Source organism: Staphylococcus sp. HMSC063F05, from assembly GCF_001837075.1.
Taxonomy (GTDB): domain Bacteria; phylum Bacillota; class Bacilli; order Staphylococcales; family Staphylococcaceae; genus Staphylococcus; species Staphylococcus epidermidis.
Genome location: NZ_KV831308.1, coordinates 12916 through 66540, shown reverse-complemented (window position 1 = coordinate 66540; position 53625 = coordinate 12916). Strand labels below are relative to the sequence as shown.

The following is a 53625-nucleotide window of genomic DNA, read 5'->3' as shown; positions in this document are numbered from 1 at the left end:
TAATTATAAGTACTTGACTAATCGTAGGAAAGAGGCTGGGACAAACACAGGCTTTTTCAATACATTGGCAGATTGAGTGTCATTGAAGAAGCTCGAAATTTAGAAAAATGTATTTTTGATGAGTGAACATTTACGATTTGAATTAAAATAAAAGCAAGAGAAACAAAAACGTTACTCTTGCTTAAATCTACGTATGTTAGATAAAGAATCCTGCAATAGCCGCTGATATAAACGAAACAAGTGTTGCACCAAATAATAATTTTATTCCGAAACGAGCAACAACGTCACCTTTTTCATCATTCAATGATTTAATAGCTCCTGAAATAATACCAATTGAACTAAAGTTTGCGAATGATACTAAGAAGACAGAGGTAATTCCTTTAGCATGTTCCGATAATCCAGTCGCTTTACCTAAATCTTGCATTGCTACAAATTCATTAGATAGTAATTTTGTAGCCATTACTGAACCAGATTGAACTGCATCTTGCCACGGTATTCCAGTTAGGAAAGCGAAAGGTGCAAAAATAAATCCAATAAGCGTTTGGAAGTTCCATTGAATAGCACCACCAGACATAAAGCTTAAGATTCCACTCACCATTCCATTTAATAAAGCAATAATTGCAATATAACCTATCAGCATAGCGCCTACAATAACTGCTACTTTAAATCCATCTAGTATATACTCCCCAAGCATTTCAAAGAAAGATTGTTTTTTTGTTTCGTTCTCATCAATTAATAATTTGTCGTCTTCCTCATTGACTTTATAAGGATTAATGATAGATGCAATGATAAAACCACCAAACAAGTTAAGCACTACTGCAGTAACAACATATTTTGGTTCAATAAGTGTAAAATAAGCGCCTATAATTGATGCTGATACCGTTGACATCGCTGAAGCAGTTAATGTATATAAGCGTTGTTTAGGTATGTAAGGTAATTGTTTTTTTAATGAGATAAAGACTTCAGATTGTCCTAGAATTGCTGCCGCGACCGCATTGTAAGATTCTAAACGGCCCATTCCATTAATTTTTGAAATTAAAAATCCCAGTAAGTTAATAATTAGTGGAAGTATTCGTGTATATTGTAATATACCAATCAATGCTGAAATAAAAACAATAGGTAACAAAACGCTAAAGAAGAATGGTGGTTGTTTAGGATCAATAAATTTAAAGCCACCAAATACAAAATTGACACCGACCGCTGCTTTAGCTAATAAATAATTAAAACCATCTGAAATACTCCCAATAACTGAAATTCCCAAATTAGTTTTAAGTAATATAAATGCAAATATTAGTTGAATTACTAATAGCAATCCAACATATCGCCAGCGAATATTTTTTCTGTCTGAACTAAATAAAACTGCGAGTGCTAAAAAGAAAATGATTCCTAATATCCCAATCACAATATGCATATTTCTTCATTCCTTTAAATTTTTTCTATTTTCTATCATACAACAAAATGAACACGCTAACATCATTAATTTGAAATTTTAAAATCAAATTGGTTGAAAAAGGTCAAAGATGGTCATATAATATAGTCAAAGAAGGTCAAAAAAGAGGTGATATCTATGCACAATATGTCCGACATCATAGAACAATACATTAAGCGGTTATTTGAAGAAGCAGATGAAGATGTTGTAGAAATACAACGCGCTCATATTGCTCAACGTTTCGATTGTGTTCCTTCTCAACTTAACTATGTTATTAAGACACGTTTTACTAATGAACATGGTTATGAAATAGAAAGTAAACGTGGTGGCGGTGGTTACATTCGAATCACTAAAATTGAAAATAAAGATGCTACAGGTTATATTAATCACTTACTACAATTAATAGGTCCATCTATTTCTCAACAACAAGGGTATTATGTCATAGATGGTTTGTTAGATAAAGGTTTGATCAATGAAAGAGAAGCTAAAATGATACAGACCATTATTGATAGAGAAACTTTAAAAATGGATGTTGTTGCACGCGATATTATTAGAGCTAATATCTTAAAACGATTACTACCAGTTATTAATTATTACTAGGTTAGGTGAGGTGTTTAAAATTGCTTTGTGAAAATTGCCATTTTAATGAAGCGGAAGTTAAACTTACTGTTAAAGGTATAGATAGTACGCATGAAAAATGGGTATGTTCAGTATGTGCCCAAGGAGAAAACCCCTGGTTACATTCTAACGATGATAATACGTATCATACACACCAAGACGATATAGAAGAAGCATTTGTAGTGAAACAGATACTTCAACACCTTGCTGCAAAACATGGTATTAATTTTCATGAGATGGCATTTAAAGAAGAAAAAAAATGCCCAACGTGTCAGATGACACTTAAGGATATTGCACATGTTGGTAAGCTTGGGTGTGCTGATTGTTATGCTACGTTTAAAGAAGACATCATTGATATAGTTCAACGTGTTCAAGGTGGTCAATTTGAACATGTAGGAAAAACACCACAATCATCGTATAAGAAACTTGCAATAAAAAAGCAAATTGAAGAAAAATCAAAATATCTAAATAAATTGATAGATGGTCAAGAGTTTGAAGAGGCAGCGATTGTTCGTGATGAAATTAAAGCTTTAAAAAGTGAGAGCGAGGTGTCTCATGATGAGTAATATCCATACTAATATTAGTGAGTGGATGAAGATGTCTGAGGAGACACCTGTTATTATTTCTTCCAGAATTCGATTAGCTAGAAATCTTGAAAACCATGTCCACCCACTTATGTTCCCTTCAGAGCAAGAAGGATATCGAGTGATAAATGAAGTTCAAGATGCGCTTTCCAACTTAACTTTAAATCGATTAGATACGATGGATCAACAAAGTAAAATGAAATTGGTTGCGAAACATCTTGTGAGTCCTGAACTAGTGAAACAACCTGCTTCAGCAGTAATGTTAAATGATGATGAATCGGTAAGTGTTATGATAAACGAAGAAGATCATATACGAATACAGGCTCTAGGAACTGATTTATCGCTAAAGGATTTATATCAACGCGCTTCTAAAATTGATGATGAATTAGATAAAGCGTTAGACATTAGTTATGATGAGCATTTAGGATATTTAACTACCTGTCCTACTAATATTGGTACAGGAATGCGTGCAAGTGTGATGTTACATTTACCTGGACTCTCCATTATGAAAAGAATGAACAGAATTGCACAAACAATTAATCGTTTTGGATTTACAATTCGAGGTATATACGGAGAAGGGTCACAAGTATATGGTCACATTTATCAGGTTTCAAACCAACTTACACTAGGGAAAACAGAAGAAGACATTATCGATAACTTAACTGAAGTTGTAAATCAAATTATAAATGAAGAAAAGCAAATAAGAGAAAGACTTGATAAACACAATTCTGTAGAGACACTGGATAGAGTTTATCGATCATTAGGTGTACTACAAAACAGTAGAATTATTTCTATGGAAGAAGCCTCATATCGTTTGAGCGAAGTGAAACTAGGTATTGATTTGAATTATATTTTGCTTGAAAATTTTAAATTTAATGAATTAATGGTAGCAATACAGTCACCATTTTTAATAGATGACGATGATAATAGAACAGTAAATGAAAAAAGAGCTGATTTATTAAGAGAACATATAAAATAGGAGGTATTTATACATGTTATTTGGTAGATTGACAGAGCGTGCACAACGTGTGTTGTCACATGCACAAGAGGAAGCAATTCGTTTGAACCATTCTAATATTGGAACAGAACATCTTTTGCTTGGTTTAATGAAAGAGCCAGAAGGTATAGCAGCAAAGGTATTAGAAAGTTTTAATATTACTGAAGATAAAGTCATCGAAGAAGTTGAAAAACTTATCGGTCACGGTCAAGAGCAAATGGGCACACTACATTATACACCGAGAGCAAAAAAAGTAATTGAACTGTCTATGGATGAAGCTCGAAAGCTACATCATAACTTTGTAGGAACAGAGCATATACTATTAGGTTTAATTAGAGAAAATGAAGGTGTTGCAGCACGTGTATTTGCAAACCTAGATTTAAATATTACTAAAGCACGTGCCCAAGTTGTAAAAGCTTTAGGAAGTCCAGAAATGAGTAATAAAAATGCGCAAGCTAATAAGTCTAATAACACGCCTACTTTAGATGGATTAGCTAGAGATTTAACTGTTATTGCTAAAGATGGAACGTTAGATCCAGTCGTAGGACGAGATAAAGAAATTACTCGTGTAATTGAAGTTTTAAGTCGTCGTACTAAAAATAATCCTGTGCTAATTGGTGAACCCGGTGTTGGTAAAACAGCAATTGCTGAAGGGCTTGCGCAAGCAATTGTTAAAAATGAAGTACCAGAAACTTTAAAAGACAAACGTGTAATGTCATTAGATATGGGTACAGTCGTAGCTGGCACTAAATATCGTGGTGAATTTGAAGAAAGATTGAAAAAAGTTATGGAGGAAATCCATCAAGCTGGTAATGTTATTCTATTTATCGATGAACTTCATACTTTAGTTGGCGCTGGTGGCGCAGAAGGAGCAATTGATGCATCTAATATTTTAAAACCTGCTTTAGCTCGTGGAGAATTGCAATGTATAGGTGCCACAACATTAGATGAATATCGTAAAAATATAGAAAAAGACGCTGCATTAGAACGTCGTTTTCAACCAATTCAAGTGGATGAACCTACAGTTGAAGACACGATTGAAATCTTAAAAGGATTACGTGACCGTTATGAGGCTCATCACAGAATTAATATCTCAGATGAAGCTTTAGAAGCGGCTGCTAAATTGAGTGATCGCTATGTTTCAGATCGTTTCTTGCCAGATAAAGCCATTGACTTAATTGATGAGGCAAGTTCAAAAGTTAGACTTAAAAGTCATACAACGCCAAGTAATTTAAAAGAGATTGAACAAGAAATTGATAAAGTAAAAAATGAAAAAGATGCTGCAGTTCATGCTCAAGAATTTGAAAATGCCGCTAATTTAAGAGATAAGCAATCTAAACTTGAAAAGCAATATGAAGATGCTAAAAATGAATGGAAAAATGCACAAGGTGGTTTAGATACTGCCTTATCTGAAGAAAATATCGCTGAAGTAATAGCTGGTTGGACAGGTATTCCTTTAACTAAAATTAATGAAACTGAATCAGATCGTTTATTGAATCTTGAAGATACACTTCATAAACGTGTCATTGGACAAAACGATGCTGTCAATTCAATTAGTAAAGCTGTTAGAAGAGCTCGTGCTGGTCTTAAAGATCCAAAACGTCCAATCGGTAGTTTTATTTTCTTAGGACCTACAGGTGTGGGTAAAACTGAATTGGCTCGTGCTTTAGCTGAATCTATGTTTGGTGAAGACGATGCAATGATTCGCGTAGATATGAGTGAATTTATGGAGAAACATGCTGTCAGTCGATTAGTTGGTGCACCTCCAGGATATGTAGGACATGATGACGGCGGTCAATTGACTGAAAAAGTTAGACGTAAACCATACTCTGTGATTTTATTTGATGAAATTGAGAAAGCACATCCTGACGTATTTAATATTCTTCTACAAGTTTTAGATGATGGTCATTTAACAGATACTAAAGGTCGTACTGTGGACTTCCGTAATACTGTGATTATTATGACTTCTAATGTGGGAGCTCAAGAATTACAGGACCAACGCTTTGCTGGTTTTGGAGGTGCTTCAGAAGGTAGTGACTACGAAACTGTCAGAAAAACAATGATGAAAGAATTAAAAAATTCATTCCGACCAGAATTCTTAAACCGTGTTGATGACATTATTGTCTTCCACAAACTTACAAAAGATGAATTAAAAGAAATTGTTACAATGATGGTAAATAAACTTACTCACCGTCTTTCAGAGCAAAATATTAATATTGTTGTTACTGATAAAGCGAAAGAAAAAATTGCAGAAGAAGGATATGATCCTGAATATGGTGCTAGACCACTCATTAGAGCAATTCAAAAAACGGTTGAAGATAATTTAAGCGAATTGATTTTAGATGGAAATAAAATTGAAGGTAAAGAAGTAACAATTGATCATGATGGTAAAGAATTTAAGTATGATATTCATGAAATTACAGCTAAAAAAGAAACAACAGAATCATAATTAAATTATTATAACTTTAATTTCGCATATTGAGTTACTACAATTATAACGTTAAATATTAAATTAAGAAGAGTGAGATAGAAAGCGTAAGTAATTCGCTGTCTCACTTGGTAATGAGGACTAGAGTTGAAAATTGAGATTAGCCCAAGTTCAACTCGGTTGTCAATTGCCAATAAATAAAATGCCTGGGACAATCATTGTCTCAGGCATTTTCTATACTAAGATAATCACTTAAATATATAATAATAAACAATGAATGAGGTAAATCAATTTAAAATTTTACTTATATTTTTGCTGAATCATCATTAGTATAATTGCCAGAATGTTTAAACAGATAAGCATATGATGAATGTTATAGGTTCATTATAGAAATATTATGAAAGGGTTATAGACTTATAAGTGTTATCAACATCATTATTTAATTTTAATTTGTCAGATTCAACTTGTCAGTTTAAAATAGATTTGTTCATATTAAATCGGAGGTGTCTCAATGGCCAAGAAAAAAGTAATATTCGAATGTATGGCATGTGGCTATCAATCTCCTAAGTGGATGGGCAAGTGCCCTAACTGCGGTGCGTGGAATCAAATGGAAGAAATAGTAGAAAAGGTTGCTCATCCTAAACATGGTGTAAAAACAAAAGAAACAGCAGGTAAGGTACAAAAGTTAAATAGTGTTAAGCATGAAGCTACCCCTAGATTACTTACAGAATCAAAGGAATTTAACCGTGTTTTAGGTGGAGGTATTGTAAGTGGTTCGTTAGTACTAATAGGTGGAGACCCAGGTATTGGTAAGTCGACTTTATTGCTACAAATTTGTGCTGCGCTGTCACAAAATAAGAATGTTTTATATATTACTGGTGAGGAATCTATTAATCAAACTAAGTTGCGCGCTGATCGTTTAGAAGAAGATTCTAGTCATCTTAATGTTTTAGCTGAAACTGATTTAGAAGTGATACATCAAACTGTAAAAGAAGAGAGACCTGACTTACTTGTTGTTGATTCGATTCAAACAATCTATCATCCGGAAATTAGTTCCGCACCTGGATCGGTATCACAAGTAAGAGAGAGTACGCAGAGTTTAATGAACATTGCTAAACAAATGAATATTGCCACATTTATTGTGGGACACGTAACAAAAGAAGGACAAATCGCCGGACCAAGATTATTGGAACATATGGTTGATACAGTTCTTTATTTTGAAGGAGATGAGCATCACGCATATCGTATCCTTAGAGCAGTAAAAAATAGATTTGGTTCTACAAATGAGATGGGGATTTTCGAAATGAAGCAAAGTGGATTAAAAGGTGTACTTAATCCTTCTGAAATGTTTTTAGAAGAACGTTCTACAAATGTTCCGGGCTCTACAATCGTCCCCACTATGGAAGGAACAAGACCACTACTCATTGAAGTCCAAGCGCTTGTTACACCAACAACATTTAATAATCCTAGACGAATGGCTACAGGTATAGATCATAATCGATTAAGTTTACTTATGGCGGTTCTAGAAAAAAAGGAAAACTATTTACTCCAACAACAAGATGCCTATATTAAAGTAGCAGGTGGCGTCAAATTAACAGAACCTGCTGTTGATTTAAGCATTATTGTTGCGACAGCTTCAAGTTTTAAAGATCAAGCTGTTGATGGATTAGATTGTTTTGTGGGTGAAGTTGGATTAACAGGTGAAGTACGCAGAGTATCTCGCATAGAGCAACGTGTTCAAGAAGCGGCCAAACTAGGGTTTAAAAGAGCTATTATTCCACAGACAAATATTGGAGGTTGGACATTCCCAGAAGGCATCCAAGTCGTTGGTGTTTCATCAGTACATGAAGCTTTGAAATATGCATTACATTCAAAACAGCGATAAGCCATATTGTTAAGCCATACTAGGATATAACATCAATGGAAGGAGGCTATAAATTGAATATAACAAAAGCAATTGTTGTAGCAATCTATATCATTGTTGGTGCAGCACTTGGTGTTATAATTATACCCGAAGTTGTTACAGATCTTGGCATTCATCACCATGCGGTTATCACTAATTATTATGTAGATGGTTTCATAGGGATCATTATATTTTTTATAATATTTGGATTGTTCATTAATAAAGTAACATATGCTTTTAAACAATTTGAACAATTAATCATGAGACGTAGTGCGGTAGAAATATTATTTGCTACAATTGGTTTAATTATTGGTTTATTTATTTCAGTGATGGTTTCTTTTATCTTAGAAATGATAGGTAATTCCATATTAAATCACTTTGTACCTATGATAATCACTATTATTTTATGTTATTTAGGGTTTCAATTTGGTCTGAAAAAAAGAGATGAAATGCTTATGTTTTTACCAGAGAATATGGCACGTTCCATGTCTAATAATATACGAAGAGCGACACCTAAGATTGTAGATACAAGTGCCATTATCGATGGAAGGATATTAGATATTATACGTTGCGGATTTATCGATGGTGATATATTGATACCACAAGGCGTTATAAATGAATTACAGGTTATAGCGGATGCTAAAGATAGCGTGAAACGTGAAAAAGGTCAAAGAGGATTAGATATTTTGAATCAACTTTATGATTTAGATTATCCTACACGCGTTATACATCCAACTCAATCCCATAGTGATATAGATACATTATTAATTAAATTAGCACAACAGTATCATGCACATGTGATTACGACTGATTTTAATTTAAATAAAGTATGTCACGTTCAAGGAATTACAGCACTCAACGTTAATGATTTATCGGAAGCAATCAAACCTAATGTACATCAAGGCGACCAGTTAAGTATTTTATTAACGAAGATAGGTAAAGAGCCAGGACAAGGCGTAGGATATTTAGATGATGGTACAATGGTGGTTGTTGATAACGCGAAGAGTTACATTGGTCAACAAGTTAATTTAGAGGTCGTAAGTTTGTTACAAACATCATCAGGAAGAATTGTTTTTGCGAAATTTGTTGACTGAAATTTTATAGATTATCTCTGTTAGAATAAGGGTTTCATGTGAAACGTATCGTACGAATTTAGGTACTATATTTAAGTGGAATATTTCAAATTGATTTTATTTAACAAGGTTATGCATATTAAACATGTGACTTATCAAAGAGTCCTTTAAGTGCTACAATATTATTGAAATATTAGGTGGATTAGAATATTCAATATTTAATCAAGTTATTCATCAAGGTATACTTTAGGGTATCTTTATCGTTTGAATAACTTTTTTAAAATTAAACCACTTACAATAAACTACCGCATTTATTTGCATATTTTGATAGTGGTCATAGTTATCATTTTACTGATGTATAATTTGCAAAGTATTTTAATTAATATTTGGCTATTTATTATCCACACAATTAATAGTAGGAGTGAAAATAATGAGTGAACGTATCAGAGTAAGATATGCGCCAAGTCCAACAGGATATTTGCATATTGGTAATGCAAGAACAGCATTATTCAATTATTTATTTGCTAAACATTATAATGGTGATTTTGTTGTTCGCATCGAAGATACAGATAGTAAACGTAATTTAGAAGATGGTGAATCTTCACAATTCGATAATCTAAAATGGTTAGGTTTGGATTGGGATGAATCTGTCGATAAAGATAAAGGTTTTGGACCTTATCGTCAATCTGAACGTGCAGAAATCTATAATCCACTAATTCAACAGCTATTAGAGGAAGACAAAGCATATAAATGTTATATGACTGAAGAAGAGTTAGAAGCAGAGCGTGAAGCTCAAATTGCTCGTGGAGAGATGCCAAGATATGGTGGACAACATGCGCACTTAACAGAAGAACAGCGTCAACAGTACGAAGCGGAAGGGCGTAAACCATCAATTCGTTTCCGTGTGCCTAAAGATCAAACATATACTTTCAATGACATGGTTAAAGGAGAAATTTCCTTTGAATCTGACAATATCGGAGACTGGGTAATTGTAAAAAAAGATGGTGTTCCGACTTATAATTTTGCAGTTGCCGTAGATGATCATTATATGCAAATATCAGATGTTATACGTGGTGATGACCATGTTTCAAATACACCTAAGCAGTTAATGATATATGAAGCATTTGGATGGGAAGCACCTCGTTTTGGTCATATGTCACTCATTGTTAATGAAGAGCGTAAAAAATTAAGCAAGCGAGATGGTCAAATCCTACAATTTATCGAGCAATATCGTGACTTAGGATATCTTCCAGAAGCATTATTTAACTTTATTACATTGTTAGGTTGGTCACCTGAAGGTGAAGAGGAAATCTTTTCTAAAGAAGAATTTATAAAGATTTTTGATGAAAAACGCTTGTCTAAGTCTCCAGCTATGTTCGATAGACAAAAACTTGCTTGGGTTAACAATCAGTATATGAAAACAAAAGATACAGAAACAGTATTCGAACTTGCATTACCTCATTTAATCAAGGCTAATCTTATACCTGAAAACCCATCAGAAAAGGATAGAGAATGGGGACGTAAATTAATAGCGTTGTATCAAAAAGAAATGAGTTACGCTGGTGAAATTGTTCCATTATCAGAAATGTTCTTCCATGAAATGCCGGAACTTGGAAAAGATGAACAAGAGGTATTACAAGGAGAACAAGTGCCAGAACTAATGAACCATTTATATGGTAAATTAGAATCTTTAGAATCGTTTGAGGCAACTGAAATTAAGAAAATGATTAAAGAAGTTCAAAAAGAAACTGGTATTAAAGGTAAACAATTATTTATGCCTATTCGTGTTGCTGTTACTGGACAAATGCATGGTCCTGAATTACCTAACACAATTGAAGTATTAGGCAAAGATAAAGTATTGTCACGCTTAAAAAACCTTGTTTAAATAAATATTAAGTCATAAAGTGTTTACGACTTGAAATTTTACAAGTGACAACATATGATTATAAATATAAAGTGATTCAAAGGATTAGTAGTTAAATGTTTATGTGTCAGAGAGTGTGCGGTAGCTGTGAGCACATCATAAATATTAATGAATGCACCTTTGTTAATAAAAATAAATAATTGAGATGAGAATAGTAATAAATCAAATATGAGTATTGCTATTAAATGAAGAGTGGAACCGTGCGAGAGCGCCTCTAGCAACAAATGTTAGAGGTGCTCTTTTCATATTTTTAAACTTATGATACCGATGATATTCCGCATAGTGATTTAAACGTGTTGAAATTAATTTGATTAGACTGAGGGGGAGACGTTCGTGTTAAAAAGAATGAGAGACGATATAAAGATGGTGTTTGAACAGGATCCTGCAGCGCGCTCGACTTTAGAAGTAATAACTACTTACGCTGGATTACATGCAGTTTGGAGTCACTTAATTGCCCATAAATTATATAAAAATAGACGCTATGTAGCAGCCAGAATGATTTCTCAACTATCACGTTTTTTTACCGGAATTGAAATACATCCAGGTGCAAAAATCGGTAAGCGTTTATTTATCGACCATGGCATGGGTGTAGTTATTGGAGAAACATGTACAATTGGTGATAATGTTACTATTTATCAAGGAGTTACTTTAGGTGGTACAGGCAAAGAAAAAGGAAAACGCCATCCTGATATTGGTGATAATGTTTTGATAGCAGCTGGATCTAAGATATTAGGTAATATAAAAATTGAATCAAATGTGAATATTGGAGCTAATTCCGTAGTATTACAGTCTGTTCCTAGTTATACAACTGTAGTAGGTATACCAGGTCACATTGTTAAACAAGAAGGTAGACGTATTGGTAAAACATTTGATCACCGTAACTTACCTGATCCACTTTACGAACAAATTAAACACTTAGAAAGACAGCTTGAAAAAGCTAAGAATGGAGAGATTCAAGATGATTACATTATATAATACCTTAACACGTCGGAAAGAGACGTTTGAGCCCATTGAACCAGGTAAGGTCAAAATGTATGTATGTGGGCCAACAGTTTACAATTATATTCATATTGGAAATGCACGACCAGCTATTAATTATGATGTAGTCAGAAGATATTTCGAATATAAGGGATATGAAGTCATCTATGTTTCTAATTTCACAGACGTTGATGATAAACTCATTAATCGCTCTAAAGAACTTAATGAAAGTGTTCCTGAAATTGCTGAAAAGTATATTAAAGCTTTTTATGAGGACGTTGGTGCTTTGAATGTGAAAAAGGCTACATCTAATCCGCGTGTGATGCATCATATGGGTGAAATTATTGATTTTATTAAAGAATTAGTAGATGAAGGTTATGCATATGAAAGTGACGGTGATGTCTATTTTAGAACACGTCAATTTGATGGATATGGTAAATTAAGTCATCAATCATTAGATGATTTGAAAGTTGGCGCTCGTATTGAAGCTGGAGAACAAAAAGAAGATGCGCTAGATTTTACTTTATGGAAGAAAGCTAAACCAGGTGAAATTAGTTGGAATAGTCCATTTGGTAAAGGTAGACCAGGTTGGCACATTGAATGTTCAGTAATGGCTTATCATGAACTAGGGTCTACAATAGATATTCACGCAGGTGGTTCAGATTTACAATTTCCGCATCATGAAAATGAAATTGCTCAATCAGAGGCTCATAATCATGCACCTTTCGCAAATTATTGGATGCATAATGGTTTTATTAATATTGATAATGAGAAAATGAGTAAGTCTCTAGGAAATTTCATTTTAGTTCACGATATCATTAAAGAAGTCGATCCAGACGTATTACGATTCTTTATGATTAGTGTGCATTATCGTAGCCCAATAAACTACAATTTAGAATTAGTAGGTGCGGCGCGAAGTGGTCTTGAACGTATACGTAATAGCTACAAGTTAATTGAGGAAAGAGAACAAATTGCCTCAGATTTGGAAGAACAATCAGAATATATACAACATATAGATAAAATACTAAATCAATTTGAAACGGTAATGGATGATGACTTTAATACTGCTAATGCAGTAACTGCATGGTATGACTTAGCTAAACTTGCAAATAAATATGTATTAGAAAATACAACTTCAACAAAAGTTTTAAATAGATTTAAAGAAGTGTACAGCATTTTTAGTGACGTCCTTGGTGTACCACTTAAGAGTAAAGAAACTGAAGAGTTACTAGATGAAGACATTGAACAATTGATTGAGGAGCGTAATGAAGCACGTAAAAATAAAGATTTCGCTCGAGCAGATGAAATTAGAGATATGTTAAAAGCACGTCATATCATTTTAGAAGATACCCCCCAAGGTGTAAGATTTAAACGTGGCTAAACATATGAACGTAAAACTTCTTAATCCTTTAACATTGGCATATATGGGTGATGCAGTACTTGATCAACATGTGCGTGAATATATCGTGCTAAAATTACAAAGTAAACCTCATCGTTTGCACCAAGTATCGAAAAGTTACGTTTCAGCGAAAAGTCAAGCTAAGACTTTAGAGTATTTGTTAGATATTGACTGGTTTACAGAGGAAGAGCTAAGTGTTTTAAAACGAGGACGTAACGCTAAAAGTTATACAAAAGCTAAAAATACTGACATTCAAACTTATCGTAAAAGTTCAGCGTTAGAAGCTGTTATCGGATTTTTATATTTAGACCATCAATCAGAACGATTAGAAAACTTATTAGAAACAATTGTTAGGATAGTGGATGAAAGGTAGTGTGAATGTGGAAGATATAGTGATAGTAGGTAGACACGCAGTTAAAGAAGCAATTATATCAGGTCACGCCATAAATAAGATTTTGATTCAAGACGGTATAAAAAAGCAACAAATTAACGACATTTTAAAAAATGCAAAATCACAAAAATTAATTGTACAAACGGTACCAAAATCTAAATTAGATTTTTTAGCAAATGCACCTCACCAGGGTGTGGCTGCTTTAGTAGCCCCATATGAATATGCAAACTTCGATGAATTTTTACAAAAACAAAAGAAAAAAGCCCGTTATTCAACTGTTATCATTTTAGATGGTTTAGAAGACCCGCATAATCTTGGCTCTATATTAAGAACAGCAGATGCTTCTGGTGTTGATGCGGTTATTATACCTAAAAGACGATCAGTTGCGCTAACACAGACCGTTGCAAAAGCTTCTACAGGAGCGATTCAGCATGTTCCGGTTATAAGGGTTACTAATCTTTCGAAAACTATCGACGAATTAAAAGACAACGGCTTTTGGATTGCGGGGACAGAAGCTAATAATGCAACGGATTATAGAGATTTACAAGCAGATATGTCACTAGGTATTGTAATAGGTAGTGAGGGGCAAGGTATGAGTCGTTTAGTGAGTGATAAGTGTGATTTTCATATTAAGATTCCAATGGTTGGACATGTCAATAGCTTGAACGCGTCTGTGGCTGCAAGTTTAATGATGTATGAAGTATATCGTAAACGTCATCAGTTAGAGGAAAAGTCATGAAGAAAAGATACTTAATTATAGATGGTTACAATATGATTGGCCAATCCTCAACACTTAGCACTGTTGCTAAAGAGAATTTAGAAGAAGCTAGAGAGCAATTATTAGACACAATTGCCAACTACAATGCATTAATAGCAGATGAAATTGTCTGTGTATTTGATGCCTATGAACAGTCAGGGATAGAAAGGGAATACTTCTATCATGGTGTCAAAACAATCTTTACTAAAGAAAAAGAAACTGCAGATAGTTTTATAGAACGCTACGTGTATGAATTATATAATAAACACACGACACACATTACCGTTGTAACAAGTGATATGAGTGAACAACATGCTATTTTTGGTTCAGGTGCATATCGTATTTCTTCAAGAGAAATGTGGCGTGAATTAAAAGAAAATGAGGTTGTTGTTAACAAGTCACTTGATGATTTTAGCGAAAAGAAACCAAGAATTAGAATTCCGTTATCTAATGAGATACTTGAAGAATTTGAAAAGATTAGACGTGGCAATCAGAAAAAAGACTAATTTTGCTCTGTTGTGATTTTAGATAGATTTCATATAAACTAATTTCAACTTACTCGAAAGGTTAGATATATGAATCTGAATAAACAGCAACATGAATATACAGCACTGTGTCTATCGCAAACAGAAAATAAATCTTCTGAAGAACTATTTGAGTCTTTAATAGAAGAGCTAAAGCCACTGATTTACAATAAAATAAGGTATATCTCCCATAATAAGTATGACATTGAAGACATGTATCAAGAGATTGTTATTAAATTCTACCGTGCCTTGCAAAAATTCGACTATCAACAAGGTGTACCAATAGAACACTATATTTATTTTTTAATTCGTTCGGTTAAATATGACTATCTTAGAAAAGTAAAAGCGAATTATAAACGTCAACCTCTACTTGTTAATGAATACATTGTTGAATATAACGCTACTTTGGCATTAAACGATATAGAAAGATCGATAATTAGAAAAGAATTAACATTAGCTTTTAAAAGAAGCGAAGTCAAACTCAGTCGAATGGAAAGACGTATCATTCGATTACTACTTAATGATTACAAGCCAAAGGAGATTGCTATGGTTTTAAATTTGGAATCCAAAGTTGTTTATAATGCGATTCAACGTAGTAAATGTAAACTTAAAAGAAGTTTTGAATAAGAAAATAATATGCAAATAGTATACTGTATGGTGAGGAAATTATAGCGTGGCGCATAAGTTTGACATTTAATACAATACTTATGTATAGTATATTGGTATTATAATGAGTAAAGGTGAATAATTGTGAAGAAAGTACCTTTGAATTGTGAGAATTGTGGCAATCGGAATTACAATGTTCCTAAAAAGGAAGGCTCAGCAACGAGACTTACTTTAAAAAAATACTGTCCAAGATGTAACGCGCATACAGTTCATAAAGAATCGAAATAAGATGATATCAATTAATTGAGTATGACTTTCATTAGAAAGTTATAGAGTGTGGAGGTCTTATGATGGCTAAAAAAGAAAGTTTCTTTAAAGGCGTTAAGTCAGAAATGGAAAAGACGAGTTGGCCAACTAAGGAAGAATTATTTAAATATACAATAATAGTTGTATCAACAGTGATATTCTTCTTAGTCTTTTTCTATGCCTTAGACATAGGAATTAATGCATTAAAACAATTATTTTTAGGTTAGGAGTGAAGACATGTCTGAAGAAGTAGGCGCTAAGCGTTGGTATGCTGTACATACCTATTCAGGATATGAAAATAAAGTTAAAAAGAATTTAGAAAAAAGAGTAGAATCTATGAATATGACTGAACAAATTTTTAGAGTTGTCATACCAGAAGAGGAAGAAACTCAAGTTAAGGATGGGAAAGCTAAAAAGCTTGTGAAGAAAACATTTCCTGGATATGTATTAGTTGAGTTAATCATGACAGATGAGTCGTGGTATGTAGTTAGAAATACTCCTGGAGTAACAGGATTTGTCGGATCTGCAGGTGCAGGATCAAAACCTAACCCTCTACTTCCTGAAGAAGTACGCTTCATTCTTAAGCAAATGGGTCTTAAAGAGAAAACAATAGATGTTGAACTCGATGTTGGGGAACAAGTTCGTATCCAATCAGGTCCTTTTGCTAATCAAATTGGAGAAGTACAAGAGATTGAAGCGGATAAATTCAAGCTTACTGTACTTGTTGATATGTTTGGTCGTGAAACACCTGTAGAAGTTGAATTTGACCAAATTGAAAAATTATAAAACTATTTTGTTTAAATTCACTCAAAACACATTTGAATAGATTTAAGAAAGATATTCATTAAAAGAAAATAGAATTATAAGTTAGAAAAGTATATTCCTTTATTTATAAGTGATGGATGTACATAAACAAGCGTTATGAATGTATAAAATAAAACAAATAATAATAGCGTAGTTAGCAAAGTTGAAATTTTACTATTGATTTTTTATCAATATGAGTGTTAAAATAATGTGGTCGCGCTTTTATAGCGCTCATTTCGTCACGAAATGTTTAAGAGTGGGAGGGCAAAACTAAGCCCTGTGACCACATCACGATATCAAGGAGGTGCACATCGTGGCTAAAAAAGTAGAAAAAGTAGTTAAATTGCAAATTCCTGCAGGTAAAGCGAATCCAGCACCACCAGTTGGTCCAGCATTAGGTCAAGCAGGTGTGAACATTATGGGATTCTGTAAAGAATTCAATGCTCGTACGCAAGAACAAGCAGGTTTAATCATTCCGGTAGAAATCAGTGTTTATGAAGACCGTTCATTTACATTCATTACAAAAACTCCACCGGCTCCAGTACTACTTAAAAAAGCAGCTGGTGTTGAAAAAGGTTCTGGTGAACCTAATAAAACTAAAGTTGCAACAGTAACTAAAGATCAAGTACGCGAAATTGCTCAAACAAAAATGCAAGACTTAAATGCTGCAGACGAAGAAGCGGCAATGCGTATTATTGAAGGTACTGCACGTAGCATGGGTATCACTGTACAATAATAAAGCGAAACTTTTTAAATTAATTTGAAATAAACTTAATTTAGACGATAAAAAGCAGGTAACAGATAGGGTATACAATGAATATTGTCTATTGGTTTGTTAACATTGCAAATTAGTGATGTTAACGTTCATCTGTTATCTGCTCTTAACTTGCAAGGCGCAAGTGAATGTGGGAGGAAATTCCGCTAAAACCACTAAAGGAGGAACTATAAATGGCTAAAAAAGGTAAAAAGTATCAAGAAGCAGCTAGTAAAGTTGACCGCACTCAATACTATAGTGTTGAAGAAGCAATCAAATTAGCTAAAGAAACTAGCGTTGCTAATTTCGACGCTTCTGTTGAAGTTGCATTCCGTTTAGGAATTGATACACGTAAAAATGACCAACAAATCCGTGGTGCAGTAGTATTACCACACGGTACTGGTAAATCACAACGTGTACTCGTTTTCGCTAAAGGCGATAAAATCACTGAAGCTGAAGAAGCAGGTGCAGATTATGTAGGTGAAGCAGATTACGTACAAAAAATCCAACAAGGTTGGTTTGATTTCGACGTAGTTGTAGCTACACCTGATATGATGGGTGAAGTTGGTAAACTTGGTCGAGTATTAGGACCTAAAGGTTTAATGCCTAACCCTAAAACTGGCACTGTAACAATGGATGTTAAAAAAGCAGTTGAAGAAATCAAAGCTGGTAAGGTAGAATACCGTGCTGAAAAAGCAGGTATTGTACATGCATCAATTGGTAAAGTGTCATTCGATGAAGAAAAATTAGTTGATAACTTCAGAACTTTACAAGATGTATTAGCGAAAGCTAAACCAGCTTCTGCTAAAGGTACTTACTTCAAATCTGTTGCTGTTACAACAACAATGGGTCCTGGAGTAAAAGTTGATACTTCATCTTTCAAACTATAAATTTTAAATAGAAAACAAATTACAGACTAACTATTGATTTTAGTCTGTAATTTTTTGTTGACTTTTTATACTAAAGCAGTTATATTAATACTTGTGATTATTTTACCTAAGACAGTAGGAGTTATTAATAACTTAAAACAGTATCCTACCGAGGCTAAAATTGACTTGAACGTGATGATTAATGATCTTTCAAGCACTTTTTGCCGTGGGTAGAAAGTGCTTTTTTTATTGTGATTAAAAAAAGCACCCAATAAATTTAAATGGAGGTGTCTGAATGTCTGCTATCATTGAAGCAAAAAAACAACAAGTCGATACTATCGCTGAACAACTTAAAAATTCAGTTTCAACAGTTATCGTTGACTACCGTGGTTTAACTGTAGCAGAAGTTACTGAATTACGTTCACAATTACGTGAAGCAGGTGTTGAGTATAAAGTATACAAAAACACTATGGTTCGTCGTGCTGCTGAAAAAGCAGGTATCGAAGGCTTGGATGAATTCTTAACAGGTCCTACAGCAATCGCAACTTCTACTGAAGATGTTGTTGCACCAGCAAAAGTTATTGCAGGATTTGCAAAAGAACATGAAGCTTTAGAAGTTAAAACAGGCGTTATGGAAGGTAACGTTATCTCTGCTGAAGAAGTTAAAACAGTTGGTTCATTACCTTCACACGATGGTCTTGTATCTATGCTTTTATCTGTATTACAAGCACCTGTACGCAACTTCGCTTATGCAGTTAAAGCTGTTGGAGAACAAAAAGAAGAAAGCGCTGAATAATTGCGCATAAAAATTAAATTAATGGAGGAAATATAAAATGGCTAATCAAGAACAAATCATTGAAGCAATTAAAGAAATGTCAGTATTAGAATTAAACGATTTAGTAAAAGCAATTGAAGAAGAATTTGGTGTAACTGCAGCAGCTCCAGTAGCAGCAGCAGGTGCAGCTGGTGGCGGAGATGCAGCAGCTGAAAAAACTGAATTTGATGTTGAATTAACTTCAGCTGGATCTTCAAAAATTAAAGTTGTTAAAGCAGTTAAAGAAGCAACTGGCTTAGGATTAAAAGATGCTAAAGAATTAGTAGATGGAGCTCCTAAAGTAATTAAAGAAGCTATGCCTAAAGAAGATGCTGAAAAACTTAAAGAACAATTAGAAGAAGTTGGAGCTAGCGTAGAATTAAAATAGTTTCTACTTTCTAATTAAATAGTTAGGTTGAAAATGTATGTTTAACCTATTTAATATAGATTTCAATGCAAATACAACCTGAATTCTTTGAGAAGTTAAAACCCCGTTATTCTAATAACGGGGTTTTTCAATTAATTAATACAAGCATACTAAATGCTTTTGGATTGAATGATAAAAATAGAGGTGAAGAAATGAGTCATTATTATGATGAACAACCTGATGTTAAAAGTAACCCAAAAAGAATTAGTTATCAAATTAAAAATGCGCAACTAGAGCTTACTACTGATGCTGGAGTTTTTTCAAAAGATAATGTAGATTTTGGATCTGACTTACTAATTAAAACTTTTTTAAAAGAACATCCTCCAGGCCCAAGTAAAACCATCGCGGATGTAGGATGTGGATATGGTCCTATCGGTTTAGCAATAGGAAAAGTATCTCCACACCATCAAATCACAATGTTGGATATTAACAATAGAGCCTTGGCGTTGGCAGAAATGAATAAGACGAAAAATCAAGTGGATAATGTAACGATTATAGAAAGCGATTGTTTATCTGCTGTCAATCATCAGTGCTTTGATTACATTTTAACTAATCCCCCTATTAGAGCTGGTAAGGACATTGTTCATCGAATCTTTGAACAAGCGTTTGACAGACTCAAGACTACGGGTGAACTTTATGTCGTCATTCAAAAAAAGCAAGGTATGCCTTCAGCTAAAAAGAAAATAGAAGAACTATTTGGCAATGTAGAAATTATAGCTAAGAGTAAAGGATATTATATTTTGAAAAGTATAAAAGGTTGATTTCGAAATGGTATTCTGATATAGTTATAAAATGTAAAAATTTATGTTCAATAAGTGTGTACTTTTACGTAAAATGGATAAATTAATTAAGTGTAAATAGAAATCGAAAATGGTGTCATCATATGTGTTGCCGTTTTCTTTTTGTCTTTTCTATTATTTATTATATTCAATTGAAAAGTAAGGGTGAACACACAATTTTTGAGGGGTGAATCTGTTTGGCAGGTCAAGTTGTCCAATATGGAAGACATCGTAAACGTAGAAATTACGCGAGAATTTCAGAAGTATTAGAATTACCAAACTTAATAGAAATTCAAACAAAATCTTATGATTGGTTCCTTAAAGAAGGTTTATTAGAAATGTTCAGAGATATTTCTCCAATTGAAGATTTCACTGGCAACCTATCTTTAGAATTTGTAGATTACAGATTAGGTGAACCTAAATATGATTTAGAAGAATCAAAAAACCGTGACGCTACTTATGCTGCACCTCTTCGTGTGAAAGTGCGTCTTATTATTAAAGAAACTGGTGAAGTTAAAGAACAAGAAGTCTTCATGGGTGATTTTCCACTGATGACAGATACAGGTACGTTCGTAATTAATGGTGCTGAACGTGTTATCGTATCTCAATTAGTTCGTTCACCATCCGTGTATTTTAACGAGAAAATCGATAAAAATGGACGTGAAAACTATGATGCAACAATCATTCCTAACCGTGGTGCTTGGTTAGAGTATGAGACAGATGCTAAAGATGTTGTATATGTTCGTATCGATAGAACACGTAAATTACCATTGACTGTATTACTACGTGCGCTAGGTTTCTCAACTGATCAAGAAATTGTTGACTTATTAGGAGACAGCGAATATTTACGTAATACATTAGAAAAAGATGGGACAGAAAATACAGAACAGGCTTTATTAGAGATTTATGAACGTTTACGTCCTGGCGAACCACCAACAGTAGAAAATGCTAAAAGTTTATTATATTCTCGTTTCTTCGACCCTAAACGCTATGATTTAGCCAGTGTAGGTCGTTATAAAGCGAACAAAAAATTACACCTAAAACATCGTTTGTTCAATCAAAAATTAGCAGAACCAATTGTTAACAGTGAAACTGGTGAAATTGTTGTTGACGAAGGAACAGTGTTAGATCGTCGTAAACTTGACGAAATCATGGACGTATTAGAAACAAACGCTAATAGCGAAGTATTTGAACTTGAAGGTAGCGTAATTGACGAACCTGTAGAAATCCAATCTATTAAAGTGTATGTGCCTAACGATGAAGAAGGTCGTACGACTACTGTCATTGGTAATGCATTACCTGATTCTGAAGTTAAATGTATTACTCCAGCAGATATTGTTGCCTCAATGAGTTATTTCTTCAACTTATTGAATGGCATTGGTTATACAGATGATATTGATCATCTAGGTAATCGTCGTTTACGTTCTGTCGGTGAGCTATTACAAAATCAATTCCGTATCGGTTTATCCAGAATGGAACGTGTTGTTCGTGAAAGAATGTCAATACAAGATACAGATTCTATTACGCCACAACAACTCATTAATATCAGACCAGTTATTGCATCAATCAAAGAATTCTTTGGTAGTTCACAATTATCTCAATTCATGGACCAAGCTAACCCGTTAGCAGAGTTAACGCACAAACGTCGTTTATCTGCTCTAGGGCCTGGTGGATTAACACGTGAACGTGCTCAAATGGAAGTGCGTGACGTTCACTATTCTCACTATGGGCGTATGTGTCCAATTGAAACACCTGAGGGTCCTAATATTGGTTTAATAAACTCATTGTCAAGTTATGCTAGAGTGAATGAATTTGGTTTTATTGAAACGCCATATCGTAAAGTGGATTTAGATACAAACTCAATCACTGATCAAATAGATTATTTGACAGCTGATGAAGAGGATAGTTACGTTGTTGCACAGGCTAATTCTAGACTTGATGAAAATGGTCGTTTCTTAGATGATGAAGTTGTTTGTCGTTTCCGTGGTAATAACACTGTTATGGCTAAAGAAAAAATGGATTACATGGACGTATCACCAAAACAAGTTGTTTCAGCAGCAACAGCATGTATTCCATTCTTAGAAAATGACGACTCTAACCGTGCGTTAATGGGAGCAAACATGCAACGTCAAGCGGTGCCTTTAATGAATCCGGAAGCTCCATTTGTGGGTACAGGTATGGAACACGTAGCCGCAAGAGACTCTGGTGCTGCAATTACTGCTAAGCATAGAGGACGCGTTGAGCATGTTGAATCTAATGAAATTTTAGTTCGTCGTTTAGTCGAAGAAAATGGAACTGAACATGAAGGTGAATTAGATCGTTATCCTTTAGCGAAGTTCAAGCGTTCAAACTCTGGTACTTGTTATAACCAACGTCCGATTGTATCAATTGGTGATGTTGTTGAATACAATGAGATTTTAGCGGACGGTCCTTCAATGGAATTAGGAGAAATGGCATTAGGACGAAATGTAGTTGTCGGTTTCATGACATGGGACGGTTACAACTATGAGGATGCTGTAATTATGAGTGAACGACTAGTTAAAGATGATGTATATACATCTATTCATATTGAAGAGTATGAGTCAGAAGCTCGTGATACGAAATTAGGACCTGAGGAAATCACACGTGATATTCCAAACGTATCTGAAAGTGCACTTAAGAACTTAGATGATCGTGGTATCGTTTATGTTGGTGCAGAAGTTAAAGATGGTGACATCTTAGTAGGTAAAGTAACGCCTAAAGGTGTAACTGAATTAACAGCTGAAGAGAGATTATTACACGCTATCTTTGGTGAAAAAGCACGTGAAGTTCGTGATACATCATTACGTGTACCTCATGGTGCTGGCGGTATCGTTTTAGATGTTAAAGTCTTTAATCGTGAAGAAGGAGACGACACTCTATCTCCTGGAGTTAACCAATTAGTACGTGTATATATTGTCCAAAAACGTAAAATACATGTTGGGGACAAAATGTGTGGTCGTCACGGTAACAAAGGTGTTATTTCTAAGATTGTTCCAGAAGAAGATATGCCTTATTTACCAGATGGTCGACCAATCGATATTATGTTAAACCCATTAGGTGTACCATCACGTATGAACATTGGACAAGTATTAGAATTACATTTAGGTATGGCAGCTAAAAACTTAGGAATTCACGTTGCTTCCCCAGTGTTTGATGGTGCCAACGATGATGACGTTTGGTCAACTATCGAAGAAGCTGGAATGGCGCGTGACGGTAAAACTGTTCTATACGATGGACGAACTGGTGAACCATTCGATAATCGTATTTCAGTTGGTGTCATGTACATGCTTAAACTTGCACACATGGTAGATGATAAGTTACATGCACGTTCTACTGGACCATACTCACTTGTTACACAACAACCATTAGGTGGTAAAGCACAATTCGGTGGTCAACGTTTCGGTGAGATGGAGGTATGGGCACTTGAAGCTTATGGTGCTGCTTATACTTTACAAGAAATCTTAACTTATAAATCTGATGATACTGTAGGTCGTGTTAAAACTTACGAGTCTATAGTTAAAGGTGAGAACATTTCTAGACCTAGTGTTCCAGAATCATTCCGAGTATTGATGAAAGAACTACAAAGTTTAGGTCTAGATGTTAAAGTGATGGATGAGCATGATAATGAAATCGAAATGGCTGATGTTGATGACGAAGATGCAGCAGAACGCAAAGTAGATTTACAACAAAAGAGTGCTCCAGAATCACAAAAAGAAACTACTGATTAATAAGCACTTAAGATAACTGAAACCTTAGAGGTATGGAATGCTAGTCATTTCAACCTCTTTAAGGTATTTAATTTCAATGAATGTAATCAATCAAATAGCACAGCTAATCTAAATTGAAGGAGGTAGGCTCCTTGATTGATGTAAATAATTTCCATTATATGAAAATAGGATTAGCTTCACCTGAAAAAATTCGCTCTTGGTCTTATGGTGAAGTTAAGAAACCTGAAACAATAAATTACCGTACACTTAAGCCTGAAAAAGATGGTCTATTCTGTGAAAGAATTTTCGGACCTACTAAAGATTGGGAATGTAGTTGTGGTAAGTACAAACGTGTACGCTACAAAGGTATGGTATGTGATAGATGTGGCGTTGAAGTAACAAAATCAAAAGTGCGTCGTGAAAGAATGGGTCATATTGAATTAGCAGCACCCGTATCTCACATTTGGTATTTCAAAGGAATTCCAAGTCGTATGGGGCTATTATTAGATATGTCTCCTAGAGCATTAGAAGAAGTAATATACTTCGCTTCATATGTTGTAGTTGATCCAGGACCAACTGGACTTGAAAAGAAAACATTATTATCTGAAGCTGAATTCAGAGAATATTATGACAAGTACCCAAATCAATTTGTTGCCAAAATGGGTGCAGAAGGTATTAAAGACCTATTAGAAGAAATTGATTTAGATGAAGAATTAAAAGAGTTACGTGATGAGCTTGAATCTGCAACAGGTCAAAGATTAACACGTGCGATTAAACGTTTAGAGGTAGTTGAGTCATTTAGAAATTCTGGGAATAATCCTTCTTGGATGATTTTAGATGTATTACCTATTATACCACCTGAAATTCGTCCGATGGTTCAATTAGACGGTGGACGTTTCGCTACAAGTGATTTAAATGACTTGTATCGTCGTGTTATCAACCGTAACAACCGTTTGAAACGTTTATTAGACCTTGGAGCACCAGGTATCATCGTTCAAAATGAAAAACGTATGTTACAAGAAGCAGTCGATGCTTTAATTGACAATGGTCGTCGTGGTCGACCTGTAACAGGACCAGGTAACCGTCCATTGAAATCTCTTTCACATATGCTTAAAGGTAAGCAAGGACGTTTCCGTCAAAACTTATTAGGTAAACGTGTTGACTATTCAGGACGTTCAGTTATCGCAGTTGGACCAAGCTTGAAAATGTATCAATGTGGTTTACCAAAAGAAATGGCGCTTGAATTATTTAAACCATTCGTTATGAAAGAGTTAGTTCAACGTGAAATTGCTACAAACATTAAAAATGCTAAAAGTAAAATTGAACGTATGGACGATGAAGTTTGGGATGTGCTTGAAGATGTTATAACTGAGCATCCAGTGCTATTAAACCGTGCTCCAACATTACACAGATTAGGTATTCAGGCATTTGAACCTACTCTAGTAGAAGGTCGTGCAATTCGCCTTCACCCTCTTGTTACAACTGCTTATAATGCAGACTTTGATGGTGACCAAATGGCTGTTCACGTTCCGTTATCAAAAGAAGCTCAAGCTGAAGCACGTATGCTTATGCTTGCAGCACAAAACATCCTAAACCCTAAAGATGGTAAGCCGGTTGTAACACCATCACAAGATATGGTTTTAGGTAACTATTACCTAACATTAGAGCGAAAAGATGCCGTGAATACTGGTGCAATCTTTAACGATACTAATGAGGTTTTAAAAGCTTATGCAAATGGTTATGTACATCTACACACTCGTATTGGTGTTCATGCTAATTCATTCAATAATCCAACGTTTACTGATGAGCAAAATAGCAAAATTTTAGCTACATCAGTAGGTAAAATTATTTTCAATGAAATTATTCCTGATTCATTTGCATACATCAATGAACCAAGTCAAGCTAACCTAGAAAGAACGACACCTGATAAATACTTTGTTGATCCTACGCAATTAGGTGAAGGTGGACTAAAAGAATACTTTGATAATACAGAACTTATTGAACCTTTCAACAAAAAGTTCTTAGGAAATATCATCGCAGAAGTATTCAATAGATTTAGCATTACTGATACTTCAATGATGCTTGATAGAATGAAAGATTTAGGATTCAAATTCTCATCTAAAGCTGGTATTACTGTTGGTGTTTCTGACATTGTTGTACTTCCAGATAAACAAGACATTTTAGATGAACATGAAAAATTAGTTGAACGTGTGACTAAACAATATAATCGTGGTTTAATCACTGAAGACGAGCGTTACAATGCGGTTGTAGAAATTTGGACTGACGCAAAAGACCAAATTCAAGGCGAATTAATGCAGTCTCTTGAGAAAACTAACCCAATATTCATGATGAGTGATTCTGGTGCCCGTGGTAATGCATCAAACTTCACTCAATTAGCTGGTATGCGTGGTTTAATGGCAGCACCATCTGGTAAGATTATAGAATTACCAATCACATCTTCATTCCGTGAAGGTTTAACGGTATTAGAATACTTTATTTCTACACACGGTGCGCGTAAAGGTCTTGCCGATACAGCACTTAAAACAGCTGACTCTGGTTACCTTACTCGTCGTCTTGTTGATGTAGCACAAGATGTTATCGTTCGTGAAGAAGATTGTGGTACAGACCGTGGTTTATTAGTTTCTGATATAAAAGAAGGAACTGAAATGATTGAACCATTTATCGAACGTATCGAAGGTCGTTATTCTAAAGAAACAATTCGCCATCCTGAAACAGACGAAGTAATTATTCGTCCAGACGAATTAATAACACCAGATATTGCAAAACAAATCACTGATGCAGGTATTGAGCAAATGTATATACGCTCAGCATTTACATGTAACACACGTCATGGTGTATGTGAAAAATGTTATGGTAAAAACCTTGCTACTGGTGAAAAAGTTGAAGTGGGTGAAGCAGTTGGTACAATTGCCGCTCAATCTATCGGTGAACCAGGTACCCAACTTACAATGCGTACATTCCACACTGGTGGGGTAGCAGGAAGTGACATCACTCAAGGTCTTCCTCGTATCCAAGAAATCTTTGAGGCACGTAATCCAAAAGGTCAAGCTGTGATTACTGAAATCGAAGGTGTAGTTGATGATATTAAATTAGCAAAAGATCGCCAACAAGAAATAATTGTTAAAGGTGCTAATGAAACTAGATCTTATCTAGCATCAGGTACTTCAAGACTTAAAGTTGAAATAGGTCAATCTGTTGAACGTGGTGAAGTTCTAACAGAAGGATCAATTGAACCTAAAAACTATTTATCTGTAGCAGGCCTAAATGCAACTGAAAGTTACCTATTAAAAGAAGTACAAAAAGTTTACCGTATGCAAGGTGTTGAAATTGACGACAAACACGTTGAAGTTATGGTAAGACAAATGTTACGTAAAGTTCGCATCATTGAGGCTGGTGACACTAAATTATTACCAGGTTCATTAGTTGATATTCATAACTTTACTGACGCTAACAGAGATGCATTCAAACATCGTAAACGTCCAGCTACAGCTAAACCAGTATTACTTGGTATTACTAAAGCTTCTCTGGAAACTGAAAGCTTCTTATCAGCAGCTTCATTCCAAGAAACAACACGTGTGCTTACTGATGCAGCTATTAAAGGTAAACGTGATGATTTACTTGGTCTTAAAGAGAATGTTATTATTGGTAAGTTAATTCCTGCTGGTACTGGTATGAGACGTTACAGTGATATTCAATACGATAAAGCTACTGCACCAGTAACAGAAACAAGTGAAGAAGTTGAAACGATAGAATAACGAGTCTAATTAGATTTCGATTTATGACATTGTCACAAATCAATTATTAGGCGAAAATTATGAGCCATAAAATTCTAGTACAGAAATTTTCAGACGAAAATATTTGTGCCAGAGTTATCATTCAAGAGTGGGACGATGCGTTTAGTTTAATTTATGTCCCACTCTTTTCTTTTTTGCTACAAATTATAGATATTGTAATAATTACTATGAAATTTTGAAGTGCTTTGTATTTTATTTATAAATGCAAATATAAGTTGTTGACTACTAGTAACAAATAATGTTAATATATTAAAGGTTGATGCAAGCAGAACTTTGGAGGATATTTAGATGTCTAATGAAAAAGTTGCACGCTTTAACAAACAACAATATGTAGTTGGTCTTAAAGAAACGCTTAAAGCGTTAAAGAAAGGTCAAGTTACATCATTGATTATTGCTCAAGACGTTGAAGTTCATTTGCTAACTCGCGTGTTAAGCTATATCAATCATAAAAATATACCAGTATCATTTTTTTCTAGCCAACGTGCGTTAGGAAAATATGTAGGTATTAATGTTAATGCGACAATAGTTGCATTAATAAGTGAGAATTAGTAAGTGTTTTACTTACTAAATTTTATTTAACCTTAAAATGAACCACCTGGATGTGTGGGATTAAAAAATGAAGAGAGGAGGACATATTCAATGCCAACTATTAACCAATTAGTACGTAAACCAAGAAAAAGCAAAACGAAACAATCAGATTCACCAGCTTTAAACAGAGGTTTCAATAGTAAAAAGAAACAATTTACTAACTTAAACTCACCTCAAAAACGTGGTGTATGTACTCGTGTAGGTACAATGACCCCTAAAAAACCTAACTCTGCGTTACGTAAATATGCACGTGTGCGTTTATCAAATAACATTGAAGTTAACGCATACATTCCTGGTATCGGACACAACTTACAAGAACACAGTGTTGTACTTGTTCGTGGTGGACGAGTGAAAGACTTACCTGGTGTGCGTTACCATATCGTACGTGGTGCACTTGATACTTCAGGTGTTGATGGACGTAGACAAGGACGTTCATTATACGGAACTAAAAAACCAAAAAATTAAGTTTAAGATTACGTAAATTTTAAATATATTTTTAAATAATATACTATAATAGGAAGGGAGGATTTAGATTATGCCTCGTAAAGGATCAGTACCTAAAAGAGATGTATTACCAGATCCAATTCATAACTCTAAGTTAGTTACTAAATTAATTAACAAAATTATGTTAGACGGTAAACGTGGAACAGCTCAAAGAATTCTTTATTCTGCATTTGATCTTGTTGAACAACGTAGTGGTCGTGATGCATTAGAAGTGTTCGAAGAAGCAATTAATAATATCATGCCAGTATTAGAAGTTAAAGCTCGTCGTGTAGGTGGTTCTAACTACCAAGTACCAGTTGAGGTGCGCCCAGAACGTCGTACTACTCTTGGATTACGTTGGTTAGTTAACTATGCGCGTCTTCGTGGTGAAAAAACTATGGAAGACCGTTTAGCTAACGAAATCTTAGATGCTGCAAATAATACAGGTGGTGCAGTCAAAAAACGTGAAGACACTCACAAAATGGCTGAAGCGAACAAAGCATTTGCTCACTACCGTTGGTAAGATTAAAGCAATTACCCTGAGTGTGTTCCGTTATATGGTTTACCAATAAATGGCTCATGCTTAGGGCATCGCCATATCTATAGTACTTATTCAGTAAATACTGGAAGGAGAAAAAATACATGGCAAGAGACTTTTCTTTGAAAAATACTCGTAATATCGGTATCATGGCTCACATTGATGCTGGTAAGACAACTACGACTGAACGTATTCTTTACTACACAGGTCGTATCCATAAAATTGGTGAAACACATGAAGGTGCTTCACAAATGGACTGGATGGAACAAGAGCAAGACCGTGGTATTACTATCACATCTGCTGCTACAACTGCACAATGGCAAGGTCACCGTGTAAACATCATTGATACTCCTGGACACGTAGACTTCACAGTTGAAGTTGAACGTTCATTACGTGTACTTGATGGTGCCGTTACTGTACTTGATGCACAATCAGGTGTAGAACCTCAAACTGAAACAGTTTGGCGTCAAGCAACAACTTATGGTGTACCTCGTATTGTTTTTGTAAACAAAATGGACAAATTAGGTGCGAACTTTGAATATTCAGTAAGCACTTTACATGATCGTTTACAAGCAAATGCAGCACCTATTCAATTACCTATTGGTGCAGAAGATGAATTTGAAGCAATCATTGACTTAGTAGAAATGAAATGCTTTAAATATACAAACGACCTAGGTACAGAAATCGATGAAATCGAAATTCCAGAAGACCATAAAGAAAGAGCTGAAGAAGCTCGCGCTCAATTAATTGAAGCTGTTGCTGAAAACAACGACGATTTAATGGAGAAATATCTTGGGGATGAAGAGATTTCAGTTGATGAATTAAAAGATGCTATCCGCCAAGCTACTACTGACGTAGAATTCTACCCAGTACTTTGTGGTACAGCGTTCAAAAACAAAGGTGTTCAATTAATGCTTAATGCAGTAATTGATTATTTACCTTCACCATTAGATGTTAAACCAATTATTGGTCATCGTGCGAACAACCCTGATGAAGAAGTTGTTGCTAAACCAGATGATTCAGCAGAATTTGCTGCTTTGGCATTTAAAGTTATGACTGACCCTTATGTTGGTAAATTAACATTCTTCCGTGTATACTCAGGAACATTATCTTCAGGTTCATATGTGAAGAACTCTTCTAAAGATAAACGTGAACGTGTTGGACGTTTATTACAAATGCACGCGAACTCACGTCAAGAAATTGACACTGTTTACTCAGGTGAAATTGCAGCTGCAGTAGGCCTTAAAGAAACAGGTACTGGTGATACTTTATGTGGAGAGAAAAATGACATTATCTTGGAATCAATGGAATTCCCAGAACCAGTTATCCACTTATCAGTTGAACCAAAATCTAAAGCTGACCAAGATAAAATGACTCAAGCTTTAGTTAAATTACAAGAAGAAGACCCAACATTCCATGCACACACAGATGAAGAAACTGGACAAGTTATCATCGGTGGTATGGGTGAATTACACTTAGATATTTTAGTTGACCGTATGAAGAAAGAATTCAACGTTGAATGTAACGTAGGTGCTCCAATGGTTTCTTATCGTGAAACATTTAAACAACCTGCACAAGTTCAAGGTAAATTCTCACGTCAATCTGGTGGTCGTGGTCAATATGGTGATGTTCATATTGAATTCACTCCTAACGAAACAGGTGGCGGTTTCGAATTCGAAAACGCTATTGTTGGTGGTGTAGTTCCTCGTGAATACATTCCATCAGTTGAACAAGGTCTTAAAGATGCTATGGAAAATGGTGTCTTAGCTGGTTATCCATTAATTGATGTTAAAGCTAAATTATTTGATGGTTCTTATCATGATGTCGATTCATCTGAAATGGCCTTCAAAATTGCTGCATCATTAGCGCTTAAAGAAGCTGCTAAAAAATGTGATCCAGTTATCTTAGAACCAATGATGAAAGTTACTATCGAAATGCCTGAAGAATATATGGGTGATATCATGGGTGACGTGACTGCTCGTCGTGGACGTGTAGACGGTATGGAACCACGTGGTAATGCTCAAGTTGTTAACGCATATGTACCACTTTCAGAAATGTTTGGTTATGCAACTTCATTACGTTCTAACACGCAAGGTCGCGGTACTTACACAATGTACTTTGACCACTATGCAGAAGTTCCTAAATCAATTGCTGAAGAAATCATCAAGAAAAATAAAGGTGAATAATATAACTTGTTAAGACTAGCTATGCTAGGTTAAAATACAGGTTGAGCTTATTTATAAGCTGACATTTTTATGATTTGATTTTTAGGGGTAAATGCATTATAAAAGAATTATAAATTCTTTTATGCTACACTCAATCAATTTTCTTCTCATGATGGTGAGAAACTATCATGAGAGATAAATTTGAAATAACTTTTATTAAGAATAGGAGAGATTTAATAATGGCAAAAGAAAAATTTGATCGCTCAAAAGAACATGCCAATATTGGTACTATCGGTCACGTTGACCATGGTAAAACAACTTTAACAGCTGCTATCGCAACTGTATTAGCTAAAAATGGTGACACTGTTGCACAATCATACGATATGATTGACAACGCTCCAGAAGAAAAAGAACGTGGTATTACAATCAATACTGCACATATCGAATACCAAACTGACAAACGTCACTATGCTCACGTTGACTGCCCAGGACACGCTGACTATGTTAAAAACATGATCACTGGTGCAGCTCAAATGGACGGCGGTATCTTAGTTGTATCTGCTGCTGACGGTCCAATGCCACAAACTCGTGAACACATCTTATTATCACGTAACGTTGGTGTACCAGCATTAGTTGTATTCTTAAACAAAGTTGACATGGTAGACGACGAAGAATTATTAGAATTAGTTGAAATGGAAGTTCGTGACTTATTAAGCGAATATGACTTCCCAGGTGACGATGTACCTGTAATCGCTGGTTCTGCATTAAAAGCATTAGAAGGCGATGCTGAATACGAACAAAAAATCTTAGACTTAATGCAAGCAGTTGATGATTACATTCCAACTCCAGAACGTGATTCTGACAAACCATTCATGATGCCAGTTGAGGACGTATTCTCAATCACTGGTCGTGGTACTGTTGCTACAGGCCGTGTTGAACGTGGTCAAATCAAAGTTGGTGAAGAAGTTGAAATCATCGGTATGCACGAAACTTCTAAAACAACTGTTACTGGTGTAGAAATGTTCCGTAAATTATTAGACTACGCTGAAGCTGGTGACAACATCGGTGCTTTATTACGTGGTGTTGCACGTGAAGACGTACAACGTGGTCAAGTATTAGCTGCTCCTGGTTCTATTACACCACACACAAAATTCAAAGCTGAAGTATACGTATTATCTAAAGATGAAGGTGGACGTCACACTCCATTCTTCACTAACTATCGCCCACAATTCTATTTCCGTACTACTGACGTAACTGGTGTTGTAAACTTACCAGAAGGTACAGAAATGGTTATGCCTGGCGACAACGTTGAAATGACAGTTGAATTAATCGCTCCAATCGCTATCGAAGACGGAACTCGTTTCTCAATTCGTGAAGGTGGACGTACTGTTGGATCAGGCGTTGTAACTGAAATCTTTGAATAATATATTATTCATCAAAAAAGACTCCCATTTGGGAGTCTTTTTTTGTTATATCTCTGAATATAACTCATTCAATGTTCATTATGCTATTTTATTTAAATGATTTAATACACTTAGTTATCCTCTTGTTAAAAAACATTTTCAATTTCTAATATTTTTAAAAATTCACTAGCTGCATATTTTAATGAAGATTCATCAATGTCAAAATGAGGATTATGATGAGGTGCAGTAATGCCTTTGTCTTTATTACCACAACCAGTTAAGAAGAATGCACCAGGTCGTACTTTAAGGTAATGTGAAAAGTCCTCACCAATCATCATTAAGTCTGACTCATTAAATCTTAAATGTAAATCATTAGCTGCTTGTTTGACTACATCATATGATTGTTGATGATTGTGTACTGGTAAATAACCTTTAATATATTCCAATTCATATGTAATATCGTTTGATAAAGATAAACCTTGTAAGAGCTTATCCATTTTATTTTGAACATGACTTTGTAATTTTGTGTCAAAAGTACGTACAGTACCTTTACAAAAAGCTGTATCTGGAATAACACTATCTGTTGATCCTGCTTGAATCATTCCGAAAGTAAGAATAGCTTCCTTTACTGGATCAATTGTTCGAGAAATTATTTTTTGGGCACTTAAAATAAACTCAGCCATAATGACAATAGGGTCTATTGTTTCGTGTGGTTTTGCACCGTGACCACCTTTTCCATATATAGTCACACTAAATTCATCTGGTGAAGCCATTATTGCTCCAGGTCTAGAATAGATTGTCCCAGATGGATAACCACTCCATAAGTGTGTGCCATATATTTTATCGACATTCTGTAGACAGCCATCATCAATCATCTCTTGAGAACCACCTGGCATAATTTCCTCACCATATTGGAATATAAAAACAACATTACCTTTCAATAAATGACGATGCTCATGAACAATTTCAGCTACTCCAAGCAAAATAGCTGTATGTCCGTCATGTCCACAAGCATGCATGCACCCTTTATTTTTTGAACGATAGGGTACATCATTTAATTCTTGAACAGGTAGTGCATCGAAATCTGCTCGTAATGCAATCGTTGGTCCATTTGAATCAGATCCTTTAAAAGTTGCTTTTATACCATTACGTCCAACTGGTGTTTCTATGGTGCATGCTAATTGGCTCAATTGATTTACAATAAAATCATGCGTACGTTTTTCCTCAAAAGAAAGTTCTGGGTATTGATGCAAATATCGTCGTAATTGCACCATTCTCTTTTCTTTATTACTTGCTAATTGAAACCAATCAAACACATGTATCACTTCTTCCATCTTAATTATTGATATTAGTATATCATTATTGTTTTAGCTTAAATAGACTTTGTTTTGTTATTAAGATATCACACGTTTTTTACACTATCTATTAAGATTTGGAAACATTAAAATGATTAAATATAAATGAATAGCCCCATAAAAATACAACACAAATCATAATACCTCACTTAAAATTAATAAGAAAAAATCGTCCATAAAATTTTTGTTATTAACTGTTATTATAGAAGATAAAGTTTATGTAAAAGTATTCAAAAATATGTAGAATACTAAAATACTAGGTAGTGATGTGAATTAGGCGTATTTCTAAGAATTTAATTGGTATACGACATTTTAATATTATATGAAGTTCTGGCTAAAGGAATATTAGAATTAGTAATTATAGTTTATTAGAAGTGGAAAAAATTAAAAAGTAAGAAAATTATTATAAAATAATACCTTAACTTATCTGTATAAATATAAAATTATTATGATATAGTTTGTTATAATTTTTGATGTTCACAGTTAATCACATTAAAATAGAGTTATCAATAATATAAGTTATGGGGTATTTAAGTGGAGGAAATAAGACCAATAACCTATCAAGATAAAGAGGCATACTATTATTATATTCAAGAGTGGTATGAAAATGAGGAAAAAGTGGTACCAGGGAATACAGATATTGCCAATTATAGTTCATTTAACAATATGGTTGATCGGCTTAATTGTAGTGAAGTTGATGAGGGTTTTGTACCGACTACAACACTATTTTATTTTAAAGATTCAATTATTATAGGTGCTGTTGATATCAGACATCAATTAAATGATAAACTATCTAATATTGGTGGTCATGTGGGATACGGTGTAGCTAAATCTTATAGAGGGAAAGGTTACGCTACTATCCTTCTAGAAAAGGCTTTAGATGAACTTAAGACATTAAATGTAGAGGTCGTACTTATGACTTGTAATCCACTTAATTTTGCTTCTCAAACAGTGATGAAGAAATGTGGTGGATATCAAATTGAATCCTATATTAAAAAAAATGGTAAACCTGTTCATCGATATCATATACCTAATACAAAATAATCATGATTATTAAGAATATATTGTGATAAAGCAAATATATGATTTTTATTTTTAAAATGATTAGAAGAAAAGAGCTTTTTAAAGTCAATATTATTTGAGATAGGAGCTTAGACTTTTAAGTTTATTTAAGCAAAAGAATTTTAATGGAGACTTACGATTTAACACATCTTGTTATATTAAACTTTGTGAAAAACTTAACCATCTAAATAATCCTATATAATACATTAAACGCGTGGGGGGGGATTCATAATAATGAAATATATAGATGAGCAAACACAAGCTCAATTATTAGACATGAATGAAGTCATTTTAGAAGTAGAAAAAGCTTTGCAAGCTTTTTCAGAGAATAAGACGATAACGCCATTAAGATATGTTTTGCCATTTAATGAGCAAAATCGTTATTTAGTGATGCCAGCATTATCAGATGAATTAAATATCGTTGGACTTAAAACAGTCTCATTTGCACCTGAAAATTCAAAAAAAGGGAAAGCGACTATTACTGGATCAGTTATTTTAAGTGACTATGAAACAGGAGAAACATTGTCTATATTAGATGGTGGTTTTCTTACTAAAGTAAGAACTGGTGCAATTTCAGGTGTAGCTACTAAATATCTAGCAAAAGAAAACGCTAAAACACTTAGTGTAATAGGGGCAGGTGTACAAGCTGAAGGTTTAATTGAAGCGATACTTGCTGTTAGAGATATTGAAAAAATTCACATCGCAAGTAGAACGTTCGAAAAAGCAGAAAAATTTGCTCAAAATATACGAAATCGATTTAATATTAAAGTGAGTGTATTTAGATCGGCAGATGAAGCGATAGACAGTGCAGATATTGTAGTTACAGCAACAAATGCAAATCAGCCCGTTTATACTCATTCTTTACATCCAGGCGTGCATTTAAATGCAGTCGGATCCTTTAAACCAGATATGCAAGAAATACCTTCAGAAACAATGCTTGTTGCTAATAAAATTGTTGTTGAATCTATGGAAGCAGCTTTAGAAGAAACAGGTGATTTAAAAATTCCTCAAGCAGAAGGAATATTAACTAAAAATATGCTACATAGTGAATTAGGCGACATTATTTCTGGTGAAAAAGTTGGCCGCGAAACTGAAGAAGAAGTGACAGTCTTTAAATCGGTCGGTCTAGCAATTGTAGATATCATTGTGGCACAATATTTTTATAAAAAATTAATACAATCTTAGGTTAAATCAATGTTAGGAAAAATAGAGCAGGTAGACCCGTAACTGCTCTATTTATTTTTTATCTGACGATAGGGAAATTACTTTTAACTAAGATTGATGTTTATAATTAGTTATACATTTGAACAATGCAACTACAAATAGCATGATAAAAATAATTAAACTGATACTTGATAATAGCACAGGCACAACTTGATGTTTATTAATAAGTACATTGATATCTACAATTAAAAAAATAACGAAAATAATCATAGATATAATTAAATTTGATTGACGACGTAGGTATGAACTTCGTTTCATCTACAATACAAATCCCCTTTAAAATTCAATACTTTTAGTATATATTTTATCGTATTTTACTAACAAAGAGCAAACCTACCTTTTTAGTCGTCAGTCACTGTGCCTTCAGACAAACGTTAGACTAACGTACGCGTGACTTTACAAATAAAGAACATATTTTATAAAGAAATTACCATCATATTATTATATTTTTTAAGTAAGAGGATTGTTCATTCTACAAAAGTTGCGTTTTATATTTAAATATAAGGAGATTAGTTTATGAAAAAAATAATAATCACTGGAGCACTTGGTCAAATTGGTACTGAATTAGTTATTAAGTGTAGAGAAAGATATGGAACTGAAAATGTATTAGCTACTGATATAAGAAAGCCAGAACCACACTCTCCAGTTAAAAACGGTCCTTTTGAAATCTTAGATGTTACAGATAGAAATCGTTTATTTGAAACAGTGAGATATTTCAATGCTGATACACTTATGCATATGGCTGCACTGCTTTCTGCTACAGCGGAAAAGAAACCACTAGTTGCCTGGGATTTGAATATGGGGGGACTTATAAATACACTCGAAGCAGCAAGAAGGTATCAATTAAAATATTTTACGCCAAGTTCAATAGGAGCTTTTGGTATTTCGACACCTAAAGTAAATACACCTCAATTAACAATACAACAACCAACGACTATGTATGGTATAAACAAAGTAACTGGGGAATTATTATGTCAGTATTATTATGTCAAATTTGGAGTAGATACACGTAGCGTTAGATTTCCTGGTTTAATTTCACATGTTAAAGAACCTGGCGGTGGCATAACAGATTATGCAGTTGATATGTATTTTAAGGCAGTTAGAAAAGGACATTATACAAGTTATATTAATCGTTACACTTATATGGATATGATGTACATGGAAGATGCTATTGATGCGATTATCAAATTAATGGAAGAAGACAGTGTTAAATTAAAAACAAGAAATGGCTATAACTTAAGTGCGATGAGTATTGAACCTGAAATGCTAAAACAAGCTATACAAGTATACTATCCAGATTTCACCTTAGATTATGACATTGATTTAGAGCGTCAAGATATTGCATTAAGTTGGCCAGATAGTATAGATACGAGCTGTGCTCAGGAAGAGTGGGGATTTGATCCTAAATATGATTTACCAACTATGACTAAAGTGATGTTAGAGGCAATTGAGAAAAAACAAAAAGAATGCTGAGCCCATACCGATTTTTTAAAGTATATAGCTATCTTTTAAAACTTTAATAAAAGATACTGCATCAAAAAATTGGATGACAAGTGAAGTTAGAAGCAGTTTTTCGCGTAACTACATTACACAAATTGTCTGATTTATATATCATCTCATACAGATGTTTTTTGGCTCATATGGTCAAATTGAATGATAATATATAGGGTAAAGAAAAGTCTATTTTAGTTCCAAGTCTACTTTTAAAGAAGCTAATTTTCGATGAGAACACAAATTTAATTACGGAAAAAATAGGTGATGATAATAACATAACTTGTAACTTAATAAAGGTAGTGTTTTACTTATACTGTATACATAATAAAATTAATATCTATTTTGAATATTTAGAAAATTCATTGAATAGTAGAATCACGATTGATATAATTTAGTGTATCTATTTAATTGGAATTATATTAGGAGGCAACAGTCATGTCAGAAAAAGTAAAATTCGAAAAAAGAGAGTCTTTAAAAGAAAAACCTGATACAGCAAACTTAGGATTTGGACAATATTTCACAGACTATATGTTAAGTGTTGATTATGACGCTGATCAAGGATGGCATGATATGAAGATTGTGCCGTACGCACCATTTGAAATTTCACCAGCAGCGCAAGGGTTACATTATGGTCAGGCAGTTTTTGAAGGCCTTAAAGCCTATAAACATAATGGAGAAGTTGTATTATTCCGCCCAGATCAAAACTTCAAACGTATTAATAATTCTTTAGCACGTTTAGAAATGCCAGAAGTTGATGAAGAAGCATTATTAGAAGGGTTGAAGCAGCTTATCGACGTTGAACGAGATTGGGTACCTGAAGGCGAAGGTCAATCGTTATATATTCGTCCTTTTGTATTTGCTACTGAAGGTGTTTTGGGTGTACGTTCTTCACATCAATATAAATTACTAATTATTTTATCTCCGTCAGGCGCTTATTATGGTGGTGACACATTAAAGTCAACTAAAATTTATGTCGAAGATGAATATGTACGTGCAGTACGTGGAGGTGTAGGTTTCGCTAAAGTTGCAGGTAACTATGCTGCCAGCTTACTCGCACAAACAAACGCTAATAAATTAGGTTATGACCAAGTATTGTGGCTTGATGGTGTTGAACAAAAATATGTTGAAGAAGTTGGTAGTATGAATATTTTCTTCGTAGAAAATGGAAAAGTAGTTACGCCAGCATTAAACGGTAGTATCTTGCCTGGTATCACTAGAAAGTCAATTATTCAATTAGTTGAAGATTTAGGTTATGAAGTTGAAGAGAGAAGAGTTTCTATAGAAGAGCTGTTTAACGCATATGATAAAGGTGAACTTACAGAAGTATTTGGTTCAGGTACAGCAGCTGTTATCTCTCCTGTAGGTACACTTCGCTATGAAGATAGAGAAATTGTTATTAATAACAATGAACCTGGTAAAATCACTCAAAAATTATATGACACATATACTGGTATTCAAAGTGGCAAATTAGAAGATAAATACGGATGGAGAGTAGAAGTTCCTAAGTATTAAAAATAGAGTTTTCAATTATTTGTTAACTATCATCTATAGTATATTTATTATTTGGCAGATTGATTTTTAAATTTCAATCTGCTTTTTAAAATCCTTTTATATAAAAATATTTTTTAATTAATTATTCATTTCATATTTTTGTTGTGTGTGGTAAAATACAATTGATATAAAATGAATATAAATTAATTAGATTTAGACAGAGAAACTTTTTTAACGTATGTTTTTTCTGTCTTTTTTTATTTACACAACTAAGAATAAGGAGAGATAAAATGATTTATGCGGGTATATTAGCAGGTGGTATTGGTTCTAGAATGGGAAATGTTCCATTACCCAAACAATTTTTATCATTACAAGGAAAACCTATTATTATTCATACAGTAGAAAAATTTTTAATGTATAAGGACTTTGATGAAATCATCATTGCCACGCCTCAAAAGTGGATCAATTATATGCTCGATTTGCTAAACAATTATCAATTAGACGATAAGAAAATAAAAGTAATACAAGGCGGAGACGACCGAAATCACTCTATAATGAATATTATAGAAAGCATTGAGCAACATAAAAAATTAAATGATGAAGATATAATCGTTACCCATGATGCAGTTAGGCCATTTCTAACAAATCGAATTATTAGAGAGAATGTGGAATATGCCAGTCAATATGGTGCAGTAGATACGGTTGTTAATGCTGTTGATACTATCATTTCTTCAAATGATGCACAATTTATTTCTGGGATTCCAATAAGAAGTGAGATGTATCAAGGACAGACGCCTCAAACTTTTAAAATAAAAGAGTTAAAGGATAGCTATTTATCGTTAACTCAATCTCAAAAGGAAATATTAACTGACGCGTGTAAAATACTCGTAGAATTGGGTAAGCCAGTAAAATTAGTCAAAGGAGAGTTATTTAACATAAAAATAACAACACCATATGATTTAAAAGTTGCGAATTCAATTATTACTGGAGCTGTTGATAATGATTAATCAAGTATATCAATTAGTAAGTCCACGACAATTTGAAGCAACATTTAAAACTATTGATTTACATAATCATAATAGCAAAGTTATTGTTCGACCCTTATATTTGTCAATTTGTGCAGCCGACTTGAGATATTATTGTGGAAATAGAGATAGCAAAATTTTATCTAAGAAATTACCTATGTCATTGATTCATGAAAGTGTAGGTGAAATTGTATACGACTCTGAACATCGACTGAAAAATGGAACTAAGGTTGTTATGATTCCCAATACACCGTCTAAATCGCATAATATTATTGCAGAAAATTATTTAACTTCTAGTCATTTTAAGTCAAGTGGTTATGATGGTTTTATGCAAGATTATATAGTAATGAAACCTGATAGAGTAGTCACTTTACCACAAGAAATTGATTTGAGTGTAGCGTCGTATACTGAATTAGTTACAGTTAGTGTTCATGCAATAGATCGTTTTCAATCAAAAGCAATACCACAATTTGAATCATTGGGGATATGGGGAGACGGTAATTTAGGGTATATCACTGCAGTTTTACTAAAAAAACTATATCCTACTACAAAAATAATAGTTTTTGGAAAAACATTATATAAATTAAGCCGTTTTTCATTTGTAGATGAAATTATTCAAATTGACAATATTCCTCAACATATCAAAATTGATCATGCATTTGAATGCGTGGGTGGTAAAGGAAGTCAGCAGGCTATTGAACAAATTATTAATATTATTAATCCTGAAGGGAGTATCGCTTTATTAGGAGTGAGCGAACTGCCTATACAAGTGAATACAAGAATGGTTTTAGAAAAAGGTTTAACTATAATTGGTAGTAGCAGAAGTGGTTTAAAGGATTTTGAAAAAACTATTGAATTGTATCGTAAATATCCTGAAGTTCTTAATCAATTAGCATTACTTAAAGGTAAAGAATTTGAAATAAATACCATAGAAGATCTCATTACAGCGTTCGAATATGATATTTCTAACGCATGGGGAAAAACAGTTTTAAAATGGAATATTTAAAGAAAAGGAAACAACTATGACAAAGCAAAATATATTTATAGATGACATTTATTGGGAACGTGTCCAACTCTTCGTCAAAGGACATTTTGAAGGAGTAAAACCTACAAGAAATTTCCTTCTTAGAAATCTAACAGAAACAAAACTATTAAATGCCAATCATGTTAATATTCAAGGGTCAACTTTTGAGGCAAGATTTAATATTGCTATTTTAGAAAAAGGTAATTTTTTAGGTACAGGCAATTATATATTAATCAACCGACAAGAAGATGAATATGTCTGCCAAATTAACCCCAAATTTTTGAATGATAAAAAAAATCAGATGACTTTAGAGGAGTTAAGAGATTACAACTCACTTGAGACCCAATCGTTACAAAAAAGTTATTTATTAAAAAAGTATGGTAAAAGTTTCCAAAGATATAATAACAAAGAGATTAAATCTTACGTCATTGTTCCGGCAATATCCCAAGAAATTAATGAGTTTATTTTTAAAGTTCAATATAAATCTGAAATAAAGAAAATAAGTAAACTTAAGCAATTATCATACATATTACATAAAGCTTTGAGGAAAATTAGCTTCAATGTGAGAGATAAAATATATTTGTCGGTATTTAACATTTCCAAAACAGTATATAAGAATAATAAAAATCATGTTTTGTTTACATCAGATTCTAGAGCAAATATGTCAGGAAATTTTAAATTTATATACGAAGAAATGCTTAAACAACAATTGGACAAAAAACTTGTCATTCATTCTATTTTTAAACCTAATATAGCAAATAGGAGATCGTTTATTGATAAATTAAAATTTCCATATTTTTTAGGAAAATCTAAATATATCTTGGTTGATGATTATCATCCGATGATATATAAACTTCAATTTAGAGAAAACCAAGAAATAGTTCAAGTATGGCATGCTGTGGGTGCTTTTAAGACTGTAGGATTTAGTAGAACTGGGAAAAAAGGAGGACCTTTCATAGACTCTATTGGACATAGGAATTATAGTAAAGCTTATGTTTCGTCAAATAATGATATTCTTTACTATGCTGAAGCTTTTGGAATTGAAGAACATAGGGTTATTCCAACAGGTGTTCCACGTACGGATGTTTTGTTCGATGAATCTTATAAAACACGCATTAAACAAAGTTTAGAAACAAAATTACCAATTATAAAAAATAAAAAAGTCATTCTTTTTGCACCTACATTTAGAGGAAATGGACATCGCACAGCACACTATCCTTTCTTTAAAATTAATTTTGCAAGATTAGCTAGTTATTGTGAAGAACATCAAGCTACTGTTCTGTTTAAAATGCATCCTTTTGTTAGAAATAAATTAAATATCCCAGCAATTTATAGTAAATATTTTTTAGATATTTCAAATTACCGCGAAGTAAATGATGTATTGTTCATTACGGATATTTTAATCTCTGATTATTCTTCTTTAATCTATGAATTTTCAGTTTTTAAAAAACCAATGCTTTTTTATGCTTTTGATTTGGAAGATTATATTTACACGAGAGATTTTTATGAACCTTATGAAACCTTTGTTCCTGGTAAAATAGTGAAAACTTTTGATGAGCTTATTTTAGCGTTAGAAAATAATGATTTTGAATTAGAAAAGGTGAAGCCGTTTTTAAATAAAAATTTTAAATATAAAGATGGTAAATCAAGTGAACGATTAGTTAAAGATTTATTTAACAAATTTTTTCAGTAAAAGAATTTAAAGTTTCTAATTTATGATAATTGTAACAATGGGTAAATAATAAGTTAGAAAATTTATATCATAGTGAAGCAACTCTTAAACTAGTCATGTATTGTAAATTTTCAAAGTATAGTTAAGTCATTTCATTTTTAGTAAGTTCTAGATTAGTGATGTACAATACGTATTATGAATAGAGTCTTTTAAAGAATATATTAATTAATAAAAGCACCTAAAGAAAAATAGCGTTTTTAATTTTGAATCCAATTTTAGTTTTAATACTTAAACAAAATTCAATTTCCTATAATTGTTATGCAAACTATAATACAATAGTTTATATAACTATAATTAATATAAAAAATCATTTTCAGGAGAGAATTAAAAGTGGAATGGATATTATTTGATAAAGATGGTACATTGATTGAGTTTGACAGTAGTTGGGAAAAAATTGGCGTACGTCTCGTTGATCAACTTTTAGAAACCTTTCCAGTACATGACAAGGAAGCGGCACATCGCCAATTAGGTATTATCGATAAAAAAATTAAACCAGATTCTGTTATGGGATCGGGTTCATTAGGTGAAATTATAGAGTCTTTTAATGGTGTAACAGGTAAAGAAACTTCAGATTGGACAAGGGATACGAGTCAGGAACTCATTGATTCAAGAGTGCCTGAAAACAATTGGATTGATGGTGTACAAGAAACTATTCAAGCTCTTAGAAATGAAGGATATCACATAGGCATAGTAACAAGTGATACTAAAAAAGGAGTCGATCAATTTCTGGAGGAAACGCAAACTAGAAATCTCTTTGATTTAGTAATTTCTACAGAAACACATGCAGAAGAAAAACCACATCCTAAAGTCTTAGATCCACTATTTAATGCTTTTGATGTTGAACCGGGACAGGTAGCAATAGTAGGAGATACGGCCAACGATATGAAAACCGCGATTAATGCTAATTTAGGTTTAGGTATCGGTGTGCTAACAGGCGTGGCTAAAAAAGAGGAACTCTACGACGCAAATGTCATCATAAACAGTGCAAAAGATGTTAAACAAGTTATAGAACAATACGGAAAATAAAATTTTTAAATTGAGTAAGACGTAGATGTGTGAGTTGATTCGCACGTCTACGTCTTTTTCTTTTAATAATACATAAAAATCATCGGTTTTATGAGTTGAGATTTAATAATGTACGTAGTGTAGGTTGATTATAAGAATTTTTAAATAAAGAACGACGTTGTAGTTCTGGTATAATGTATTTTACAAAATCTTCAAGGCTATGGGGTAATGAAGGTGGCATCAGATTAAAGCCGTCTGCAACGCCTTCATTAAACCAGTGCTCCATCTCATCCACTATCTCCTCAGGTGTACCTATAAGAGTAAGATGACCACCACCGGCACTTAGGTAACCTAATAATTCTCTTACAGTTGGTTGTTTATCTTTTATAATTGCTAAAACTGTTTCATATCGACCAATCGGACCTTTGAAATTTTCAACGGGAGGTAAGGGAGGAACTGGTTCATCTAATTCCCAATCCGAACAATCTTGTTGAACAAAAAAACTGAGTTGCTTTAAAGCATCTTCAATGGGTAACTTTTGATCAAGTTCTGCTTTTTTTGATAATGCTTTTTCATGGGTTTCACCTACATACGTTACTAAACCAGGGAAAATTTTAATTTTTCTATCTGGATGGTGAGTTTTAGATATAGCATCAGACAATTTCTTTTTATAACTACGTGCTTGCTTAATATCCCATGAAACAGAGTAAACAGCATCAGCATATTTTGCTGCTAATGCAATACCTTCTTTTGACGCACCGGCTTGCATAGATACTGGTTTACCTTGAGGACTTTGTGGTGTTGTATGTGGTCCTCGTACTTGAAAATAGTCCCCCTCATGATAAAAAGGTTTAATATCTTTAGACTCAATAATTTTGTTGTTGTTTTTATCTGGTACATAAGATGCAGTTGACCAAGAAGTGAATAGCTTATTCATTACCGATGCAAATTCATCTGCTTTTTTGTAGCGCTCATGTCTTTCCGGTAAGTATTGAAGACTGTGATTTTGGGCTTCAATATCTGTCATGGATGTGACCAAATTCCAACCTACACGGCCATGAGATAAGTAGTCTAGACTTAATAATTGACGAGAAGCGGTGAATGGATTTGAAAATGTACTCGATATTGTTGGCACTAATCCTATATGCGATGTAACTTGTGCAATAGCTGATAAGTTAATTATAGGATCAAACCAAAAAGCGGGCATAGTAGTATTATCACTCGCATTAAAGGCTTGATTGTCTGCAAAAAAGACGATATCCAAAAAGCCTTTCTCAGCTATTTGAGCTAAATGCTGATAATAAGATATGTTGCCGATATCCTCAATATTAGAATCTTTCATACGCCATGCCGCTTGATGATGACCACACCCATACAGTAACACACCTATGTTAAGAAAGTGATTATTTGTCATATGAACACCTCATTAATTATTATCTTTTTGTAAAAAATACACAACCGAAGAGTGTAAACGCTTAGTTCATTGTTAAACCACCGTCAACGGTAATATTTTGACCTGTCACGCCACGTGCTTCGTCTGAAGCGAGATATACAACCATATTGGCTACATCTTGAGGTGATGTTACTTTTCTAAGAGGTGTAGTTTGAGCAATTAAATCAAATACTTCAGGTGTAGTAACTGCACTTGCATCAGTCGTTTTGAGTAATCCTCCAGAAACAACATTTGCTGTGATACCATATTGTCCAAGTTCTGCAGCAATATTACGGGTAAAGCCGATGAGACCTGCCTTTGCTGTTGTATACTCATGATAAGGTACGACTGGATTTTGATACAAATTGGTTCCAATACTAATAATGCATCCACTTTGTTGTTCTATAAATTGTGGTATGACGCTTTGAGTCACATTAAATGCTCCTTTTAAAGTACCATTAAGTTGTTGTTGATAATCTTCCCAAGTTAAATCTTCAAACGATTTTTGCTGATTTGGATCAAATTTAAAACCAACAAGTGCATTATTGATTACTATATCTATTTTTCCAAAATGTTGTGTGGCAGTTTGAATCATTTGATTCACATCGTTTCTGTCTGTCACATCAGCTTGAATAGCTATAGCCTTACTTTGATTATAATTTCTAATTAATTTTTCAGCTTTATCCTTATTTTGTTTGTAATTAACAACAACATTGTAGCCTTTTTCTAGTAAAGTTATTGCAATTTTAGCGCCTAATCCACGACTACTTCCCGTGATAATTGCAGTTTTTTTCATCTTCATGCCCCCAATATTTTTATTTGTATAAGAAAAAATGCACAACCTTCATGAGAAAAGTTGTGCATCCAAATCAATATATAAAGACAGAATGATAATTAGATGAGATTCAACACTTTCCTCCGCTAGTATAAGCTAGTTCAGGTTCAAAGGGTTTGGATGATATCCATCTCAGTTAAAAAACACCCCTAGTGCATATAATTCACTTATAGTATAAACATAGAATTTTTATAAAATATTGTCAACATTCTTAATAATAGCTATATCTGTTATTTTAATATTGAAGTAAAAAGTATATGAAATAGCTTGTGAAAGTATACAAATATAAGCTCTAATTTTCTACAATTGGATATATTATCTTGTATCCACTTGTCGGTATGCTTTAATAACTTGAGCAATTTTATCAATGACTGGATCAAGGGAGTCTAAATCTTCGTGTATGTCATATTCATTAATATTAAGTCGAACAACAGGACATGCATTAAAATTGTTAATCCAATTTTCATACCGTTTAAATAGTTTTCTCCAATATTCTGGATCTGTATTGATTTCCATGTCACGTCCCCGCTGTTGAATACGATCAATTACTTCATCATAATCACATTCTAGATAAATTAGAACATCAGGCTTTGGAAAATAAGGTGTCATGACCATTGCATTAAATAATTCGTAATACGTGTGATAGTCGTCAGCACTCATTGTTCCTTGTTCTTCATGCATTTTTGCAAAAATATCTACATCCTCATAAATTGAACGATCTTGAACGAAACCTCCACCATACTCAAACATGCGTTTTTGTTCCTTAAAACGTTCAGCAAGAAAGTAAATTTGAAGATGAAAGCTCCAACGTTCAAAATTATGATAAAATTTATCTAAATAAGGATTATGGTCTACATTCTCAAAGGAAGTTTTAAAATTTAACTTATCAGCAAGTGCTTGTGTTAACGTAGATTTACCAACCCCTACAGTACCAGCAATGGTTATTACTGCATTTTGAGGAATACCATAATTATTCATCTTTATTTTCTCCAATCATAGGTTTTACTAAATTTAAAATATTTTGGTAATCGTAATCATTTTTAACGAAATCTTGTTGTGACGTATCAATTCGAATGACATTTGCACCGTCATTCTTTAATGATTCATAATAAGCAAGATAATCTTTTTTTAAAGTAAGTAAATAGTCATCTTCTATATGAGATTCAAAGCTACGATTACGTTGTGCAATTCTTGATTTTAATACATCTAAATCAGCATCTAAAAAGATAATTGTATTTGGCATTTCGATATCTTCAGTTAAAATATCAAAAATACGACTGAATTTATCAAATTCTTTAGCATCTAAAGTATTTTTAGCAAAAATTTTATTTTTATGAATATGATAATCGCTAACTATACCTTGATTTAGCGACTCAATATCTCTAATCTGTTTATATCTGTTACATAAAAAGAACATTTCAGTTTGAAAACTCCATTTTTCTATATCATCATAAAAATCGGATAGAAATGGATTTTCATCAACAATTTCTTTCTCTTCATAAAAACCAAACGTCTTGCTTAATCGGTGAGCAAGAGAGGATTTACCAACACCTATAGGTCCTTCGATTGCAATAAATGGTTTATTCATAATCACTTCTCCAAATGTTAAGATAGACAATGAGTATTGTACCATAAGTGAGGTATTCCAACACATATGAAAAAAAATCATGATTACATGCGCTTAGCAATTAATGAAGCACACAAAGCCAAAGCATTAGGAGAAGTTCCAATCGGAGCAGTTATTGTTAAAGAGGGTCAAGTCATTGCACGTGCACATAATTTAAGGGAAACATTGCAGCAACCTACCGCCCACGCAGAGCACATAGCGATAGAACGGGCTTCAGAAGTTGTCGGCAGTTGGAGATTAGAAGAATGTACGTTGTATGTTACATTAGAGCCCTGTGTTATGTGTGCGGGCACTATTATTATGAGCCGTATTCCAAAGGTTGTGTATGGTGCTACTGATCCCAAGGGAGGTTGTTCGGGAAGTCTTATGAATTTATTAGAACAACCCCAGTTTAATCATAGGGCAACCGTAGAAAAAGGAATTTTAGAAGAAGAGTGTGCAGAACTATTGAGAAGTTTTTTTAAGGAAATACGTGAAAAGAAAAAAGCAGAAAAACAGGGGAAGATACAAAAGGATATAAATTTGTTAAAATGATGTCGTACATAAATAAACGTATTTTTGAAGTCTAGTAAATCGTTAAAGATTGTGTGATAACATATAATAATAATGAAGTTAAGACATATGCTACACACATAAATTTTAAATTAATTTAAAAAATTCATATAGCATCACTTTAAAATAAGTGGAAACGAGGTCAACTAATGATAAAGCTAATAGCAACGGATATGGATGGAACATTACTTAACGCTGGTCATGAAATCACCACTATGAATCAAGAAGCTATAAAATTTGCGCAAGCGAACGGCATTACAGTAGTTATTGCAACTGGTAGAGCGTTTTACGAGGCACAAACACCTGTTGCTGAAACAGATTTAAAAGTCCCTTACATATGTTTGAATGGTGCAGAAGTTCGTGAGGAATCATTTAACATAATGAGTACATCACATCTTAATCATGATTTAGTACACAAAATTACGACAGCACTTAAAAATAATCATATTTATTATCAAATTTACACAAATCGTGGCATATATACAGAAGATCCTAAACGTGATTTAGCAATCTATATAGATATTGCAGAACGTGCGGGTCAAAAAGCAGATGTAGCCAAGATACGAAATAATATACAAAAACGCATAGATAACGGTACTTTAAAAGTTGTAGAAAATTATGATTCAATTGAAGATATTCCTGGAGAACTTATTATGAAGGTGTTAGCTTTTGATGCAGATTTAAGTAAAATCGACCAAGTAGGTCAGGAGTTAGCATCATCACCAAATTTAGCAGTATCCTCATCATCAAGAGGTAACCTAGAAATCACTCATTCAGACGCTCAAAAAGGCATTGCCTTATCAGCTATTGCTCATCAATTAGGTATAGATTTAACAGATGTGGTAGCAATAGGAGATAATTTAAATGATATTTCAATGCTAGAACGTGTAGGTTATCCAGTAGCAATGAATAATGCTACAGATGAAGTTAAACATATTGCTAAATATGTCACAGACACCAATGAAAATAGTGGAGTTGGAAAAGCAATCATGAAAATATTAAAAGAAGAAAATAATTTAGAGGTGTAAAATAATGAAAGGTTTAATTATTATAGGGAGTGCTCAAGTAGGGTCTCATACGAACGCTTTATCAAAATATTTAAAAGGTCAACTCGGCGAACATGATGTTGAGGTGGAAATCTTTGACCTAGCTGAGAAACCCATTCATCAATTGGATTTTGCTGGTACAACACAAGCAGTTGATGAAATTAAAAACAATGTCAAATCTTTACAAAATAAAGCAATGGAAGCAGATTTCTTAATTTTAGGAACGCCAAATTATCATGGATCGTTTTCAGGTATTCTTAAAAATGCACTTGACCACCTTAATATGGACCATTTCAAAATGAAACCCGTGGGACTCATTTGCAATAGTGGAGGAATAGTAAGTTCTGAGCCATTATCACACTTGAGAGTCATCGTACGTAGTTTACTTGGTATTGCTGTACCAACGCAAATTGCTACACATGATTCTGATTATGCTAAATTAGAAGATGGTACCTTATACTTAGAAGATAATGAATTTCAACTACGTTCAAAATTGTTTGTTGATCAAATTGTATCCTTCGTAACAAATAGTCCATATGAACACTTAAAATAATCATATTTTATGATTTGTTTTTATCAAGCAATATCATTAAATTATCTCCCTTTGATGTTTTTAGTAAACATTAGAGGGAGTCTTTATATATTTATCACCTTAATAAAACATATACATTATTCTTGAGATTTGCCTTTAAAATATTCCATAAAACACTGTGACAGAGACGTACATAATACTAATATGAAATACAGCGGTTATTTATATTTTTATTATTTGAAATAGTTTGGTGACGATTTTTTTGATGAATATAGTAATAATTTCATTTGTTCATGTTATTAGAATTTTAAGAAATGCTGAGCAAATTAATTAACTATTTATTAAATGTTTGTTGACATGTTTAAAAAATATTGCAAAAAAGACTTATATAATATATTGTATTTTACTCTAGAAATGATTTTTACTTGAAAATTACATTGAAATAGTCAAAGAAAAGGAGTTTTTATGATTAATAAAAAAAATAATTTACTAACTAAAAAGAAACCTATAGCAAATAAATCCAATAAATATGCAATTAGAAAATTCACAGTAGGTACAGCGTCTATTGTAATAGGTGCAACATTATTGTTTGGTTTAGGTCATAATGAGGCCAAAGCCGAGGAGAATTCAGTACAAGACGTTAAAGATTCGAATACGGATGATGAATTATCAGACAGCAATGATCAGTCTAGTGATGAAGAAAAGAATGATGTGATCAATAATAATCAGTCAATAAACACCGACGATAATAACCAAATAATTAAAAAAGAAGAAACGAATAACTACGATGGCATAGAAAAACGCTCAGAAGATAGAACAGAGTCAACAACAAATGTAGATGAAAACGAAGCAACATTTTTACAAAAGACCCCTCAAGATAATACTCATCTTACAGAAGAAGAGGTAAAAGAATCCTCATCAGTCGAATCCTCAAATTCATCAATTGATACTGCCCAACAACCATCTCACACAACAATAAATAGAGAAGAATCTGTTCAAACAAGTGATAATGTAGAAGATTCACACGTATCAGATTTTGCTAAATCTAAAATAAAAGAAAGTAACACTGAATCTGGTAAAGAAGAGAATACTATAGAGCAACCTAATAAAGTAAGAGAAGATCAACAACAAGTCAGCCGTCTGGCTATAAAAATATAGATGAAAAAATTTCAAATCAAGATGAGTTATTAAATTTACCAATAAATGAATATGAAAATAAGGCTAGACCATTATCTAAAACATCTGCCCAACCATCGATTAAACGTCTAACCGTAAATCAATTAGCTGCGGAACAAGGTTCGAATGTTAACCATTTAATTAAAGTTACTGATCAAAGTATTACTGAAGGATATGATGATAGTGAAGGTGTTATTAAAGCACATGATGCTGAAAACTTAATCTATGATGTAACTTTTGAAGTAGATGATAAGGTGAAATCTGGTGATACGATGACAGTGGATATAGATAAGAATACAGTTCCATCAGATTTAACCGATAGCTTTACAATACCAAAAATAAAAGATAATTCTGGAGAAATCATCGCTACAGGTACTTATGATAACAAAAATAAACAAATCACCTATACTTTTACAGATTATGTAGATAAGTATGAAAATATTAAAGCACATCTTAAATTAACGTCATACATTGATAAATCAAAGGTTCCAAATAATAATACCAAGTTAGATGTAGAATATAAAACGGCCCTTTCATCAGTAAATAAAACAATTACGGTTGAATATCAATGACCTAACGAAAATCGAACTGCTAACCTTCAAAGTATGTTTACAAACATAGATACGAAAAATCATACAGTTGAGCAAACGATTTATATTAACCCTCTTCGTTATTCAGCCAAGGAAACAAATGTAAATATTTCAGGGAATGGTGATGAAGGTTCAACAATTATAGACGATAGCACAATAATTAAAGTTTATAAGGTTGGAGATAATCAAAATTTACCAGATAGTAACAGAATTTATGATTACAGTGAATATGAAGATGTCACAAATGATGATTATGCCCAATTAGGAAATAATAATGATGTGAATATTAATTTTGGTAATATAGATTCACCATATATTATTAAAGTTATTAGTAAATATGACCCTAATAAGGATGATTACACGACTATACAGCAAACTGTGACAATGCAGACGACTATAAATGAGTATACTTTTGAAGCATCCTATGATAATACAATTGCTTTCTCTACAAGTTCAGGTCAAGGACAAGGTGACTTGCCTCCTGAAAAAACTTATAAAATCGGAGATTACGTATGGGAAGATGTAGATAAAGATGGTATTCAAAATACAAATGATAATGAAAAACCGCTTAGTAATGTATTGGTAACTTTGACGTATCCTGATGGAACTTCAAAATCAGTCAGAACAGATGAAGATGGGAAATATCAATTTGATGGATTGAAAAACGGATTGACTTATAAAATTACATTCGAAACACCTGAAGGATATACGCCGACGCTTAAACATTCAGGAACAAATCCTGCACTAGACTCAGAAGGTAATTCTGTATGGGTAACTATTAATGGACAAGACGATATGACGATTGATAGTGGATTTTATCAAACACCTAAATACAGCTTAGGGAACTATGTATGGTATGACACTAATAAAGATGGTATTCAAGGTGATGATGAAAAAGGAATCTCTGGAGTTAAAGTGACGTTAAAAGATGAAAACGGAAATATCATTAGTACAACTACAACCGATGAAAATGGAAAGTATCAATTTGATAATTTAAATAGTGGTAATTATATTGTTCATTTTGATAAACCTTCAGGTATGACTCAAACAACAACAGATTCTGGTGATGATGACGAACAGGATGCTGATGGGGAAGAAGTTCATGTAACAATTACTGATCATGATGACTTTAGTATAGATAACGGATACTATGATGACGAATCGGATTCCGATAGCGACTCGGATTCAGACAGCGACTCAGATTCCGATAGTGATTCAGACTCCGATAGCGATTCGGATTCCGATAGTGATTCAGACTCAGATAGCGACTCAGACTCGGATAGTGACTCAGATTCCGATAGTGATTCAGATTCAGACAGCGACTCAGATTCTGATAGTG

General features: G+C 33.4%; 46 protein-coding genes, 1 pseudogene, 1 riboswitch and 1 other annotated feature. Of the genes and pseudogenes, 40 read left to right on the top strand and 7 right to left on the bottom strand.

Annotated elements, in window-relative coordinates; all coding sequences use genetic code 11:
* Positions 1-196: 196 nt before the first annotated feature.
* On the bottom strand, positions 197-1411 hold the full coding sequence (locus tag HMPREF2576_RS00995; RefSeq protein ID WP_002438658.1) for a NupC/NupG family nucleoside CNT transporter: 1215 nt from the start codon (positions 1409-1411) through the stop codon (positions 197-199).
* A gap of 156 nt (positions 1412-1567) precedes the next feature.
* Between HMPREF2576_RS00995 and HMPREF2576_RS00990 the strand changes: the two genes are divergently transcribed.
* The 28 genes from HMPREF2576_RS00990 to tuf all read left to right on the top strand — a co-directional run bounded on the left by HMPREF2576_RS00990 (position 1568) and on the right by tuf (position 33105).
* Positions 1568-2029 carry a CtsR family transcriptional regulator gene (locus tag HMPREF2576_RS00990; protein ID WP_001832288.1) on the top strand — a complete coding sequence of 154 codons (462 nt, stop codon included), beginning with the start codon at positions 1568-1570 and terminating at the stop codon, positions 2027-2029.
* Positions 2030-2049: 20 nt separating this feature from the next.
* The gene (locus HMPREF2576_RS00985; protein WP_002469112.1) at positions 2050-2613 is read left to right on the top strand and encodes a UvrB/UvrC motif-containing protein; all 564 of its coding nucleotides are present in this window, start codon (positions 2050-2052) and stop codon (positions 2611-2613) included.
* Entirely contained in the window at positions 2603-3610 is a 1008-nt protein-coding gene (locus HMPREF2576_RS00980; RefSeq protein ID WP_002438663.1) for a protein arginine kinase, read from the top strand. Before HMPREF2576_RS00985 ends, HMPREF2576_RS00980 begins: the two co-directional genes overlap by 11 nt.
* A 13-nt stretch (positions 3611-3623) precedes the next feature.
* A complete protein-coding gene (locus HMPREF2576_RS00975) occupies positions 3624-6077 on the top strand; it encodes an ATP-dependent Clp protease ATP-binding subunit (RefSeq protein ID WP_070856573.1) in 2454 nt (817 codons plus the stop codon).
* 490 nt (positions 6078-6567) lie between these two features.
* Positions 6568-7941, top strand: a complete 1374-nt coding sequence (gene radA, locus HMPREF2576_RS00970) for a DNA repair protein RadA (protein WP_002438664.1) — start codon at positions 6568-6570, stop codon at positions 7939-7941.
* 53 nt (positions 7942-7994) lie between these two features.
* The gene (locus tag HMPREF2576_RS00965; protein WP_001832313.1) at positions 7995-9053 is read left to right on the top strand and encodes a PIN/TRAM domain-containing protein; all 1059 of its coding nucleotides are present in this window, start codon (positions 7995-7997) and stop codon (positions 9051-9053) included.
* Between the two features lie 409 nt (positions 9054-9462).
* Positions 9463-10917 (top strand): glutamate--tRNA ligase, encoded by a 1455-nt coding sequence (gltX, locus tag HMPREF2576_RS00960; RefSeq protein WP_002438667.1) that lies wholly within the window; start codon positions 9463-9465, stop codon positions 10915-10917.
* Between the two features lie 384 nt (positions 10918-11301).
* Entirely contained in the window at positions 11302-11931 is a 630-nt protein-coding gene (cysE, locus tag HMPREF2576_RS00955; protein WP_002438669.1) for a serine O-acetyltransferase, read from the top strand.
* Positions 11915-13315 (top strand): cysteine--tRNA ligase, encoded by a 1401-nt coding sequence (cysS, locus tag HMPREF2576_RS00950; RefSeq protein WP_002470429.1) that lies wholly within the window; start codon positions 11915-11917, stop codon positions 13313-13315. The genes cysE and cysS overlap by 17 nt, the downstream gene beginning before the upstream one ends.
* A 4-nt stretch (positions 13316-13319) precedes the next feature.
* Positions 13320-13706 (top strand): Mini-ribonuclease 3, encoded by a 387-nt coding sequence (locus HMPREF2576_RS00945; RefSeq protein WP_002469321.1) that lies wholly within the window; start codon positions 13320-13322, stop codon positions 13704-13706.
* 7 nt (positions 13707-13713) lie between these two features.
* Positions 13714-14463, top strand: coding sequence for a 23S rRNA (guanosine(2251)-2'-O)-methyltransferase RlmB (gene rlmB, locus HMPREF2576_RS00940; protein ID WP_002494715.1), 750 nt, complete (start codon positions 13714-13716; stop codon positions 14461-14463).
* Complete coding sequence (locus tag HMPREF2576_RS00935) at positions 14460-14987, top strand: NYN domain-containing protein (protein WP_001832317.1); 528 nt, start codon at positions 14460-14462, stop codon at positions 14985-14987. Before rlmB ends, HMPREF2576_RS00935 begins: the two co-directional genes overlap by 4 nt.
* Before the next feature lie 69 nt (positions 14988-15056).
* Positions 15057-15632, top strand: coding sequence for a sigma-70 family RNA polymerase sigma factor (locus tag HMPREF2576_RS00930; RefSeq protein ID WP_002445734.1), 576 nt, complete (start codon positions 15057-15059; stop codon positions 15630-15632).
* A gap of 123 nt (positions 15633-15755) precedes the next feature.
* Positions 15756-15899 carry a 50S ribosomal protein L33 gene (gene rpmG / locus HMPREF2576_RS00925; RefSeq protein ID WP_001832285.1) on the top strand — a complete coding sequence of 48 codons (144 nt, stop codon included), beginning with the start codon at positions 15756-15758 and terminating at the stop codon, positions 15897-15899.
* A 62-nt stretch (positions 15900-15961) separates the two neighbouring features.
* Entirely contained in the window at positions 15962-16144 is a 183-nt protein-coding gene (gene secE / locus HMPREF2576_RS00920) for a preprotein translocase subunit SecE (RefSeq protein ID WP_002438679.1), read from the top strand.
* Positions 16145-16154: 10 nt separating this feature from the next.
* Complete coding sequence (gene nusG, locus HMPREF2576_RS00915) at positions 16155-16703, top strand: transcription termination/antitermination protein NusG (RefSeq protein WP_001832303.1); 549 nt, start codon at positions 16155-16157, stop codon at positions 16701-16703.
* A 331-nt stretch (positions 16704-17034) separates the two neighbouring features.
* Positions 17035-17457 carry a 50S ribosomal protein L11 gene (gene rplK, locus HMPREF2576_RS00910; RefSeq protein WP_001832298.1) on the top strand — a complete coding sequence of 141 codons (423 nt, stop codon included), beginning with the start codon at positions 17035-17037 and terminating at the stop codon, positions 17455-17457.
* Positions 17458-17669: 212 nt separating this feature from the next.
* Entirely contained in the window at positions 17670-18365 is a 696-nt protein-coding gene (rplA, locus tag HMPREF2576_RS00905) for a 50S ribosomal protein L1 (RefSeq protein WP_001832314.1), read from the top strand.
* A gap of 87 nt (positions 18366-18452) precedes the next feature.
* Positions 18453-18600 (top strand) — a sequence feature (ribosomal protein L10 leader region).
* 39 nt (positions 18601-18639) lie between these two features.
* Complete coding sequence (gene rplJ / locus HMPREF2576_RS00900; RefSeq protein ID WP_002470425.1) at positions 18640-19140, top strand: 50S ribosomal protein L10; 501 nt, start codon at positions 18640-18642, stop codon at positions 19138-19140.
* A 37-nt stretch (positions 19141-19177) separates the two neighbouring features.
* Complete coding sequence (gene rplL, locus HMPREF2576_RS00895) at positions 19178-19546, top strand: 50S ribosomal protein L7/L12 (RefSeq protein ID WP_001832283.1); 369 nt, start codon at positions 19178-19180, stop codon at positions 19544-19546.
* 191 nt (positions 19547-19737) lie between these two features.
* Positions 19738-20346 carry a class I SAM-dependent methyltransferase gene (locus HMPREF2576_RS00890; protein WP_002494716.1) on the top strand — a complete coding sequence of 203 codons (609 nt, stop codon included), beginning with the start codon at positions 19738-19740 and terminating at the stop codon, positions 20344-20346.
* 215 nt (positions 20347-20561) lie between these two features.
* Entirely contained in the window at positions 20562-24113 is a 3552-nt protein-coding gene (gene rpoB, locus HMPREF2576_RS00885) for a DNA-directed RNA polymerase subunit beta (protein ID WP_001833083.1), read from the top strand.
* A gap of 158 nt (positions 24114-24271) precedes the next feature.
* A complete protein-coding gene (rpoC, locus tag HMPREF2576_RS00880; protein ID WP_002445736.1) occupies positions 24272-27868 on the top strand; it encodes a DNA-directed RNA polymerase subunit beta' in 3597 nt (1198 codons plus the stop codon).
* 327 nt (positions 27869-28195) lie between these two features.
* The gene (locus HMPREF2576_RS00875) at positions 28196-28456 is read left to right on the top strand and encodes a ribosomal L7Ae/L30e/S12e/Gadd45 family protein (protein ID WP_001832275.1); all 261 of its coding nucleotides are present in this window, start codon (positions 28196-28198) and stop codon (positions 28454-28456) included.
* A 90-nt stretch (positions 28457-28546) separates the two neighbouring features.
* Positions 28547-28960: a 30S ribosomal protein S12 gene (rpsL, locus tag HMPREF2576_RS00870; protein ID WP_001833079.1), complete on the top strand. Its 414-nt coding sequence runs from the start codon at positions 28547-28549 to the stop codon at positions 28958-28960.
* Positions 28961-29030: 70 nt separating this feature from the next.
* The gene (gene rpsG / locus HMPREF2576_RS00865) at positions 29031-29501 is read left to right on the top strand and encodes a 30S ribosomal protein S7 (RefSeq protein ID WP_001137495.1); all 471 of its coding nucleotides are present in this window, start codon (positions 29031-29033) and stop codon (positions 29499-29501) included.
* 119 nt (positions 29502-29620) lie between these two features.
* Complete coding sequence (fusA, locus tag HMPREF2576_RS00860; protein ID WP_001832287.1) at positions 29621-31702, top strand: elongation factor G; 2082 nt, start codon at positions 29621-29623, stop codon at positions 31700-31702.
* A gap of 218 nt (positions 31703-31920) precedes the next feature.
* Positions 31921-33105, top strand: coding sequence for an elongation factor Tu (gene tuf / locus HMPREF2576_RS00855; protein WP_001832289.1), 1185 nt, complete (start codon positions 31921-31923; stop codon positions 33103-33105).
* Positions 33106-33230: 125 nt separating this feature from the next.
* Here tuf and HMPREF2576_RS00850 read toward each other — a convergent pair whose 3' ends face one another.
* On the bottom strand, positions 33231-34400 hold the full coding sequence (locus tag HMPREF2576_RS00850) for a M20 family metallopeptidase (protein ID WP_070856574.1): 1170 nt from the start codon (positions 34398-34400) through the stop codon (positions 33231-33233).
* Between the two features lie 573 nt (positions 34401-34973).
* On the opposite strand from HMPREF2576_RS00850, the gene HMPREF2576_RS00845 reads away from it, so the two are divergent.
* Positions 34974-35483, top strand: a complete 510-nt coding sequence (locus HMPREF2576_RS00845) for a GNAT family N-acetyltransferase (RefSeq protein ID WP_001832276.1) — start codon at positions 34974-34976, stop codon at positions 35481-35483.
* A gap of 252 nt (positions 35484-35735) precedes the next feature.
* Positions 35736-36686: an ornithine cyclodeaminase family protein gene (locus HMPREF2576_RS00840; RefSeq protein ID WP_002438698.1), complete on the top strand. Its 951-nt coding sequence runs from the start codon at positions 35736-35738 to the stop codon at positions 36684-36686.
* An 87-nt stretch (positions 36687-36773) separates the two neighbouring features.
* Here HMPREF2576_RS00840 and HMPREF2576_RS00835 read toward each other — a convergent pair whose 3' ends face one another.
* Positions 36774-36983, bottom strand: coding sequence for a hypothetical protein (locus tag HMPREF2576_RS00835; RefSeq protein ID WP_002469109.1), 210 nt, complete (start codon positions 36981-36983; stop codon positions 36774-36776).
* 258 nt (positions 36984-37241) lie between these two features.
* Between HMPREF2576_RS00835 and HMPREF2576_RS00830 the strand changes: the two genes are divergently transcribed.
* The 6 genes from HMPREF2576_RS00830 (at position 37242) to HMPREF2576_RS00805 (ending at position 44517) form a co-directional block, all read left to right on the top strand.
* Positions 37242-38198 (top strand): NAD-dependent epimerase/dehydratase family protein, encoded by a 957-nt coding sequence (locus HMPREF2576_RS00830; protein ID WP_001832307.1) that lies wholly within the window; start codon positions 37242-37244, stop codon positions 38196-38198.
* A 456-nt stretch (positions 38199-38654) separates the two neighbouring features.
* Positions 38655-39731, top strand: a complete 1077-nt coding sequence (locus tag HMPREF2576_RS00825; protein ID WP_002502532.1) for a branched-chain amino acid aminotransferase — start codon at positions 38655-38657, stop codon at positions 39729-39731.
* A 269-nt stretch (positions 39732-40000) separates the two neighbouring features.
* Entirely contained in the window at positions 40001-40717 is a 717-nt protein-coding gene (locus HMPREF2576_RS00820) for an IspD/TarI family cytidylyltransferase (RefSeq protein ID WP_001832311.1), read from the top strand.
* Positions 40710-41741, top strand: a complete 1032-nt coding sequence (locus HMPREF2576_RS00815) for an alcohol dehydrogenase catalytic domain-containing protein (RefSeq protein WP_001832309.1) — start codon at positions 40710-40712, stop codon at positions 41739-41741. The genes HMPREF2576_RS00820 and HMPREF2576_RS00815 overlap by 8 nt, the downstream gene beginning before the upstream one ends.
* A gap of 16 nt (positions 41742-41757) precedes the next feature.
* Positions 41758-43452 (top strand): CDP-glycerol--poly(glycerophosphate) glycerophosphotransferase, encoded by a 1695-nt coding sequence (locus HMPREF2576_RS00810; RefSeq protein WP_001832305.1) that lies wholly within the window; start codon positions 41758-41760, stop codon positions 43450-43452.
* A 369-nt stretch (positions 43453-43821) separates the two neighbouring features.
* A complete protein-coding gene (locus HMPREF2576_RS00805; RefSeq protein ID WP_002502530.1) occupies positions 43822-44517 on the top strand; it encodes an HAD family hydrolase in 696 nt (231 codons plus the stop codon).
* Positions 44518-44605: 88 nt separating this feature from the next.
* On the opposite strand, the gene HMPREF2576_RS00800 is transcribed toward HMPREF2576_RS00805, so the two are convergent.
* The 4 genes from HMPREF2576_RS00800 to HMPREF2576_RS00785 form a co-directional block, all read right to left on the bottom strand.
* Positions 44606-45910, bottom strand: a complete 1305-nt coding sequence (locus HMPREF2576_RS00800; RefSeq protein ID WP_001832263.1) for an NtaA/DmoA family FMN-dependent monooxygenase — start codon at positions 45908-45910, stop codon at positions 44606-44608.
* Between the two features lie 61 nt (positions 45911-45971).
* Positions 45972-46724: a 3-oxoacyl-ACP reductase gene (locus HMPREF2576_RS00795; RefSeq protein ID WP_001832302.1), complete on the bottom strand. Its 753-nt coding sequence runs from the start codon at positions 46722-46724 to the stop codon at positions 45972-45974.
* Between the two features lie 100 nt (positions 46725-46824).
* Positions 46825-46924, bottom strand: a riboswitch (TPP riboswitch).
* Between the two features lie 154 nt (positions 46925-47078).
* Complete coding sequence (locus tag HMPREF2576_RS00790) at positions 47079-47741, bottom strand: deoxynucleoside kinase (protein WP_001832291.1); 663 nt, start codon at positions 47739-47741, stop codon at positions 47079-47081.
* Positions 47734-48351: a deoxynucleoside kinase gene (locus tag HMPREF2576_RS00785; protein WP_002469116.1), complete on the bottom strand. Its 618-nt coding sequence runs from the start codon at positions 48349-48351 to the stop codon at positions 47734-47736. The genes HMPREF2576_RS00790 and HMPREF2576_RS00785 overlap by 8 nt, the downstream gene beginning before the upstream one ends.
* Before the next feature lie 66 nt (positions 48352-48417).
* Between HMPREF2576_RS00785 and tadA the strand changes: the two genes are divergently transcribed.
* From tadA to sdrG, 4 genes and pseudogenes are all read left to right on the top strand, one after another.
* Positions 48418-48924, top strand: a complete 507-nt coding sequence (gene tadA, locus HMPREF2576_RS00780; RefSeq protein WP_001832295.1) for a tRNA adenosine(34) deaminase TadA — start codon at positions 48418-48420, stop codon at positions 48922-48924.
* Positions 48925-49091: 167 nt separating this feature from the next.
* A complete protein-coding gene (locus HMPREF2576_RS00775; RefSeq protein WP_002469110.1) occupies positions 49092-49970 on the top strand; it encodes a Cof-type HAD-IIB family hydrolase in 879 nt (292 codons plus the stop codon).
* A 4-nt stretch (positions 49971-49974) separates the two neighbouring features.
* Entirely contained in the window at positions 49975-50541 is a 567-nt protein-coding gene (locus HMPREF2576_RS00770) for an NADPH-dependent FMN reductase (RefSeq protein ID WP_001832301.1), read from the top strand.
* A 444-nt stretch (positions 50542-50985) separates the two neighbouring features.
* Positions 50986-53625: pseudogene (sdrG, locus tag HMPREF2576_RS00765) on the top strand (MSCRAMM family adhesin SdrG); the annotation flags it as partial.

Coding starts and splice junctions, on each gene's coding strand:
- rplL (WP_001832283.1), top strand. CDS start 19,178: ATGGCTAATCAAGAACAAATCATTGAAGCAATTAAAGAAATGTCAGTA.
- HMPREF2576_RS00825 (WP_002502532.1), top strand. CDS start 38,655: ATGTCAGAAAAAGTAAAATTCGAAAAAAGAGAGTCTTTAAAAGAAAAA.
- tadA (WP_001832295.1), top strand. CDS start 48,418: ATGAAAAAAAATCATGATTACATGCGCTTAGCAATTAATGAAGCACAC.
- HMPREF2576_RS00770 (WP_001832301.1), top strand. CDS start 49,975: ATGAAAGGTTTAATTATTATAGGGAGTGCTCAAGTAGGGTCTCATACG.
- HMPREF2576_RS00810 (WP_001832305.1), top strand. CDS start 41,758: ATGACAAAGCAAAATATATTTATAGATGACATTTATTGGGAACGTGTC.
- HMPREF2576_RS00990 (WP_001832288.1), top strand. CDS start 1,568: ATGCACAATATGTCCGACATCATAGAACAATACATTAAGCGGTTATTT.
- fusA (WP_001832287.1), top strand. CDS start 29,621: ATGGCAAGAGACTTTTCTTTGAAAAATACTCGTAATATCGGTATCATG.
- HMPREF2576_RS00815 (WP_001832309.1), top strand. CDS start 40,710: ATGATTAATCAAGTATATCAATTAGTAAGTCCACGACAATTTGAAGCA.
- HMPREF2576_RS00930 (WP_002445734.1), top strand. CDS start 15,057: ATGAATCTGAATAAACAGCAACATGAATATACAGCACTGTGTCTATCG.
- cysE (WP_002438669.1), top strand. CDS start 11,302: ATGAGAGACGATATAAAGATGGTGTTTGAACAGGATCCTGCAGCGCGC.
- HMPREF2576_RS00995 (WP_002438658.1), bottom strand. CDS start 1,411: ATGCATATTGTGATTGGGATATTAGGAATCATTTTCTTTTTAGCACTC.
- radA (WP_002438664.1), top strand. CDS start 6,568: ATGGCCAAGAAAAAAGTAATATTCGAATGTATGGCATGTGGCTATCAA.
- HMPREF2576_RS00935 (WP_001832317.1), top strand. CDS start 14,460: ATGAAGAAAAGATACTTAATTATAGATGGTTACAATATGATTGGCCAA.
- HMPREF2576_RS00795 (WP_001832302.1), bottom strand. CDS start 46,724: ATGAAAAAAACTGCAATTATCACGGGAAGTAGTCGTGGATTAGGCGCT.
- HMPREF2576_RS00945 (WP_002469321.1), top strand. CDS start 13,320: ATGAACGTAAAACTTCTTAATCCTTTAACATTGGCATATATGGGTGAT.
- gltX (WP_002438667.1), top strand. CDS start 9,463: ATGAGTGAACGTATCAGAGTAAGATATGCGCCAAGTCCAACAGGATAT.
- rpsL (WP_001833079.1), top strand. CDS start 28,547: ATGCCAACTATTAACCAATTAGTACGTAAACCAAGAAAAAGCAAAACG.
- rplA (WP_001832314.1), top strand. CDS start 17,670: ATGGCTAAAAAAGGTAAAAAGTATCAAGAAGCAGCTAGTAAAGTTGAC.
- HMPREF2576_RS00820 (WP_001832311.1), top strand. CDS start 40,001: ATGATTTATGCGGGTATATTAGCAGGTGGTATTGGTTCTAGAATGGGA.
- HMPREF2576_RS00785 (WP_002469116.1), bottom strand. CDS start 48,351: ATGAATAAACCATTTATTGCAATCGAAGGACCTATAGGTGTTGGTAAA.
- HMPREF2576_RS00775 (WP_002469110.1), top strand. CDS start 49,092: ATGATAAAGCTAATAGCAACGGATATGGATGGAACATTACTTAACGCT.
- HMPREF2576_RS00800 (WP_001832263.1), bottom strand. CDS start 45,910: ATGACAAATAATCACTTTCTTAACATAGGTGTGTTACTGTATGGGTGT.
- rpoC (WP_002445736.1), top strand. CDS start 24,272: ATGAAAATAGGATTAGCTTCACCTGAAAAAATTCGCTCTTGGTCTTAT.
- HMPREF2576_RS00875 (WP_001832275.1), top strand. CDS start 28,196: ATGTCTAATGAAAAAGTTGCACGCTTTAACAAACAACAATATGTAGTT.
- HMPREF2576_RS00890 (WP_002494716.1), top strand. CDS start 19,738: ATGAGTCATTATTATGATGAACAACCTGATGTTAAAAGTAACCCAAAA.
- HMPREF2576_RS00830 (WP_001832307.1), top strand. CDS start 37,242: ATGAAAAAAATAATAATCACTGGAGCACTTGGTCAAATTGGTACTGAA.
- HMPREF2576_RS00975 (WP_070856573.1), top strand. CDS start 3,624: ATGTTATTTGGTAGATTGACAGAGCGTGCACAACGTGTGTTGTCACAT.
- tuf (WP_001832289.1), top strand. CDS start 31,921: ATGGCAAAAGAAAAATTTGATCGCTCAAAAGAACATGCCAATATTGGT.
- HMPREF2576_RS00980 (WP_002438663.1), top strand. CDS start 2,603: ATGATGAGTAATATCCATACTAATATTAGTGAGTGGATGAAGATGTCT.
- secE (WP_002438679.1), top strand. CDS start 15,962: ATGGCTAAAAAAGAAAGTTTCTTTAAAGGCGTTAAGTCAGAAATGGAA.
- rplJ (WP_002470425.1), top strand. CDS start 18,640: ATGTCTGCTATCATTGAAGCAAAAAAACAACAAGTCGATACTATCGCT.
- HMPREF2576_RS00835 (WP_002469109.1), bottom strand. CDS start 36,983: ATGAAACGAAGTTCATACCTACGTCGTCAATCAAATTTAATTATATCT.
- cysS (WP_002470429.1), top strand. CDS start 11,915: ATGATTACATTATATAATACCTTAACACGTCGGAAAGAGACGTTTGAG.
- HMPREF2576_RS00790 (WP_001832291.1), bottom strand. CDS start 47,741: ATGAATAATTATGGTATTCCTCAAAATGCAGTAATAACCATTGCTGGT.
- nusG (WP_001832303.1), top strand. CDS start 16,155: ATGTCTGAAGAAGTAGGCGCTAAGCGTTGGTATGCTGTACATACCTAT.
- rpsG (WP_001137495.1), top strand. CDS start 29,031: ATGCCTCGTAAAGGATCAGTACCTAAAAGAGATGTATTACCAGATCCA.
- HMPREF2576_RS00840 (WP_002438698.1), top strand. CDS start 35,736: ATGAAATATATAGATGAGCAAACACAAGCTCAATTATTAGACATGAAT.